Source organism: Pseudomonas sp. TH32 (assembly GCF_016650855.1).
In the GTDB taxonomy this organism is placed as follows: domain Bacteria; phylum Pseudomonadota; class Gammaproteobacteria; order Pseudomonadales; family Pseudomonadaceae; genus Aquipseudomonas.
Window position 1 is genome coordinate 228,095 of sequence record NZ_JAEKFA010000001.1, and the last position, 57,671, is coordinate 285,765.

Sequence of the window (57,671 nt, forward strand, 5' to 3'; positions counted from 1 at the left end):
CCGCCAGTCACGAAAATAGAGAAACCTTCGGAAATACCATTGGCACGTTCCGGAAAAAGGGTTAAGGTGGCGCCACTGTGCTGCTTGTGTCACTGAGAATCTCTACACGATATGTTGAATTTCGATCCAACCATCTCCAAGAATTTTTCCTGCTCTTTGCACTCAGTCTCGGCCAGGGCTTTTCCTGAGTCGCAGTTAACTTTGTCCAAGGAGATACACCATGTCTAATCGCCAAACTGGTACCGTTAAGTGGTTCAACGATGAAAAAGGCTTCGGCTTCATCACTCCACAATCCGGTGACGACCTGTTCGTTCACTTCAAAGCTATCCAATCCGACGGCTTCAAAAGCCTGAAAGAAGGCCAACAGGTTTCTTTCATCGCTACCCGCGGTCAGAAAGGCATGCAAGCTGAAGAAGTTCAAGTTATCTAACTTGTACTGATTTAGTCGAAAAGCCCCGCCCTCAAAAGCGGGGCTTTTTTGTGCCTGCTCGTTTCCACGCACCGCATGGGAATGATCGCTACGCACAAAAAAATGTGGGAGCGGGCTTGCTCGCGAATGCGCCGGATCAGTCAGTACATCTGTCGACTGACACTGCGCATTCGCGAGCAAGCCCGCTCCCACATTCCGTCTTGCGTCGTTTACTGGAACAACGACTCACTCGACAGGCCATTCTTCTCCAGGATCTCGCGCAAGCGCTTGAGGCCCTCTACCTGGATCTGCCGCACCCGCTCGCGGGTCAGGCCAATCTCCAGGCCAACATCTTCAAGGGTGCTGCTTTCGTGGCCGCGCAGCCCGAAGCGGCGAATCACCACCTCACGCTGTTTGTCCGTCAGCTCCGAAAGCCACTGGTCGATGCTTTGCGACAGATCGTCGTCCTGCAGCAACTCACAAGGGTCCGTAGGACGATCATCGGTCAGGGTGTCCAGCAGGGTTTTATCCGAATCCGGACCCAGCGAGACATCGACTGAAGACACCCGCTCATTGAGACCGAGCATACGCTTGACCTCTCCCACCGGTTTTTCCAGCAGGTTGGCGATTTCTTCAGGCGAGGGTTCATGATCGAGTTTTTGTGTCAGCTCACGCGCCGCCCGCAGGTAGACGTTGAGCTCCTTGACCACATGGATCGGCAGCCGGATCGTTCGGGTCTGATTCATGATCGCCCGTTCGATGGTTTGACGAATCCACCAGGTGGCATAGGTTGAAAAGCGGAAACCCCGCTCAGGATCGAACTTCTCCACCGCCCGGATCAGGCCGAGATTGCCTTCCTCGATCAAGTCCAACAGGGACAGCCCACGATTGACGTAGCGTCGGGCGATTTTCACCACCAGCCGCAGGTTGCTTTCAATCATGCGCTTGCGCCCAGCCGGATCGCCCTTTTGCGACAAGCGCGCAAAATGGACTTCTTCTTCGGGGGTGAGCAGAGGGGAAAAGCCGATTTCATTGAGGTACAGCTGGGTCGCATCGAGCGCCCGTGTGTAATCAATGTATTTGTGTTGCTTTAACGCGGAGGAGTTTTTGGACTTGGTGCGAACTGAAGGTACAGCAGGTCCCTCATTCGACATCGATTCCGTATCGATGACAGTCTCCATAAGGAGAACCTCATCGTCGATGTCAAACTCCGGCGCTTCTTTACTGAGAGCCATTGTTATAGTCCTTTGGTGAGTTCGACCTCAAGCTCAAGCGACGCCTTTATCCTTGGCAACGCTGGAGCCTGTTCCTTCTACGTGAGGGAACAGGCTGGCAACACATCAACGACGGGGTAGGAATTGCAGCGGATCAACAGGCTTCCCTTGGCGGCGAATCTCAAAGTGCAGTTTCACCCGGTCTGTACCAGTTGACCCCATTTCGGCAATTGTCTGTCCGACTTTGACCTGCTGCCCCTCCCGAACCAACAGCCTGCGGTTATGACCGTAGGCACTGACGTAGGTATCGCTGTGTTTGATGATGACCAGCTCGCCGTAGCCCCGTAAACCACTCCCGGCGTACACCACTGTCCCATCAGACGCAGCTAAAACAGGCTGTCCCAAATCTCCGGCGATATCAATGCCTTTATTCAAACTACCGTTTGAAGAGAATTTTCCAATAAGGATGCCGTTTGAAGGCCATCCCCAACCGGTCGGTGCCGGCCCCGCAGGCGGCAGTGGCGCAGGTGCCGGTTTGCTCGCAACGCCAGGCGCAGCGGTGCCTGCAGGCCGGGTGATGATCGTCGTCTTGCTCGAAGAAGACGGCGACGAAGCCGTATTTGTGACCACGGCGGTCGGTGCTGAACCGGTTCGCCCGTCGAAACGGATGGTCTGGCCCGGATGTATCGTATACGGCACAGGAATATTGTTACGAGCTGCGAGCGCCTTGTAATCCCACCCATAACGGAAGGCAATCGAGAACATCGTATCGCCCTTGCGTACGACGTATTGCCCGGTGGTCACGGTAGGTTTTTGCGGTGCCGCATTATTGCGGTCGACCACTCGGGCACCACCGGATGGCGTGCTTGAGCAAGCCGCCAGCAAGGAACTCAAGACAAGGCCAATCACCAGTCGCTGAAAGCTTGTTTGACTCATACGCTGTGCAATGACCGTGAGACTCACCCGCCGCTCCCTTTGTGGTGGCTGACTATGAACGCCTGTATCAGGCTTGAAATATGACGCAAGTATAACTGGCCGTTGGGTTTTTACTGGAAACACGATTCTAAAGAAATTTTCATCGTGTTTAATTGCAACGGCTAATCAGGTTGACTCTATAGACCCCGCTGTAAGACACATACCCGGCAATAGAATTCAGTACGCAGGAATAATTGATCAGGCCAGCGGACCGTTAAGCAGCGGGACGAAGCGCACGGCACCGAGCACGTGCCGGGAAAAGCCTTCTTCCTCGCGAATGATCAACATTAATTGTTGCACTTCGCCGGAGCCCACCGGGATCACCAGGCGCCCGCCGGGGGCCAGTTGATCGAGCAAGGCCTGGGGCACGTCGGTCGCCACGGCGGTGACGATGATGCCGTTATACGGCGCCAGTGCCGGCCAGCCTTCCCAGCCATCGCCCCAGCGGAACACCACGTTGCGCAGGTTCAACTCCACCAGGCGTTCCTTGGCCCGGTCCTGCAGCACCTTGATGCGTTCGACGGAAAACACCCGCTCCACCAGTTGCGACAACACAGCCGTCTGGTAGCCGGAGCCGGTGCCGATTTCCAGCACCTTGTCCAGCGGGCCCGCCGCCAGCAGCAACTCACTCATCCGCGCCACCATATAAGGCTGGGAGATGGTCTGGTTGTGGCCGATCGGCAGCGCCGTGTCTTCATAGGCGCGGTGAGCCAGGGCTTCATCGACAAACAGATGCCGCGGGGTACGCCGGATGACTTCCAGCACCTGGGCGTTGGACAGCCCCTCTTCGTAGAGGCGCTGGATCAAACGCTCACGGGTGCGCTGGGAAGTCATCCCGATGCCCCGGCGCAGCAGGTCGTCTTGTTCACGAGCCATCAGCGCAGCCCCTCCAGCCAGCCATCGAGGTTACTGAAGGCATCACTGAAGGTGCGATCGAGTTGCAACGGGGTAATCGAGACATAACCTTGCATCACCGCATGAAAGTCCGTGCCCTCGCCACCGTCCTCGGCATCGCCGGCGGCGGCGATCCAATAACCTTCCTTGCCACGCGGGTCGACCACCTTCATCGGCGCTGCCGCGCGGGAGCGGTGGCCCAGGCGAGTCAGCTGGATGCCGCGAATGTGGTCGAGGGGCAGATTGGGGATATTGACGTTGAGCACCGTACGCGGCGGCAACACCAGGGAGTCATGGGCTTCCACCAGCTTGCGGGCGAAATACGCCGCGGTCGCCAGGTTGTCCAATTGACGGGAGGCAAACGAAAAGGCGAACGAGGTCCGCCCAAGGAAGCGCCCTTCAAGGGCAGCTGCCACGGTGCCGGAATACAGCACGTCATCCCCCAGGTTGGCCCCCAGGTTGATCCCGGAAACCACCAGGTCCGGTTCGCGGTCCAGCAGGCTGTTGATTGCCAGGTGCACGCAATCCGTCGGCGTGCCGTTCACGCTGATAAAGCCGTTGGGCAACGTCTGTACGTGCAAAGGACGGTCGAGCGTCAGCGAGCTGCTGGCGCCGCTTTTGTCCTGGTCCGGGGCAACCACCACGCACTCGGCGTAATCCGCCAGCGCAGCATGAAGCGCGGCAAGGCCGGGTGCGGTGACCCCGTCGTCGTTAGATATCAGAATACGCATGGGCTGTCCGTCTGCCCCACCGGCACCAGATCTACAAGCTCGCGCACCAATACAGTAGCGAAGCATCCAGCCGGCAGGACGAATTCCAATTGCAGAATGTCAGACTCGGGATAATGCCACGTCAACCCGCCAATGGGCAGTCGAAGAATGCGACGTTCCTGGGTCATGCCGGCATTCACCAGCCAATCCCGCAGGTCGGCTTCACCATCGGCGATCGCCTGCTCCAACGCAAAGGTTGCCCCCGACGCCGGCGAATCCCCTTCACCCCATTGGGGGCCGGTGGGATGCAGGTCGAGAATGGCCAGGCGCGGGTCGCTGCATTCCGCCTCCCCGCCGGGAAAAAGCTGCGGCTGTCGGTAAACGCCAGCAAGTCGCCAACCTGGGCGCGCTGCCAGGAACCGTCGGCCACCCGGGCCGCCAACACTTTGTTGAATAGAAAGCTGCGCGCCGTCGAGAGCAGGCGCGAACGCACATTGCGCTGCTCCGGCAAGGCCTTGCGCGCGGCCCAGTCGCGGGCATCAACGACGTTGCCGCCGTTATGACCGAAACGCTGGGCGCCGAAATAGTTGGGGATGCCTTGCCTGGCGATCAGTTGCAGGCGTGCGTCGATGGCCGCGGCATCGCCGGCAAACTGGGTCAGGCGCAAGGTGAAGCCGTTGGCCGAATGGGCACCGCGCTGCAGCTTGCGCTTGTGGCGGCCGGTCTTGAGGATCTTCAGGGTCTCGTTTTCCGCCCCGCTCAGGTCCGGATCCGCCTTGCCCGGCAACTGCACGCTGAACCACTGGCGGGTCAGCGCCTGGCGATCCTTCAGCCCGGCGTAGCTGACGGTGCGCAATGGCACGCCCGCCGCCTTGGCAATCCGCCGCGCCGCTTCCTCGGTATTCAGGCCGCGCTTTTCCACCCACAACCACAGGTGTTCACCTTCGCCGCTCAGCGGGATGTCCAGCACTTCATCCACCTGGAAGTCTTCGGCGGTGGCCTTCAGAACAGCGCTGCCCAAGGCCTCGCCATAGGCCCGCGGGCCCAGCAGTTGCAGATCATTCATGCGCGCAGCAACAAGGCAACGGAGTGCACGGCAATGCCCTCTTCGCGACCGGTAAACCCGAGCTTTTCGGTGGTGGTGGCTTTTACGTTCACTTGATCCAACTCAACTTGGAGATCCGCGGCAATCAGCGCGCGCATCGATTCGATATGCGGGGCCATTTTCGGCGCCTGGGCAACGATGGTGTTGTCGACGTTGCCGACTTTCCAGCCCTTGGCGTGGATCAAACCGACCACATGACGCAGCAGCACGCGGCTGTCCGCGCCCTTGAACGTCGGGTCGGTGTCCGGAAAATGCTTGCCGATGTCGCCCAACGCAGCCGCGCCGAGCAAGGCATCGCTCAAGGCATGCAGCACCACGTCGCCGTCGGAATGAGCCAGCAACCCATGGTGGTGTGCGATCCGCACGCCGCCCAGGGTGATGAAATCGCCTTCGGCGAAACGGTGCACATCATAGCCGTGGCCAATACGCATAAAAAAACGCCCCGATTTAATTCAGGGCGTGATTCTACCTACTTTTGCTTCACATTAACCGAGCAAAGCGCGTGCGTGATGGCGTAAATGGTCTTCGATAAAGCTGGCGATAAAGAAGTAGCTGTGGTCATAACCCGGTTGCAGGCGCAACTCCAGCGGATGGTTGGCCGCCTTGGCCGCTTGCTGCAAGGCTTGCGGCTTGAGCTGCACGGCGAGGAAATCGTCGCGATCGCCCTGGTCCACCAGCAGTGGCAGCTTTTCCGAGGCCTCGCTGATCAACACGCAGGCATCCCATTCACGCCACTTCGAGCGCTCTTCGCCGAGGTAGCGAGAGAAAGCCTTCTGGCCCCACGGGCAATCCATCGGGTTGTTGATCGGCGAGAACGCCGACACCGACTGATAACGCCCCGGGTTGCGCAAGGCACATACCAGCGCGCCGTGACCGCCCATGGAGTGGCCGCTGATCCCGCGTTTGGCCGAGGCCGGGAAATGCGCCTCGACCAAAGCCGGCAATTCCTGCACCACGTAGTCATGCATCCGATAGTGCTGGACCCAGGGTTCCTGGGTGGCGTTCAGGTAGAAGCCGGCGCCGAGGCCAAAGTCCCACGCGTTGTCCGGGTCACCCGGCACACCAGGCCCGCGCGGGCTGGTGTCCGGCGCCACGATGATCAACCCCAGTTCGGCCGCCATGCGCTGGGCGCCGGCCTTCTGCATGAAGTTCTCATCGGTGCAGGTCAGCCCCGACAGCCAGTACAGCACCGGCAGTTTTCCGCCCTGCTCCGCTTGCGGCGGCAGGTACACGGCGAAGGTCATGTCGCAACCGAGCACATCGGAATGATGCTTGTAGCGTTTATGCCAGCCGCCGAAGCTTTTCTGGCATGACAGGTTTTCCAGACTCATGGCCGACCTCAGAAGTGAATGACGGTACGAATGCTCTTGCCTTCATGCATCAGGTCAAACGCCTTGTTGATATCTTCCAGGCCCATGGTGTGGGTGATGAAGGTATCCAGCGGGATTTCGCCTGTCTGGGCCATTTCCACGTAGCTTGGCAGTTCGCTGCGGCCGCGCACGCCACCAAACGCCGAACCGCGCCAGACACGACCGGTCACCAACTGAAACGGACGGGTGGCGATTTCCTGGCCGGCACCGGCCACGCCGATGATCACCGACTCGCCCCAACCCTTGTGGCAGCACTCCAGGGCCGCACGCATCAGCTGGACGTTGCCGATGCACTCGAAGGAAAAGTCCACGCCGCCGTCGGTCAGGTCGACGATCACGTCCTGGATCGGGCGATCGTAGTCTTTCGGGTTGATGCAGTCGGTAGCGCCCAATTGCTTGGCGATTTCAAACTTGGCCGGGTTGATGTCGATGGCAATGATGCGGCCGGCCTTGGCTTTTACCGCGCCGATCACCGCCGACAGGCCGATGCCGCCCAGGCCGAAGATGGCCACGGTGTCGCCCGGCTTGACCTTGGCGGTGTTGATCACCGCACCAATGCCGGTGGTGACGCCGCAACCCAGCAGGCAGACTTTTTCCAGGGGTGCTTCTTTGGGAATCTTGGCCACGGAGATTTCCGGCAGCACGGTGTATTCGGAGAAAGTCGAGGTGCCCATGTAGTGGAAAATCGGCTGGCCCTTGTAGGAAAAGCGCGAAGTGCCGTCTGGCATCAGGCCTTTGCCCTGGGTGGCGCGAATGGCCTGGCAGAGGTTGGTCTTGCCCGACAGGCAGAATTTGCACTTGCCGCATTCCGGGGTGTACAGCGGGATCACGTGGTCGCCCACCGCCACCGAGGTCACGCCTTCGCCGATAGCTTCCACCACCGCACCGCCTTCGTGGCCGAGGATCGACGGGAAGATGCCTTCCGGGTCTGCGCCCGACAGGGTGTAGGCGTCGGTATGGCACACACCGGAGGCCACCACCCGCAGCAGCACTTCGCCAGCCTTGGGCATGGCGACATCCACTTCAACGATCTCAAGGGGCTTCTTGGCTTCGAAGGCTACGGCCGCGCGGGACTTGATCATCCGGTTTCTCCATGGGATTAAAAACGTAAGACCGGCAGTGTAAAACATGACTGATTGATTAATAATCCAGGCGAAAGCAAAACATTATTGCTGTACAGGGATAATCACCATGCTGGAAAACCGCTGGGAAGGCATCGACGAATTTGTCGCCGTGGCTGAATGCTGCCAGTTCACGGCGGCGGCGGAGCGGCTCGGGGTCTCGTCCTCGCATATCAGCCGTCAGGTGGCGCGGCTGGAAGAGCGCCTGCAAACGCGGTTGCTGTACCGCAGCACCCGGCGGGTGACACTGACGGAGGCCGGCCAGACCTTTTTGCAACACTGCCAGCGCCTGCAGGATGGGCGCGAAGAGGCGCTGCGCGCGGTGGGCGACCTGGCCAGCGAGCCCAAGGGCATGCTGCGCATGACCTGCGCGGTGGCGTATGGCGAACGGTTTATCGTGCCGCTGGTGACCCGCTTCATGGGGTTGTATCCGCAGTTGCGGGTGGACGTGGAACTGAGTAACCGCCAGTTGGATCTGGTGCATGAGGGCCTGGACCTGGCCATTCGCCTGGGGCGCCTTTCCGACTCTCGCATGGTCGCCAGTCGCCTGGCGCCACGGCGCATGTACCTGTGTGCATCGCCTTCCTACCTTGAACGGTATGGCCGCCCACACAGCTTGTCGGAATTGAGCCGGCACAACTGCCTGATCGGCAGTTCCGATATCTGGCAACTGGAGCAGGACGGGCGGGAATTTTCCCAACGCGTACAGGGCAATTGGCGCTGCAACAGTGGGCAGGCCGTGCTGGACGCCGCACTCCAGGGCGTCGGGCTGTGTCAGTTGCCCGACTACTACGTGCTGGAACATCTCAAAAGTGGTGCCCTGGTGTCATTGCTTGAGGCTCAGCAGCCGCCGAATACTGCGGTTTGGGCGCTCTACCCGCAACAACGCCACCTCTCGCCAAAGGTACGCAAGCTGGTGGACTTCCTCAAAGAGGGGCTGGCCCAGAATGCGGTCTACACCGCCATATAAATAACGCCTGGCCATCCCTCGCTTGCCTGCAAATACACGCAATTTCCATTGCGTGAAGGCAAGCAGATGACCACCCACACCCCACAGATCCATCGCACCAATCACTTTATCCGCAAGGTCCTGGCCGATTTCCCGGTGCCCGGCGAGATCGCTGCCCGGTTGATTCGCGAGCACGCCCAACCGTTCTGCAACGAAGAACTGGACCCTGACACCACGCTGCTGACCACCCTCGAATACAACACCGACAACCCCGACGCGCCCTTCACCGGCGCCATCGTCCAGTCGATGACCTTGACCGAAGCGATGATCGCCAACGCCCCCGAGGCGCCCGGCGGCCTGGTCAACATCACGGGCTTCTCCATGACCGCGCCGTATTTCACCATCGTCCCCGAGTTGCCGCGCCTGATGGATAACCGCATCCCGGCAATGTTCAACGAAGAGTTCATCGCGGCCGGCTGGATTCCCCCACGGCGCTATGAAGCGATTTACCTGCGCAGCGATCCACAGGCGTACGGGCCAAGCACCCAATTGAACATCTCGCCGCAAACCTTTCGCAGCGCCGTGCGATCAAGCAATTTCGAACAGGTTTACAACGAGGCCATCACGGCGTTCTGGGACAAGCACCAGGAGAACTACAAAACCCTGATGCGCATGGCCTTCATCGAAGGCTATTTGAATCAATTCGAAGAATTCACCCTGACCGATGAAGAGCGCCAGCTGGCGGCGCGGGCAGCGGGCGTCGGCATCAACAAGGACTTCAGCAACTTGTCCCTGGAAGACCTGCAGGCGCCCTACGTCCTGGATAAAAATCTTTCTCTGCGTTTGCTGCGCATCCACAACAGCGAAGCCACCGACATTCTCACCATCACAGACAACCAGAGCCAGATCACCCTGCTCTACATTCCGGGCAACTCGTCACCCTTCCACGGGTTTATCAACCCGACCTCCATGCGCGCGTGGCTGGTGGACATGGCCAAGACGGCCACTCAACGCAAAGCCCTGACCAACCATTTCGAACCCGAAACGGTCGACTCCGGCTTGATCTACAGCGGGGTCGAGGAAGCCCTGGTGGGAATGTCGGCGTTTCCCGGCCCGGCCCCGAAATCCGGCCTGTTCAACAGCCTGCTGCCAAACGCCTATTGGGACCCGGAGCAATACCTCAACAACGCCATGTACCCGGCGCTGAGCGGCAATCCTTTCGACTATATAACCCGACAGGTGAAAGCACGTATCAGCAGGCTGATGGCGAGCACCATCGTTTCGCCGCTCGATACCCACAAGACAGATACCCTCGACACCCTGGAAAAAGGCTGCCTGCTGGCGATCCCCCTGGCCCTTGCCATGAGGTCGGCCCTGCTTGCGGAGTTTTGCTTCCTGACCCAAGGCCTCACCGAGATGGCGATGGGTACCGACGACGTACTCAGAGGCAAACCCAAGGGCACGGAACGGATTATCTTCGGCGCCCTGAATGCTATGCCCGTGGCGATCCATGGCCTCGGCAGCCAGGCCGCCGTCACCCTCAACGGCTTGCGCAGCCAATTGGGCAAGGCGGTCCGGCAGGCGAGCGGCAACATCAAGGTCAGCATCGTTTCCAGCCGTTCGACGTCTGTCCAAGACCAAGGCCGAATACTGAGTACACGGCCCCGCCCCGCCGGTTTGCAAACCGTGAAGTTACTTGGCGAATCGTTTATTACGTACATGACCCCCGACGAGAGCGGTTTTTTCGAACTGTTCGTGAATGATCCGGCAACCCCCTTGAAAATCTACGCCACCGGGCTCTACGCCATACAAAGCCCCGATCTGAAATGGCGGATAGCGGGGCTGAACGGGGCGGCGCCTTTCGCAACGGCTGGCAGCGCATATACCGCTTTTTTGGAGGCCCGGCCCATTCAAGTTTATTCAATGCCTATGAAATGCCGACTCCGCTGCGCGAAACCCTCTCGGGAATGATGAGCGACCACAGTTCGTTTTCCGAAGACTTCGAGCCCCTTGGAAGCCGGCAGCAATCGCTCAGGGACACCCGAAATCTGTTCTTTGAAAAAAGAAACAAATTGGCCGCTGACTCGACGACCTTTTTTAACCACCGCACCTTTCACCACGTACAACCGGTGCTACCAACCTTCAGCCTCGACGAATCCCAAACCGGCATCATCCACAAACTTTTCAGCGCCAGCGACGGACTGGTGCTGGGCGAAAGCCACGAGGCGCTGTCGAGCAAGGCTTTTCTGATGGACAACATGCAGGCGCTGGCGCGAGAAGGGGTGAAGCGGATCTATCTTGAGCACCTGTTGACCGATGTTCATACCCCGCTGATCAAGCTGTTCTACCGCTCCAGGACAGCAAGCATGTCCGATGAATTGAGAAGTTACTTGAGAGGTATCTACCCACCCCGGAGCGATAGCCACTACTCGTTTCAGAATGTCCTGATCAAAGCCCGGGAGGCCGGGATCAAGATCCAGCCCATCGACTGCACCGCCAGCTACATGATCAGGGACATGGCGGACGTCAACGGCACCCTTCGCCAACGCATGATGAATTTCTACGCGACCGAGGTGATTCAGTGGGTCCAGACCACCAAGAGCCATCCCGGGAAATGGGTCGCGCTGGTCGGTGACAGCCACACCAACACTTACCGGGGCATCCCCGGCCTGGCCGAGCTGACGGGCAGTATCAGCCTGCGGATAGAGGACGCACGCGTCGGGCAGCGACTGGGGATCGAAGCAGATCCTGGACGAACCTCCAGCATGGGAATAGGCAAGGGAGATGCGACGGTCAAGGCCGACTTTGTATTACGGGTTGATACCGCTTCATTGCAAAAAACGGCACCGGTGCTTCCCGGCCCATCCCACAGCCTGGCCGCCAAATCGCCGCAGACACAACTGAACAAACCCGGCCAGTTCCTGCTATCGGCGGCCACGCCCACCACCACGGCGCAGATTCTCTACCGGTCACGGCGAGGCAATGTCCAAACCATTGAGGTCAATCAAACCGGCGCACTGTTTTCCATCACCGCACCGGGTTGGTCAATCGACCAGAAACCCTTCAACAGCCTGCAGGCCTTGGTGGATGCGCTGAAAACCAGGCCCGGCGTTGAGCAGGTGCCCGACTGAATCAAACGGACTGGCTGGCCCGACGCTGGCGCAGCCATTCGAGGTCTTCCGGGCGGGTGACCTTGATATTGTCGGAACGGCCTTCGATCAGGCGCGGTGCGTGCCCGGCCCATTCCATGGCGGAGGCTTCGTCGGTGATGACCACGTCCGAGACCAGGCTGTCGGCGAGGGCCCGATGCAGCGCGCCCAGGCGAAACATCTGCGGCGTGTAGGCTTGCCAGATCTCGCTGCGGTCAACGGTTTCCAGTACCCGGCCATGCTTGTCGGCGCGCTTGAGGGTATCTCGCGCCGGCACCGCCAGCAGCCCGCCGACGGCATCGTTGGCCAGCTCAAAGAGCAGTTTGTCGAGATCGTCGCGGTTGAGGTTGGGCCGGGCCGCATCGTGCACCAGCACCCAGTCATCATCGCCGGCGCCCTGGCCATGCAAGTACAGCAAGGCGTTAAGCACTGAACCCGAGCGCTCTTCGCCGCCGTCCACACGCACGATGCGCGGGTCGGTGGCGCAGGCCAGGGTTGGCCAGTAAGGGTCATCAACAGCGACGCTGACCACCAGCCCCTTGAGGTCCGGGTGGTCGAGGAAACAGCCAAGGCTGTGTTCGAGAATAGTGCGCCCGCCCAACTGCAGGTACTGCTTGGGACGGTCCGCGGCCATACGGGCACCTACGCCCGCGGCAGGAATCACGGCCCAGAAGGCCGGTGACGAGCTGCTCATTGGGCCAACTGGTAGAGGGTTTCGCCCTCCTTGACCATGCCCAACTCATGACGAGCCCGTTCTTCAACGGTCTCCATGCCTTTTTTCAATTCAAGCACTTCGGCATCGAGCACGCGATTGCGCTCCAGCAGCACCTCGTTTTCGGCGTGCTGTGCAGCAATTTGCTGGGTCAGTTCGGTGACCTGCGCCAAGCTGCCATTCCCCACCCAAAGGCGGTACTGCAGGCCAGCCAGCAGCAAGAGCAAGACGAGGAACAACCAATTGGGACTGCGCATCGAATATCGGGTATCCAGTGAAAAAAGACAGCCATGCAAAACTTTTGATGCAACTGATAGCACGAAGCCTGGAAAAACCAGGCTTGTGCTTGTTAGTCATGAGATTAGCGTCGAAATTCACGCTGTCGTGATTTTTCCGACGTAATCCGCTGACCTTTTACCATTTAACAATCAGCCGCGAAACTCGCTGCGACCGTTGTATTTGGCTTTGCCGCCCAGTTGCTCTTCGATACGCAGCAATTGGTTGTACTTGGAAACGCGATCGGAACGGCACAGGGAACCGGTCTTGATCTGCCCGGCCGAAGTGCCCACGGCCAGGTCGGCAATGGTCGAATCTTCGGTTTCGCCGGAGCGGTGGGAGATCACGGCGGTGTAGCCCGCAGCCTTGGCCATCTGGATGGCTTCCAGGGTTTCGGTCAGGGTGCCGATCTGGTTGAACTTGATCAGGATCGAGTTGGCGATCTTTTTGTCGATGCCTTCTTTCAGGATCTTGGTGTTGGTGACGAACAGGTCGTCGCCCACCAGTTGGATTTTCTCGCCGATTTTATCGGTGAGGACTTTCCAGCCGGCCCAGTCGGACTCGTCCAGGCCGTCTTCGATCGAGATGATCGGGTAGCGCTCGGTCAGCCCCTTGAGGTAGTCGGCAAAACCTTCGGAGGTGAACACGTGGCCTTCACCGGACAGGTTGTACTTGCCGTCTTCGTAGAATTCGCTGGCCGCGCAGTCCAGGGCCAGGGTCACGTCGGTGCCCAGCTTGTAGCCAGCGTTGGCCACGGCTTCGGAGATCACTTTCAGTGCATCTTCGTTGGACGCCAGGTTCGGCGCGAAGCCCCCTTCGTCACCCACTGCAGTGCTCAGGCCACGGGCCTTCAGCACAGCCTTGAGGTGGTGGAAAATCTCGGTGCCCATGCGCAGGCCTTCGGAGAAGGTCTTGGCGCCAACCGGCTGCACCATGAATTCCTGGATGTCGACGTTGTTATCAGCGTGCTCGCCACCGTTGATGATGTTCATCATCGGCACCGGCATCGAGTAGACACCCGGGGTGCCATTCAGGTTGGCGATGTGGGCGTACAGCGGCAGGTCCTGGTCCTGTGCAGCGGCCTTGGCAGCCGCCAGGGACACGGCGAGGATGGCGTTGGCGCCCAGGCTGCCTTTGTTTTCGGTACCGTCGAGCTTGATCATCGCGTGATCGAGGGCTTTCTGGTCAAGCGGGTCCTTGCCCAGCAGCAGGTCACGGATCGGGCCATTGATGTTGGCGACCGCCTTGAGTACACCCTTGCCCAGGTAACGGCTCTTGTCGCCATCACGCAGTTCCAGCGCTTCGCGGGAACCTGTGGAAGCACCGGACGGCGCGCAGGCGCTGCCGATGATGCCGTTATCGAGAAGCACGTCGGCTTCGACGGTAGGGTTGCCACGGGAGTCGAGAACTTCACGACCTTTGATGTCGACGATTTTTGCCATTGTTGTAAACACTCCAAAGTTGACGAAAACGACGCAGCTGAAGGAAATCTTTTGACCGACCGCAAGGGTGGAACAACGGGCAGGCTTGCAGGCGACAAGGCTCAGGCCCGCGGGCCTGAGCGTAAAGCGAGGGAAAGTCTACCGGAGAAATGGCGCTTACGCGGTCTCTACCGTCGGAAAACTCTTGACCAGGTCGTCCAACTGCTTCAACTGGGCCAGGAAGGGCTCCAGCTTGTCCAGGCGCAGGGCGCATGGGCCGTCGCACTTGGCGTTGTCCGGGTCCGGGTGGGCTTCCAGGAACAAACCTGCCAGGGACTGGCTGATGCCGGCCTTGGCCAGGTCCAGTACCTGGGCACGTCGCCCGCCAGCGGAATCGGCGCGACCACCGGGCATTTGCAGCGCGTGGGTCACGTCGAAGAACACCGGGTATTCGAACTGTTTCATGATGCCGAAACCGAGCATATCCACCACGAGGTTGTTGTAGCCGAAGCTCGAACCCCGCTCGCAGAGGATCAACTGGTCGTTACCCGCTTCCACGCACTTGTTCAGGATGTGTTTCATTTCCTGGGGGGCGAGGAACTGGGCTTTCTTGATATTGATCACAGCGCCGGTCTTGGCCATGGCGACCACGAGGTCGGTCTGGCGCGACAGGAAGGCCGGCAACTGGATGATGTCGCACACCTCGGCGACCACGGCAGCCTGTTCCGGCTCGTGGACGTCGGTGATGATCGGCACGCCGAAGGCTTGCTTGATGTCCTGGAAGATCCGCATGCCTTCTTCAAGGCCCGGGCCGCGGTAGGAGGTCACGGACGAACGGTTGGCCTTGTCGAAACTGGCCTTGAACACGTAAGGGATACCGAGTTTCTCGGTCACCTTCACGTACTCTTCACAGACCTGCATCGCCATGTCGCGGCTTTCCAGCACGTTCATGCCGCCGAACAGCACCATGGGCTTGTCGTTGGCAATCTCGATGTCGCCTACGCGAATGATCTTCTGGGCCATCAGGTTTACGCCTTCTTCTGATGTTGCGTCAGTGCTGCTTTAACGAAGCCGCTGAACAACGGGTGACCGTCGCGCGGGGTCGAGGTGAACTCCGGGTGGAACTGGCACGCCACGAACCATGGATGATCCGGTGCTTCAACCACTTCAACCAGCGCGCCATCACCGGAACGACCGGAGATTTTCAGGCCGGCTTCCATGATTTTCGGCAGCAGGTTGTTGTTCACTTCATAACGGTGACGGTGACGCTCGACGATCACGTCCTTGCCGTAGCAATCGTGAACCAGGGAACCCGGCTCCAGCAGGCAATCCTGCGCGCCGAGGCGCATGGTGCCGCCCAGGTCGGAGGCTTCGGTACGGGTTTCGACCGCGCCGGTGGCATCTTCCCACTCGGTGATCAGGCCCACGACCGGGTGACCGCTAGTGCGATCGAACTCGGTGGAGTTGGCGTCTTTCCAGCCCATCACGTTACGGGCGAACTCGATGACCGCCACTTGCATGCCCAGGCAGATACCCAGGTACGGCACCTTGTTCTCACGAGCGTACTGGACGGCAGTGATCTTGCCTTCCACGCCACGCAAGCCGAAGCCGCCCGGAACCAGGATGGCGTCAACGCCTTCCAGCAGCGCAGTGCCCTGGTTCTCGATGTCTTCGGAGTCGATGTAGCGCAGGTTGACCTTGGTACGGTTGCTGATGCCCGCGTGGCTCATCGCTTCGATCAGCGACTTGTAGGCGTCCAGCAGCTCCATGTACTTGCCGACCATGGCGATGGTGACTTCATGCTCAGGGTTGAGCTTGGCGTCGACCACGGCTTCCCACTCGGACAGATCGGCACCGCCACACTGCAGGCCGAAGCGCTCGACGACAAAATCATCCAGGCCCTGGGAATGCAGGATGCCCGGGATCTTGTAGATGGTGTCGGCGTCTTCCAGAGCGATGACCGCACGTTCTTCAACGTTGGTGAACTGGGCGATCTTGCGACGCGACGCGATGTCGATCGCGTGGTCGGAGCGGCATACCAGCACGTCCGGCTGCAGGCCGATGGAACGCAGTTCCTTGACCGAGTGCTGGGTAGGCTTGGTTTTGGTTTCGCCGGCGGTAGCGATGTACGGCACCAGTGTCAGGTGCATCAGCATCGCGCGCTTGGCGCCGACTTCGAAACGCAACTGGCGGATGGCTTCAAGGAACGGCTGGGACTCGATGTCACCCACGGTGCCACCGATCTCGACCATCGCCACGTCGGCATCGCCTGCACCCTTGATGATGCGGCGCTTGATTTCGTCGGTGATGTGCGGGATCACCTGGATGGTTGCACCCAGGTAGTCACCACGGCGCTCCTTGCGCAGCACGTGCTCGTAGACACGGCCGGTGGTGAAGTTGTTGTTCTGGGTCATGGTCGTGCGGATGAACCGCTCGTAGTGGCCCAGGTCCAGGTCGGTCTCGGCGCCGTCGTGGGTGACGAACACTTCACCGTGCTGGAACGGGCTCATGGTGCCCGGGTCAACGTTGATGTACGGGTCCAGCTTGAGCATGGTGACTTTAAGTCCCCGCGCCTCCAGGATGGCCGCCAATGAAGCGGAGGCAATGCCTTTCCCCAATGAAGAAACAACACCGCCCGTGACGAATATGTAGCGCGTCATGAAAAACCCTAGAAGTCTGCGTTAAAGCGGTCCGAGCCGCCGGGGAAAGCGAAGGAAGGCCGAAGCCCCCGATCACCTGCATTAATCACAGTGCACCTTTCAAAAAAACCGCCGCGTTGTGACAGACCAGCAATGAAACACCGGTACGTTGATCGCTACACATTTTTTGGAATCGCCCAGCAAAGACTGCTTGGTAATCGGCAACTGCTGCGATTCAGGCGAATCCACAGAAGTTGTATCAAGAAGGGAGCGTAGTCTACCGGAAAGGCTCTATCAGCTCAAACCTTGATCGCAGGTTGGTGGCATCCAATGTAATTGCCAACCGGCATGGCCACCTGCCACAAGCCCCGGCAGGTTGGCCACGGCCAGCAATTGTTGGCCCTGATACAGCAGCGGCAATCTGCCACGGATGAAGCCTGGCACTGCACTTTCGTTAAGCAACCGCTTCAGGTCGCGCCGGCCCCGGCCTGGCAATTCCATGATTTCGCCGCCCTGGCGATATCGGATGCTCAAAGGGCCTTCAGGTGCGTTGCCACTGAAATGCAGTTGGCCGTTACCGGGTAACTGTAGTGGGTTTTGCGGGTGTGACCAGCTCACCGGCGCATCCAAAAATTCCGGCCAACTGGCCGGTAACCACCAGATGCGCCCGCCGCCGCGATGCAATTGGCCGTCGGCCAGGCGCCACAGAGGCTGTGCGTCTTCCTTGGCATCGCGCAAGGCCTGCCAGCCGGCCCAGTGCTCGCTGTCGGGCAAGCGTGTCAGCGGTGTCAGCCAGTGCATGAGTGCGTTGCGCTGGCGGGCCTCGGAGAGCGCGGCGAGTGGCTCAAGGGCCAGCGACGGCAACGCCAGCCAGGGAAATACCGAGGGTTGGCTGGCGGCCAGCAGGTCCATTTGCGCCAGTTCGTCGAGCAGACCCTGGGCTTCGCTCAAGTGTTCGGCGCTGCGGGCCATGGTGCTGACGGCCTGAGGCCAGCGTTCAGTCAGCCGCGGAAAAACATGATGGCGCAGGTAATTGCGCGAGAAACGCGGATCGGCGTTGGACGGGTCTTCGATCCAGGTCAAGCCTTGCTCACGGGCGTAGGCTTCCAGAACGGCGCGGGACACCTCCAGCAGCGGCCGCGCCAGGTAGCCATCCCCCAACGGGCGCTGCGCAGGCATTGCTGCCAGCCCACGCACCCCGGCCCCACGCAACAAGCGGAACAACAAGGTTTCGGCCTGATCGTCGCGGTGCTGGCCGGTGATCAGCAACTCCCCTGCCCCGGTGACCTCGGCAAACGCCTGATACCGCGCGTCACGGGCGGCGCGCTCCAGGCTTGCGCCAGGTTGCACGTGCACACGGATCACTTGCAGGGGCACGCCCAGGGCGTCACACACGGCCTGGCAATGAGCCGGCCACGCGTCAGCCGCCGCTTGCAGCCCATGATGCACATGGAGCGCACTGAGTGGCGGGAGTGGGTCAGTTTTGGCCAGACTGGCCAGAAGGTGCAGCAGGACGGTGGAGTCGAGACCGCCGGAGAAAGCGATATGCCAGGCCGGGGCGTTGCGCCAGGGTGCGAGGGCTTGCAGGAGCTTGGCGGTCAAGGTGGGCTTCATGGCAAAGGACGCCGTCAATCTGGAATGCGATAACCCAGCATACACAAAGCAAATGTGGGAGCGGGCTTGTGCAGGAGCCGGGCTTGCCCGCGATGCAGACAACTCGGTTTATCTATTGCACCGAGTTGATGCTATCGCAGGCAAGCCAGCTCCCACACAAGCCCGCTCCCACATTTAGTAAGGCGTCAGCTTAGAGGCCGTAGCTCATCAGTCGCTCGTAACGGCGGGCCAGCAGCGCCTCGTTGTCGAACTTCTTGAGCATCGACAGTTGCGAGCTGAGTTCGGCACGAATGGTCGCTGCAGCGGCAGCCGGGTCACGGTGGGCGCCGCCCAATGGTTCGGCGATCACTTTATCCACGATGCCCAGGCCTTTCAGGCGATCAGCGGTGATGCCCATGGCTTCGGCAGCGTCCGGCGCTTTCTCGGCGGTTTTCCACAGGATCGAAGCGCAACCTTCCGGCGAGATCACCGCGTAGGTCGAATATTGGAGCATGTTCAGTTGGTCGCAGACGCCAATGGCCAATGCACCGCCGGAACCGCCTTCGCCGATCACCGTCGCGATGATTGGCGTCTTCAGGCGGGCCATCACCCGCAGGTTCCAGGCAATCGCTTCGCTCTGGTTGCGCTCTTCAGCGTCGATACCCGGATAGGCGCCCGGGGTGTCGATGAAGGTCAGGATCGGCATCTTGAAGCGCTCGGCCATTTCCATCAGGCGGCAGGCCTTGCGATAGCCTTCGGGGCGCGGCATGCCGAAGTTGCGGCGAACCTTCTCGCGCACTTCACGGCCTTTCTGGTGACCGATCACCATGACAGGCTGGTCGTCCAGGCGGGCGATACCGCCCACGATGGCCGCGTCGTCGGAGAAATGACGGTCGCCGTGCAGCTCGTCGAACTCGGTGAAGATGTGCTCGATGTAGTCCAGGGTGTACGGACGGCGCGGGTGGCGGGCCAGGCGCGCGATCTGCCAGCTGGTCAGCTTGCCGAAGATGTCTTCGGTGAGCGTGCTGCTCTTGTCTTGCAGGCGAGCGATTTCATCGCCGATATTCAGCGAATTGTCATTGCCGACCAGGCGCAGCTCTTCGATCTTGGCTTGCAGGTCAGCGATCGGCTGTTCGAAATCAAGAAAATTCGGGTTCATAAGCGTCCGTCTTGGGTCGACGGCCAGGGAGTGCCTGGCCAGCCGGTTGTCTATTCGCGCCCTACCTTAAGGGAGAGGCGCGGTTAGGTCGAGATTAAATGTTCGGTCGAGATCAGGCGTTGTTTGTACGGCCTGACCGTCAACGGTATTGGAGGAAGACGTTGTCACGCCCGAACTGGTCACGCAATGCTTGAATCAAGCCATCGCCCGGGTCGATTCTCCAGGTCTCGCCGAACTGCAGCATGGCCTTGGCATCATTGCCGGTGTACTCCATGGTCACCGGGCACGCGCCACGATGACGCTTGAGCAAGTCACCCAACCAGCGTAGCTGATCGCCTTTGAGCGCATCAGTGCGCACTTTCAGGCGCAGGCTTTCGGCCAGATTGGTGCGGGCATCTTCCATGCTCATCACGCGCTTGATCCGCAGGCGCAGGCCGCCGGAGAAGTCGTCGTTGCTGACTTCCCCTTCCACCACCACCATCGCGTCCGTCTGCAGCAGCGATTGGGCGGAGTGGAACGCATCGGCAAACAGCGACGCTTCGATCCGGCCCGAGCGGTCGTCGAGGGTGATGAAACCCATCTTGTCGCCCTTTTTGTTTTTCATCACCCGCAGGGCGATGATCATGCCCGCGACGGTCTGGGTATCCCGCGCCGGCTTCAGGTCGATGATGCGCTGACGGGCGAAGCGACGGATTTCGCCTTCGTACTCGTCAATCGGGTGACCGGTGAGGTACAGGCCCAAGGTGTCTTTCTCGCCCTTGAGGCGTTCCTTCAGGGTCAGGTCCTTGGCCTTGCGGTGGTTGGCGTAGACGTCAGCGTCTGCTTCGACGAACAGCCCGCCAAACAGGTCGGCGTGGCCACTGTCGTGGGTGCGGGCGGTCTGCTCGGCGGCCTTGATCGCTTCTTCCATGGCCGTCAGCAGCACCGCACGGTTGCGGTCAATGTTGGCCTGGTAAGCCTTCGGCTCATCATGGAAGTGCGGGCCCAGGCGATCCAGGGCGCCGCTGCGGATCAAGCCATCAAGGGTCCGTTTGTTGATGCGTTTGAGGTCGACACGGGCGCAGAAATCGAACAGGTCCTTGAACGGCCCGTCCTGACGCGCTTCGGTAATCGCCTCCACCGGGCCTTCGCCCACGCCCTTGATCGCGCCAAGACCATAGATGATGCGGCCTTCGTCGTTCACCGTGAACTTGAACTCGGAAGTGTTCACGTCCGGCGCGTCGAGGCGCAGCTTCATGGTGCGCACTTCCTCGATCAAGGTCACGACCTTGTCGGTGTTGTGCATATCCGCAGACAGTACCGCCGCCATGAACGGCGCCGGGTAGTGAGCCTTCAGCCACGCGGTCTGGTACGACACCAGGCCATAGGCGGCGGAGTGGGATTTGTTGAAGCCGTAACCGGCGAATTTCTCTACCAGGTCGAAGATGTTACCGGCCAGGTCAGCGTCGATGTTATTGGTGGCGCAACCTTCAATGAAACCGCCGCGCTGCTTGGCCATTTCCTCGGGTTTTTTCTTACCCATGGCCCGACGCAGCATGTCCGCGCCACCGAGGGTGTAACCGGCCATGACCTGGGCAATCTGCATCACCTGTTCTTGATACAGGATGATGCCGTAGGTCGGTGCCAGTACTGGCTTGAGGCCTTCGTACTGGTAATCGGAGTGCGGGTAAGCCAGTTCGGCACGCCCGTGCTTACGGTTGATGAAGTCATCCACCATGCCCGATTGCAGCGGGCCCGGACGGAACAGGGCCACCAGTGCAATCAAGTCTTCCAGGCAGTCGGGCTTGAGCTTTTTGATCAGCTCTTTCATGCCGCGGGATTCAAGCTGGAAGACGGCCGTGGTTTCGGCTTTTTGCAGCAGGCTGTAGGTCGGTTTGTCGTCCAGCGGGATAAACGCGATATCCAGCGGCGGCTCGTTGACCTTGGCGCGGTCGCGGTTGATGGTCTTCAGCGCCCAGTCGATGATCGTCAGGGTACGCAGGCCAAGGAAGTCGAACTTCACCAGGCCGGCCGCCTCCACGTCATCCTTGTCGAACTGGGTTACCAGGCCGTCGCCTTCTTCGTCGCAATAGATCGGCGAAAAATCCGTCAGCTTGGTGGGCGCGATAACCACACCACCGGCGTGTTTACCGACGTTACGCACCACGCCTTCGAGTTTGCGCGCCATGTCCCAGATTTCGGCCGCTTCTTCATCGACCTTGATGAAGTCCCGCAGGATTTCTTCCTGCTCGTAGGCTTTTTCCAGGGTCATGCCGACTTCGAACGGGATCATCTTCGACAGGCGGTCAGCCAGGCCGTAGGACTTGCCCTGCACCCGGGCCACGTCGCGGATTACCGCCTTGGCCGCCATCGAACCGAAAGTGATGATCTGGCTTACGGCGTTGCGGCCGTACTTCTCGGCCACGTATTCGATTACCCGGTCGCGACCATCCATGCAGAAGTCGACGTCGAAGTCGGGCATCGATACCCGTTCCGGGTTAAGGAACCGTTCGAAGAGCAGGTCATATTCCAGCGGGTCGAGGTCGGTGATCTTCTGCACATAGGCCACCAGCGACCCGGCACCCGATCCACGGCCTGGGCCCACCGGCACGCCGTTGCTTTTGGCCCACTGGATAAAGTCCATAACGATCAGGAAGTAACCGGGGAACCCCATCTGGATGATGATATCCAGCTCGAAATTCAGCCGGTCGACGTAGACCTGGCGCTTGGCTTCGTAATCTTCGGTGGTGTCCTTGGGCAACAGGACGCTCAGGCGCTCCTCCAGGCCGTCGAACGAGACCTTGCGGAAATACTCGTCGATGGTCATGCCATCGGGAATCGGGAAGTTGGGCAGGAAGTGCTTGCCCAGCTTCACTTCAATATTGCAGCGCTTGGCGATTTCAACGGAGTTTTCCAGGGCCTCGGGCAGGTCGCTGAACAACTCGGCCATTTCATCGGCGCTTTTGAGGTACTGCTCTTCGCTGTAGTTTTTCGAGCGGCGCGGATCATCCAGCGCCCGGCCTTCGCCAATGCAGACGCGGGTTTCGTGGGCCTCGAAGTCTTCCTTCCTGATAAAGCGCACATCGTTGGTCGCTACCAGCGGCGCGCCCAGCTTTTCAGCCAGGGCCACGGCGGCGTGCAACTGCTCTTCATCATTGGGGCGGTTGGTGCGCTGGATTTCCAGGTAGAACCGGTTGGGGAACACGTCCATCCATTCACGGGCGAGCACTTCCGCCTCGTGGGGGTTGCCGCCCAACAGCGCGATGCCGATTTCACCCTCTTTGGCCGCCGAGAGCATGATCAGCCCTTCGCTGGCCTCGGCCACCCACTCGCGCTCGATGATGATCGAGCCGTTGCGCTGGCCATCGATAAAGCCACGGGAAATCAGTTCGGTGAGGTTGCGATAACCGACGCCGTTCATCGCCAACAGGCTGATGCGGCTCAATGGGTTATCCGGGTCCTTGTTCGACAGCCACAGGTCGGCGCCGCAGATCGGCTTGATGCCGGCGCCCATGGCGGCCTTGTAGAACTTGACCAGGGAGCACATGTTGTTCTGGTCGGTCACCGCCACGGCAGGCATGTTCATGCCCACCAGGGTTTTGACCAGCGGTTTGATCCGTACCAGGCCGTCGACCAGGGAGTATTCAGTGTGCAGGCGCAGGTGAACGAATGAAGCCGGCATAGTGATCCTGTACAAAACGTGAAAACAACAAGGCCCGGAAATCCGGCATTTAAAGCTACTGCGCTTTAAAGGCCGGATTGTACCGGGCCTTGGCAAAAACATCAGCCTTGCCGCTAAACCTCGATCAGGCTTTCCCGAGCCTCGTAAGCCTGGCGAACCGGGGCGAACGAGCGGCGGTGGATTGGGGTTGGCCCCAGGCGCACCAAAGCTTCCAGATGAACGGGCGTAGGGTAGCCTTTGTGCCCACCGATGCCGTAGCCAGGGTAGATCAATTCAAAAGCCGCCATTTCTCGGTCACGGCTGACCTTGGCCAGGATCGACGCAGCGGCAATGGCCGGCACCTTGCTGTCGCCCTTTACCACTGCTTCAGCAGGCATCGTCAGCTTGGGGCAGCGGTTGCCGTCGATCATCGCCATTTTTGGGGTGATGTGCAGGCCTTCAATGGCACGCTGCATGGCCAGCATGGTGGCGTGCAGGATGTTCAGTTTGTCGATTTCCTCGACTTCGGCCCGGGCGATGTGCCAGCTCAGGGCCTTCTCACAGATCTCGTCAAAGAGTTTTTCGCGACGGGCTTCAGTGAGTTTCTTCGAATCGTTGAGGCCGAGGATCGGGCGGTTCGGGTCGAGGATTACGGCTGCGGTGACGACCGCGCCACACAGCGGGCCACGGCCCACTTCGTCGACGCCGGCCACCAGATCCAGGGCATCGGCCACCAGGCTGAAATCCAGACCCATTTGCGTCTTCATAGGGCTTCCTGTTTTTGGCCGATCAAGGTCAGCACAGCATCCGCTGCCTGATTCGACGCATCACGGCGCAAGGTGCGGTGAATCTCGTCAAACCCACGGGTCTGCTCTTCGCCACCGTCGATCAACGGGAAAAGAGTGCGTGCCAGGGCTTCAGGCGTCGCATCGTCCTGCAACAACTCGGGCACCAGCAGACGCTGGGCCAGCAAATTGGGCAGGGAGATGTAGGGACTTTTGACCATCCGCTTGAGAATCCAGTAGGTCAGCGGCGCCAGGCGATAGGCCACGACCATCGGGCGCTTGTAGAGCAAGGCCTCCAGGGTCGCGGTACCGGAAGCGATCAGCACCGCATCGCAGGCGGCCAGCGCCAGGTGCGAGCCGCCGTCGAGCAGGGTCAACGGCAAGTTGCGCCCTACCAGCAATTCTTCAATTTGCGCACGGCGCTGAGGGCTCGCGCACGGCAATACGAAGCGCACGCCCGGCTTCAGGGCTTGCAGGCGTTCGGCGGCATCAAAAAACAGCGCACCAAGACGCCCCACTTCACCGCCCCGACTGCCCGGCATCAAGGCCACCAACGGCCCCTCAGGCAAGCCCAGTTCGACACGAGCCGCCGCACGGTCGGCCTGGAGCGGAATGGTGTCGGCCAGGGTGTGGCCGACAAACCGCACCGGCACGCCCTTCTCTTCGTAGAACCGGGCCTCGAACGGCAGCAGGGTGAGCATCAGGTCGCAGCCTTCACGGATCTTCAGCACGCGCTTTTGCCGCCACGCCCACACGGAGGGGCTGACGTAATGCACGGTCTTGATCCCGGCCTGACGCAACTTGAGTTCGATATTGAGGGTGAAGTCCGGCGCGTCGATTCCGATGAAGACGTCGGGCTTTTCTTCGATCAGGGTCTGGATCAGCTTTTTGCGGCGGGCCAGCAGCTCGCGCAAACGGCCCAGCACTTCTACCAGCCCCATGACCGACAAGCGCTCCATGGGAAAGTAGGACGTCAAGCCTTCAGCCTGCATCAGCGGACCACCGACACCGATGAATTCAACCGCCGGATGCTGAGCCTTGAGGGCTCGCATCAGGCCTGCACCGAGAATATCGCCGGAAGCTTCTCCGGCCACCAACGCTATACGCAGCTTGGCCATGATCAGCGGGTGATGCCGCGAGTCGACGACTGGATCGAGTCACGGAATATCGCAACTTCCGGAAACAGTGCGGCTGGCTCCGTCAGTTCGGTCAAGGCCTGGTCAACCGTCAGCCCCTGGCGGTAAACCACTTTGTAGGCACGGCGCAGAGCGTGGATCGCGTCTTCGCTGAAACCCCGACGGCGCATGCCCTCGAAGTTCATGCTGCGTGCTTCGGCCGGGTTGCCGAATACCGTTACAAACGCCGGAACGTCCTTGCCGATCGCGGTGCCCATGCCGGAAAAGCTGTGGGCGCCGATATGGCAGTACTGATGGACCAGGGTGAAACCGGACAGGATCGCCCAATCGTCAACGTGCACGTGGCCGGCCAACGCGGTGTTGTTGACCAGGATGCAATGGTTGCCAATCACGCTGTCATGACCGATGTGCGCATAGGCCATCACCAGGTTGTGATCACCCAGGGTGGTCTCGGCGCGGTCCTGAACGGTACCGCGGTGAATGGTCACGCCTTCACGGATGATGTTGTGATCACCGATTACCAGGCGCGTTTCTTCACCCTTGTACTTCATGTCCGGGGTGTCTTCGCCTATCGATGAAAACTGATAGATGCGGTTGTGTTTGCCAATCCGCGTCGGGCCTTTGAGGATCACGTGCGGCCCGATGACTGTCCCCTCGCCGATTTCCACACCTGCGCCGACGATCGACCAGGGGCCGACCTCAACGTCGGCGGCCAGTACGGCCGTCGGATCGATGATTGCGCGAGGGTCAATCAAACTCATAGTTTGCGTTCCGCACAGATGATTTCAGCCGAGCACACCGGCTTGCCATCGACCGAAGCCTGGCATTCGAACTTCCAGATCTGGCGCTTGCAGCTGATGAACTTGGCTTCCAGGATCAACTGATCGCCCGGAGTGACCGGGTTGCGGAAGCGCAGTTTGTCGGAGCCCACGAAATAGTAGAGCGTGCCATCGGCAGGCTTCAGGTCGAGCATTTTGAAACCAAGGATACCGGCAGCCTGGGCCATCGCTTCAATGATCAACACGCCCGGCATGATCGGATGCGCAGGGAAGTGACCGTTGAAGAACGGTTCGTTGATGCTGACATTCTTGTAGGCACGAATGCGCTTTTCCTCAACATTGAGGTCCGTCACCCGGTCCACCAGCAGGAACGGGTAACGGTGAGGCAGGTATTCGCGAATCTCGTTGATGTCCATCATTTCGGGGGGAAGCCTGTAATAAAGATTGGGAGCGTGCGGACTAAGGCACGCCCCTCTAGCAAATCAAGGAGGCAGTCTAGCGGCTGTGCACACTTGATATGGAAATGGTATCAGCCATCTGATGAAGCATTACCGCCAGGGGTCACGTCCCCAACACGCTTTTCCAGATGTTTCAGGCGCCGAGCGATATCGTCGAGCTGCCTCAGACGCGCCGCGCTCTTGCGCCATTCGGCCGCAGGCTGCATGGCCGTACCGGATGAATAGGACCCAGGTTCGGTAATCGAATGGGTCACCATGGTCATGCCGGTAATGAATACGTTGTCGCACACTTCGATATGGCCCACCAGGCCAACACCGCCGGCGAGCATGCAATGCTTGCCAATCTTGGTGCTGCCGGAAATCCCCACGCATGCGGCCATGGCGGTGTGATCGCCAATCTGCACGTTGTGGGCGATCTGAATCTGGTTATCCAGTTTTACGCCGTTACCAATGACGGTATCGGCCAGGGCACCGCGGTCAACAGCCGTATTGACGCCAATTTCAACGTCGTCGCCGATCAACACGCCGCCCACCTGGGCAATCTTGTGCCACACGCCTTTCGAGTTGGCGAAGCCGAAGCCCTCGCCACCGATCACGGCGCCCGACTGAATCACGACACGTTCGCCAATACGCACATCGTGGTACAGGGTCACGCGCGGAGCCAGCCAACCACCGGCACCCACCTCACTGCGGGCACCGATAAAGCACTGCGCGCCGATCGTCACGCCCGCGCCGATGCGTGCGCCACTTTCGATCACCACAAAAGCACCGATGCTCGCGGCAGGGTCGACCTGCGCGTCATCGGCGATCACCGCAGTCGGATGGATACCGGCAGCAGCCTTGGGTTTTGGATCGAACAGGTGCGACGCCCTGGCGTATGCCAGGTACGGGTCGGCAACAACCAGCGCATCCCCGGTAAACCCTTCGGCATCAGCGGCCTTCAGCAACACAGCTGCGGCGCGGCTGTCGCCCAGGTATTTACGGTATTGGGGGTTTGCCAGGAAGCTCAACTGAGCTGGGCCAGCCTCCTGCAAGGTGGCTAGCCCAGTAATTTCCTTCTCCGGGGAGCCACGTAAGGTGGCCCCCAGGAACTCGGCCAATTGGCCGAGCTTGATAGTCGCAGTCATGGCTTACTTCAGCTGATTCATGCGCTCGATCACCTGACGGGTGATGTCGTACTGAGGTTTAACGTCGATGACGGCGCCGCGTTCGAACACCAGGTCAAAGGCACCTTTCTTGATGACTTCTTCCACGGCGCTGTCGAGTTTCGGCTTGAGCTGCTTGAGCATTTCACGGTCAGCAACAGCCTTGGCTTCGTTCAGCTCCTTGGACTGGAACTGGTAGTCACGGGCCTTTTGCTTGAATTCAAGCTCCAGACGCTCGCGCTCGCCTTGCTGCATCTTGTCGCCACCGGCTACCAGACGGTCCTGGATACCTTTGGCGCTGCTTTCCAGAGTCTTGAGCTTGGTCAGTTGAGGACCGAACTTCTTCTCTGCATCCACGGCATATTTCTTGGCCGCATCGGATTCCAGCAGGGCCATCTGATAGTTCAGAACAGCAATCTTCATTTCGGCAAAGGCCGGGGTCGCTACCAGGACAGTCGCCAGGAGAACCAATTGAGTCAACTTACGCACGATGTACTCCTACAGAATCCGTTGTCGTTATCTTGGGTCAGACGCTTAGAACGTCTGGCCGAGGGAGAATTGGAAAATCTGGGTTTCAGCGTTATCCGGTTTCTTGATCGGCATGGCCAGAGCAAAGCTCAACGGGCCCAGCGCCGTCACCCAGGTCACACCCACACCGACAGAGCTTGCCAGGTTGCTCAGACTTACGTCGTTGCACTGCGTGTTGGACTTCGAGCCATTGGGGTTGGTGACCTGTTCGCACTTGGAGTCGAACACGTTACCCACATCCCAGAAGACCGAAGTACGCAGGGAACGCTGATCTTTCACGAATGGCAGCGGGAACAGGATCTCCGCACCACCCTGGATCAGAACGTTACCACCGAATGGCAGCGGGTCGTTGTCCGAGTCAGCCACGGTACCTTGGTTACCGGTCACGCCCACGCCACGGCTTGGGGTACCACGAGGACCCAGGGTGCTGTCCTTGAAGCCACGTACCGAGTTGAAACCACCAGCATAGTAGTTCTCATAGAACGGCAAGCCGCTGGTCGAACCATAACCATCGCCGTAACCCAGTTCGGTGTGCAGGCGCATGGTGTAGTTTTCGCTCAATGGCTGGAACAACTGGCCACGGTAGTCGAGCTTGAAGAACGACAGGTCGCTGCCCGGCGTGGTTGCTTCCAGAGTCAGGCTCTGGGAATGGCCACGGGTTGCCAGTACACCTTTGTTCAGGGTCGATTCCGACCAACCGGCCGAAGCCTTGAAGTTCAGGAACTGGTCACCTTCTTTACGCACGAAGTTGAAGATCTCATCCACGGTGTACACACCGGTCTTGATCTTGTCTTGTTGCGCGGTCAGGCCGAAGGTCAGACGCGAGGTCTCACTGATCGGGTAACCGATGTTGGCGCCAACACCCAGGCTGTCGATTGCATAGCTTGCAACGTCGACGTCGAGGTCTTTGTAGTCGGTTGTGCGGTAGAAGGCGTTGTAGCCCAGGCTCACACCGTCAGCAGTCCAGTAGGGGTCGACATAACCGAAGTTATAGCGGCTCTGGTATTCGCTTCGGGTCAGGCCGATGGAAACCTTGTTACCGGTACCGAGGAAGTTGTTCTGGGTGATCGAACCACCGAGGATCAGACCGGCACTCTGGGCGAAACCGACACTGGCGGTAATCGAACCGGAAGCCTGCTCTTCTACGGCGTAGTTCACGTCAACCTGGTCATCCACACCCGGTACAGCCGGGGTTTCGACGTTGACTTCCTTGAAGAAGCCCAGACGCTCAAGGCGAACCTTGGACTGGTCGATCAGGTAAGTCGACGCCCAGCCACCTTCCATCTGACGCATTTCACGGCGCAGCACTTCGTCAGCAGACTTGGTGTTGCCACGGAAGTTGATGCGGTTCACGTAGGCACGCTTGCCCGGATCGACGACGAAGGTGATGTCAACGGTGTGGTCTTCATCGTGCGGGGTCGGTACGCCGTTGACGTTGGCGAAGGTATAGCCTTCGTTACCCAGGCGACGGGTGATCAGCTCGGACGTGGTGGTCATCAGCTTGCGCGAGAACACCTGGTCTTTCTGCACCAGCAACAGGGACTTGACCTGGTCTTCAGGCACTTTCAAGTCACCGCTGAGCTTGACGTCACGAACCTTGTACTTCTCGCCTTCGTTGACGTTGACAGTGATATAGACGTGCTTCTTGTCCGGGGTGATGGACACCTGGGTCGAAGCGATATCCATGTTGATATAGCCACGGTCCAGGTAGTAGGAACGCAGACGCTCCAGGTCACCGGACAGTTTTTCGCGGGCGTACTTGTCATCGTTCTTGAAGAACGACAGCCAGTTGGTGGTCTTGAGTTCGAACAGGTCGATCAGGTCGTCATCAGCGAACTTGGTGTTACCCACCACGTTGATGTGCTGGATGGCCGCCACGGTACCTTCATTGATATTGACCTTCAGGCCAACGCGGTTACGCGGCTGCGGGACCACTTCAGTCTCGACGGTGGCCGAGTAACGACCCTGGGCAACGTACTGGCGTTGCAGCTCGTTACGCACGCCTTCAAGGGTGGCACGCTGGAAGATCTCGCCTTCGGCAAGGCCGGATTGCTTGAGACCTTTCATCAAGTCTTCAGTAGAGATCGCCTTGTTGCCTTCGATCTCGATACTGGCGACAGAAGGCCGCTCGACGACAGTGATGACGAGGACGTTGCCTTCACGACCCAGTTGGATATCTTGAAAGAACCCGGTTTTGAACAGCGCACGAGTGGATTCCACCAGGCGACGGTCATCAGCCTGTTCCCCGACGTTCAACGGCAAGGCACCAAAGACGCTACCCGCGGAAACCCGCTGGAGGCCGTTGACGCGAATATCGGAGATGGTGAAGGACTCGGCGTGAACTTCGGCGATCATCAATACGGTGAGAACCGCAGTTAGCAGCAGACGTTTCATGAAGTCCTTTCTTATTCCAACTGGCAATAAACAAACTGCCGCAAAATGCGGCAGATTCGCAATTCAGCGAAGCGTTACAGTCGTCCCAGATCGTTGACCAGGGCTAACAACATCACCCCGACCACCAAACTGATACCGATCTGTATCCCCCAACCCTGCACCCGATCCGACAAGGGGCGACCACGCGCCCACTCGACCAGATAAAACAACAGATGCCCCCCATCCAATACTGGAATGGGCAACAAATTCAGAACCCCAAGGCTAATACTCAGATAAGCCAGGAAATTCAGGAAATCTACAACGCCCGACTGGGCAGAAGCGCCCGCCACTTTAGCAATGGTTATCGGTCCACTCAAGTTTTTTACCGAGAGCTCGCCGAACAACATTTTCTTGAGGGAATCGAGGGTCAGCACACTCATGGTCCAGGTGCGTCTCGCACCCTCGCCAATTGCCGCCACCGGTCCGAAACTGACCTCTCGCACCATCGAAGGTGGCCACTCGACACCTTTGACCCCTGCGCCCAGGTAACCCCCGGCCGCCTTGGCTTCCCCGCGAACGGCCAGGGTTACGGGGACGTCGATTTGAGCACCATCGCGCTCGACTTTCAGCACAATTTTGGTATCAGGGCGTACACGCACCAGATCGACCACTTGCTGCCAGTCGTTCAGTGCCTGGCCATCAAGCGCCAGCAGGCGGTCACCGGTTTTCAGACCTGCGGCCTGGGCCGGCCCCTTCGGATCCAGCTCTGCCAGTACCGGCGGCAAGGCCGGGCGCCATGGACGAATGCCCAGGGATTTGATCGGATCAGGCTCATCAGAGCCCTTCAGCCAGTGGTCCAGGGTCAGCTCGCGCGGCGTTTCAGCGGTGGAGTCCTGCTCACGCACCACCAGTTTCACGATGCCGCTTTCACCCAGACGACGCACCAACTGCAAATTGACCGCGCCCCACCCCGTGGTTGGCTCGCCATCAACTGCAACAATTTCCTGCCCGGCGGTCAGGCCAGCCTTGGCCGCCATGCTGTCCGGCTCGACGGCACCAATGACCGGACGCACCTGCTGGCTGCCCAGCATGGCCAGGACCCAGAAGAACACCATGGCCAACAGAAAGTTGGCGATCGGACCCGCTGCGACGATGGCAATGCGCTGACGGACGGTCTTGCGATTAAAGGATTGATCCAACTGATCAGCCGGCACTTCGCCTTCGCGCTCATCGAGCATCTTGACGTAGCCACCCAACGGAATGGCCGCGATCACAAACTCGGTGCCGCGACGGTCGTGCCAGCGCAGCAAGGGCATTCCGAAGCCTACGGAAAAGCGCAGTACCTTGACGCCGCAACGACGCGCGACCCAGAAATGGCCGAACTCGTGGAAGGTAACCAGCACACCCAGAGCAACCAGGGTGCCGACAATCATGTAGAGCGCACTCATCTAATTTCTCCGCATCTCAATCCAGTCCCTGAAGGCTAAAACACGCCCAAAGGCTAACGCGTATTGCGGTTCAACCATTGCCCGGTCAAGGCCCGGGCCTTTGCATCCGCCTCGAACACCGCGCCCAGATCATTCACGGCAACCACAGGTTCAAGGTTCAAAACGTCTTCGATGATACTCGCGATCTGCGGAAAACGGATGCGCCGTTCAAGAAACGCCGCCACCGCCACTTCGTTCGCCGCATTCAGCATCGCCGGCGCGCTGTTACCCGCCTCTGCCGCCTGCCGCGCCAGGCGCAGGCAAGGAAACCGCTGCTCGTCGGGGGCTTCGAAATCCAGACGGGCGATGGCAAACAGATCCAGCGGCGCCACACCCGAGTCAATTCGCTCCGGCCAGGCCAGGGCATTGGCGATCGGCGTGCGCATGTCCGGGTTACCCAACTGGGCCAACACCGAGCCATCCACGTAATCCACCAGGGAATGAATCACACTTTGCGGGTGGATCACCACCTCGACCTGATCCGGCCGGGCATCGAACAGCCAGCAGGCCTCGATCAATTCCAGGCCCTTGTTCATCATGCTCGCCGAGTCCACCGAGATCTTGCGACCCATGGACCAGTTCGGATGCGCACACGCCTGATCAGGGGAAACATGCTCCAGGTCGGCCAGCGGTGTCTGCCGGAACGGACCGCCAGAGGCTGTCAGCAGAATCCGACGCACCCCAACCTGGCTCAACCCACGCGCAAAATCACCGGGCATGCACTGGAAAATCGCATTGTGTTCGCTGTCCAGCGGCAACAGCACGGCGCCGCTCTTGCGCACCGCCTGCATAAAGAGCGCACCGGACATTACCAGGGCTTCTTTATTGGCCAGCAGAATCTTCTTGCCCGCATCAACGGCGGCCAGGGTCGGACGCAAGCCGGCAGCGCCGACAATTGCCGCGACTACGGTGTCGACATCAGGGTCAGCCGACACCTGGCACAACCCCTCCTCCCCCACCAGCACCCGGGTCGCCAGGCCCGCAGCGCGCAGGTCGTCCTGCAAGCCACGTGCTGCTGCCGCTTCGGGCACGACTGCGTATTGCGGAGCGTGGCGCACACACAATGCCAGCAGCTCGCTCAGGCGACTGAAACCGGTCAATGCGAATACTTGATAACGCTCGGGATGACGGCCAATGACATCGAGGGTGCTTAGCCCCACCGAGCCGGTAGCGCCCAGCACGGTGACCTGTTGCAGGCGGCTCACGAGGCAGCCATCCACAGCAGCACGGCAAAGATCGGGATCGCAGCCGTCAGGCTGTCGATACGGTCGAGCACGCCACCGTGACCCGGCAGCAGGTTACTGCTGTCCTTGATCCCGGCCTGACGCTTGAACATGCTTTCGGTCAGGTCACCGACCACCGAGATGAACACGACCACGGCCGCGCCCACCAGGGACAAGAGCACTTCCTTGACGGTCCAGCCACGCACCACGCCGACCACAACGGTAATCACCAGGGTCAATGCCAGGCCGCCATACACGCCCTCCCAGCTTTTGCCCGGGCTGACAGCCGGCGCCAACTTGCGCTTGCCGAAAGCACGGCCGGAGAAGTAGGCACCGATATCGGCCCCCCACACCAGCACCATCACCGCCATGATCAGCCAGTTACCCAACTGCATGTGCTTGATGTAGACCAGCCCTTGCCAGGCGGGCAGCAGAATCAAAAGGCCGATCACCAGCTTGCAGGCGACACTGGACCAGTGGCTGCTGGAGCCAGGAAAAGTCAGCACCAAATAGGTCGCCAACGCCCACCACAACACCGCCGCCCCCAGCACCCAGGGCGCTACGTCCGGCAGGATGTACATCAGGAACATCAACAGCGCCACAACTGCGGCGTACACCACACGCGGCAACTGCGCGGCGAAACCGGCCAGTCGCGCCCATTCCCAGGCACCCAGCGTCACGACCAGGCCGATGAACAGCGCGAAATTCGCCCCTTCAAGCAGGAAAAACCCGCACAGGGCAATGGGCAGCAGGATCAGCGCCGTGATGATTCGTTGTTTAAGCATTAAACCCGGGCTCCAGCTTCGATCTGCTCGCTCGTTTTACCGAAACGACGCTGACGGGAAGCGAAATCGGCCAGCGCGTTGCGCATGGCATCGTGTTTGAAGTCCGGCCAGAACAGGTCGGAGAAGTACAATTCGGTATAGGCCAACTGCCACAACAGGAAGTTGCTGATGCGGTGGTCGCCACCGGTACGAATGCACAGGTCGGGCAACGGCAGGTCGCCGGTCACCAGACAGGTTTGCAACAGCTCGGGCGTGATGTCTTCCGGACGCAAATGACCGGCCTGTACTTCCCGCGCCAGACGCTGCGCAGCCTGGGCGATATCCCACTGGCCACCGTAGTTGGCTGCAATCTGCAGCACAAAACGGTTGCTGCCGGCAGTGATCGCCTCGGCCTCACGCATCGCCGCCTGCAGCTCGGGATGGAACCGCGAGCGGTCACCAATGATGCGCAGGCTGATGTTGTTCTCGTTCAGGCGCTTGGCCTCACGACGCAGGGCCTTGAAGAACAGGTCCATCAAGGCACTGACTTCCTCGGCCGGGCGCTGCCAGTTTTCACTGGAGAACGCGAACAGGGTCAACACTTCGACCTTGGCCTCGGCACACACCTCGATCACGGCACGTACAGCATCGACACCCGCTTTATGCCCGGCAACACCCGGCATAAAGCGCTTCTTCGCCCAGCGATTATTCCCGTCCATGATGATCGCGACATGGCGCGGCACCACGGAGGGCACAGTCTGCTTGGTCTTTTCCATGAAGGCGTCCTGACCCTTTATACGGCCATCAGGTCCTTTTCTTTGTCTTCCGTGGCCTTGGTGATCTGGGCCTCGGCATCTTTGGTCAGCTTGTCGATATCGGCGACGGCACGACGCTCTTCGTCTTCACTGATTTCCTTGTCCTTGACCAGCTTCTTCAGGTCACCCAAGGCATCGCGACGAATGTTGCGCACGGCAACACGCGCATCTTCAGCTGCGCTGCGCGCCTGCTTGGTGAAGCCCTTACGGGTTTCTTCGGTCAGGGCAGGCATGGAGATCAGCAGCAGCTCGCCCAGGTTGGTCGGGTTGAGGTTCAAGCCGGCGCTCTGGATGGCCTTGTCGACGGCACCGAGCATGTTGCGCTCAAAGGCCACGACTTGCAGGGTACGGGAGTCTTTTACAGTGATGTTGGCCACTTGGGTGATGGAGGTATCAGCGCCGTAGTACGGCACCATCACGCTGCCCAGAATGCTCGGGTGAGCCTTGCCGGTACGAATCTGGCCAAATGCATGGTTCAGAGAGTCCAGGGATTTCTGCATGCGCTCTTGAGCGTCTTTTTTGATTTCGTTGATCATTGTTCGATTTCCTCGATCAGAGTCCCTTCCGCGCCGCCGTGTACGATGTTCAGCAGGGCGCCGGGCTTGTTCATGTTAAATACGCGCAGCGGCATCTTGTGGTCGCGGCACAAGCAAATAGCCGTCAGGTCCATCACGCCCAGCTTGCGATCCAGTACTTCATCATAAGTCAGATGATCGAACTTCTCGGCATGCGGGTCTTTGAATGGGTCTGCAGTGTAAACACCGTCAACCTTGGTGGCCTTCAGTACCACGTCCGCGTTGATCTCGATACCACGCAGGCACGCTGCCGAATCGGTGGTGAAGAACGGGTTGCCGGTACCGGCAGCAAAAATCACTACCTCTTTGGCATCCAGGTGACGCATGGCTTTGCGACGATCATAGTGATCCGTTACACCGACCATGGAAATAGCCGACATGACGATAGCGGTGATGTTGGCGCGTTCCAGGGCGTCACGCATCGCCAGGGCGTTCATCACAGTGGCCAGCATGCCCATGTGGTCGCCTGTCACCCGATCCATGCCGGCAGCGCTGAGTGCCGCACCACGGAACAGGTTGCCGCCGCCGATCACCAGACCGACCTGAACACCGATACCGACCAGTTGGCCGACTTCCAGCGCCATGCGGTCGAGTACTTTGGGATCGATCCCAAACTCTTCCGACCCCATCAGGGCCTCGCCGCTAAGCTTGAGTAGAATGCGTTTATAGCGAGCCTGATGACCACTGCCCTGCTGAGCCATTGCGAATCTCTCCTGCGGCGTATTTTTGAAAATTCTTGGCAAGCCGTTTACGGCCTGCGTTCACTCTAGCTTGACGCTGTCACAGCGCCATCGGAACACGGCTTTGTAAGCCAGTTCCAAAGGGAAACCAATAAAAATTGATCACCCCATTTGAAAAGAGGCTGCGCGCGTAAGCGGGCAGCCTCTTTTGGGCGACAGTTAAAAACCGTCTTACTTCTTGGTGGCAGCCAGCTGGGCAGCAACTTCTTCAGCGAAGTTGTCGACCGGCTTCTCGATGCCGTCGCCTACTTTGTAGTAGGTGAAGGAAACGATTTCAGCGCCAGCTTTCTTGGCCAGTTCGCCAACCTTGATTTCAGGGTTCTTGACGAACGCCTGCTCAACCAGGGAAGCCTCAGCCAGGAACTTGCTGATACGGCCTTTCACCATGTTTTCAACGATGTTTTCAGGCTTGCCTTTGATTTTTTCTTCGTTCAGCTGCAGGAACACGGCTTTCTCGCGTTCGATGGCTTCAGCAGAAACTTCCGATGGCAGCAGGAATTCAGGGTTGCTGGCCGCTACGTGCATAGCGATGTCTTTGGCCAGTTCAACGTTGCCGCCTTTCAGGGCAACCACAACACCGATCTTGTTGCCGTGCAGGTAAGCACCAACAACATCACCTTCAACGCGGGTCAGGCGACGAATGTTAACGTTCTCGCCTACTTTACCAACCAGAACCAGACGATCAGCTTCTTGAGCTTCGATCAGCGGAGCGGCGTCGGTCAGCTTGTCAGCGAATGCTTTTTCAACGCTGGCAGCGACGAAGTTCTTGAAGTCGTCTTGCAGGGCCAGGAAGTCGGTCTGCGAGTTAACTTCCAGGATAACGGCCGATTTGCCGTCTTCCTTGATTGCGATAGCGCCTTCAGCAGCGACGTTGCCTGCTTTCTTGGCGGCCTTGATGGCGCCCGAAGCACGCATGTCATCAATGGCTTTTTCGATGTCGCCGCCGGCCTTGGTCAAGGCCTTTTTGCAATCCATCATGCCTTCGCCGGTACGCTCACGCAGTTCTTTAACCAACGCTGCAGTAATCTCTGCCATTTTCAAAATCCTCTTGGATAGGTTTTCAACCATTCCACCCGATTGAACGGGCGATCAATTCTTCCCGAACCACCTTGTAGGCCGCTGCACGTTACAGATGTTGTAGCTGCGCTGCCGACAAATGGTTTTCGAGGTGGCAAAAAGGGGGCCAAGCCCCCTTTTTGCTTACTGAGTCAACGCCAAGGCGTCAGTTACTCAGCTGCTGCTACCGGAGCTTCTTCAACGAACTGCTCGGTGCCGCCAGCAACGTGGTTGCGGCCACGGATTACAGCGTCAGCCATCGAACCCATGTACAGCTGGATAGCGCGGATTGCGTCATCGTTGCCTGGGATGATGTAGTCAACGCCTTCCGGGCTGCTGTTGGTATCGACTACGCCGATAACCGGGATGCCCAGCTTGTTGGCTTCGGTGATCGCGATGCGCTCGTGATCAACGTCGATAACGAACAGTGCGTCAGGCAGACCGCCCATGTCCTTGATACCACCCAGGGAACGATCGAGCTTTTCCAGGTCGCGAGTGCGCATCAGCGCCTCTTTCTTGGTCAGCTTGGCGAAAGTACCGTCTTCGGCTTGCACTTCAAGGTCACGCAGACGCTTGATGGAAGCACGGATGGTTTTGAAGTTGGTCAGCATGCCGCCCAACCAGCGGTGATCGACGTACGGCGAACCGCAACGTGCTGCTTCTTCAGCAACGATCTTGCCAGCGGAACGCTTGGTGCCGACGAACAGAATCTTGTTTTTGCCCTGGGCCAGGCGCTCTACGAAAGTCAAAGCTTCGTTGAACATTGGCAGGGTTTTTTCAAGGTTGATGATGTGGATCTTGTTACGCGCGCCGAAAATGTATTTACCCATTTTCGGGTTCCAGTAACGGGTCTGGTGACCGAAGTGCACACCGGCCTTCAGCATATCGCGCATGTTGACTTGGGACATGATAGTTCCTTAATAAGTCGGGTTTGGCCTCCACGTATCCCAATGACCAACCAGCGGCATTCGCCTCCGGCACCCAGGTCATCGTGTCGACACGTGTGTGGATTTAAGCTTTGCGGGGTATCCCCGGAAAGCGGCGCATTTTATACCACAGAGCTTGCAAAAACGAAACCCGCAATCACATTTGCCGTCAGTCGCTTTTGCCTAAGCCTTTGAATAGAGCCAGAATGCCCCCATCCTTATAGACAGAAGCGATCGCCAGACGCTCATGGTTTCACCCCTGCGTCTGCTAGAATCGCGTTTTTTGGGCTTGTGCGAATTCTGCAACCTTTTGTCGCACACCCGTAAACCGTATTGATTTCAGCGCGTCGCGCTAGAGAGAGCCTGTATGACCGTAACCCTCAAAACCGCCGAAGACATCGCTGGCATGCGCGTCGCCGGCAAACTGGCTGCCGACGTGCTGGAAATGATTGCCGAACACGTCAAGCCCGGCGTCACCACCGAAGCGCTGGACCGCATCTGCCACGACTATATTGTCGACGTGCAAAAGGCCATCCCTGCGCCGCTGAACTACAAGGGCTTCCCCAAGTCGATCTGCACCTCGATCAACCACGTGGTGTGCCACGGGATACCCGGCGACAAGCCGCTGAAAGACGGCGACACCCTGAACATCGACGTCACCGTGATCAAGGACGGCTACCACGGCGACACCAGCCGCATGTTCCACGTCGGCACTGTACCGGTATGGGCCGAGCGCCTGTCGCAAGTGACCCAGGAATGCATGTACAAGGCCATCGAAATCGTCAAACCCGGCTGCCGCCTGGGCGACATCGGTGAAATCATCCAGAAGCACGCCGAAAAGAACGGCTTCTCGGTGGTCCGTGAGTTCTGCGGCCACGGCATCGGCAAGGTGTTCCACGAAGAGCCACAAATCCTGCACTACGGCCGCGCCGGCACCGGCATGGAGCTCAAGGCAGGCATGACCTTCACCATCGAGCCGATGATCAACCAGGGCAAGGCCGACACCAAGGTGCTGGGCGACGGCTGGACCGCCATCACCAAGGACCGCAAGCTCTCGGCACAGTGGGAACACACCCTGCTGGTGACCGATACCGGCTACGAGATCTTCACCCTGCGCGCCGATGACACGATTCCTCGCGTTTCGGCGTAATGTTTGCACCGGTTTTCTGATTGCGACGCTGTGACCCATAGATAGAAAGGAAAACCGATCGATGCCCCAGGTGGATCCCGAACTCTTTGACCGTGGCCAGTTCCAGGCGGAACTGGCGCTGAAGGCCAGCCCCATTGCCGCCTTCAAGAAGGCCATCCGTCAGGCCCGCGAAGTGCTCGACGCGCGCTTTCGTACCGGCCGGGACATTCGCCGGCTGATCGAGGACCGCGCCTGGTTCGTCGACAATATCCTGCAAAAGGCCTGGGAACAGTTCAGCTGGAGTGAAGACGCCGATATCGCCCTGGTGGCGGTCGGCGGCTACGGCCGTGGCGAACTGCACCCCTACTCCGACATCGACCTGCTGATTTTGCTCGACAGCGCCGACCACGAGATCTTTCGCGATTCCATCGAGCGTTTTCTGACGTTGCTGTGGGACATCGGCCTGGAAGTCGGCCAAAGCGTGCGCTCGGTGGACGAATGCGCCCAGGAAGCCCGCGCCGATCTGACGGTGATCACCAACCTGATGGAAAGCCGCACCATCGCCGGCCCCGAGCGCCTGCGCCAGCGCATGCTGGAGGTCACCAGTACCGCGCACATGTGGCCGAGCAAGGATTTCTTCCTGGCCAAGCGCGCCGAGCAGAAAGCCCGGCACCACAAGTACAACGACACCGAATACAACCTGGAACCCAACGTCAAAGGCTCCCCGGGCGGGCTGCGGGATATCCAGACAATTCTGTGGGTTGCCCGTCGCCAATACGGCACCCTGAACCTGCGAGCCCTGGCCGGGGAAGGCTTTCTGGTGGAGAGCGAAAACGCCCTGCTGGCCTCCTCCCAGGAATTCCTGTGGAAAGTGCGCTACGCGTTGCACATGCTGGCCGGGCGCTCCGAAGACCGCCTGCTGTTCGATCACCAGCGCTCCATCGCCACCTTGCTGGGGTTTGAAGGCGAGGATGCGAAGACCAGCATCGAAAGCTTCATGCAGCAGTACTACCGCGTGGTGATGAGCATTGCCCAGCTCAGCGACCTGATCATCCAGCACTTCGAAGAAGTGATCCTGGCCCCGGAAGACGAAGCGCCACCGCAGCCGATCAACTCACGCTTCCAGCTGCACGATGGCTACATCGAGGCACGCAACGACAACGTGTTCAAGCGCACGCCGTTCGCCATGCTGGAGATCTTCGTGCTGATGGCCCAGCAGCCGGAAATCAAGGGCGTGCGCGCCGACACCATTCGCTTGCTGCGGGAAAACCGTCACCTGATCGACGACGATTTCCGCCACGACATTCGCAACACCAGCCTGTTTATCGAGCTGTTCAAGTGCAAGATCGGCATCCACCGCAACCTGCGGCGCATGAACCGTTACGGGATTCTGGGGCGTTACCTGCCGGAGTTCGGCTTTATCGTCGGGCAGATGCAGCACGACCTGTTCCACATCTATACGGTGGACGCCCACACCCTGAACCTGATCAAACACCTGCGTAAGTTGCAGTACACCCAGGTGTCAGAGAAATTCCCGCTGGCCAGTAAGCTCATGGCGCGCCTGCCCAAGCCCGAACTGATTTACCTGGCCGGCCTGTACCACGACATCGGCAAGGGCCGGCACGGCGATCACTCGGAAATTGGTGCGGTAGACGCCGAGGCGTTCTGCCAGCGCCACCAACTGCCGCTGTGGGACAGCCGCCTGATCGTGTGGCTGGTGCAAAACCACCTGGTGATGTCCACCACCGCACAGCGCAAGGACTTGTCCGACCCGCAGGTGATCCACGATTTCGCACAGATCGTCGGCGACGAAACCCGTCTCGACTATCTCTACGTCCTCACCGTGTCCGACATCAACGCCACCAACCCGACGCTGTGGAACTCCTGGCGTGCCAGCCTGTTGCGCCAGCTCTACACCGAGACCAAGCGCGCGCTGCGTCGCGGCCTGGAGAACCCGGTGGACCGAGAGGAGCAGATCCGTCGTACCCAGAGCGCAGCCCTGGATATCCTGGTGCGCGGCGGCAACGACCCGGATGACGTCGAGCAACTCTGGTCGCAACTGGGGGACGACTACTTCCTGCGCCACACCGCCGGCGACGTGGCCTGGCACAGCGACGCGATCCTGCAGCAGCCCACCGATGGCGGGCCACTGGTGCTGATCAAGGAAACCACCCAGCGCGAGTTCGAGGGCGGCACGCAGATTTTCATCTACGCGCCGGACCAGCACGACTTCTTCGCCGTGACTGTGGCCGCGATGGACCAGCTCAACCTGAACATTCACGACGCGCGGGTGATCACCTCCAGCAGCCAGTTCACCCTCGACACCTACATCGTGCTCGACACTGAAGGCGAGTCGATCGGTGACAACCCGGAGCGGGTGAAAAAGATCCGCAAGGGCCTCACCGACGCCCTGCGCAATCCCGACGACTACCCGACCATTATCCAGCGCCGGGTACCGCGCCAGCTCAAGCACTTTGCGTTTGCCCCCGAGGTGACCATCCACAACGACGCCCAGCGCCCGGTGACCGTGCTGGAACTCAGCGCGCCGGACCGCCCGGGCCTGTTGGCGCGGATCGGCACGATCTTCCTGGAGTTCGACCTGTCGTTGCAGAACGCCAAGATTGCGACCTTGGGCGAACGGGTGGAAGACGTGTTCTTTATTACCGATGCCGACAACCAGCCGCTCTCCGACCCTGAACTGTGCCGACGTTTGCAGGAAGCCATCGTCCAGCAGTTGAGCGTCAACCAGGAGACGGGCGTCGAGATGTCACGGTTGAGCATCTGACCGACCGCCCACTTTCAGCTTCCAATGAATTGAACGAGATCCACCGATGAACAATGCCCTGAACCAGCTGCAGCCCTACCCGTTCGAGAAACTGCGCGTCCTGCTGGGCAGCGTCACGCCGAACCCGGACAAACGCCCGATCGCCCTGTCCATCGGCGAGCCGAAGCACAAATCCCCGCAGTTCGTTGCCGATGCGCTGGCCAACAACCTGGACCAGATGGCGGTGTACCCGACTACCCTGGGCATCCCCGCTCTGCGTGAGGCGATTGGTGCCTGGTGCGAACGCCGTTTCAGCGTGCCCAAGGGCTGGCTCGACCCGGCGCGCAACATCCTGCCGGTGAACGGCACCCGTGAAGCGCTGTTCGCCTTCACCCAGACCGTGGTCAACCGTGGCGATGACGCGCTGGTGGTCAGCCCGAACCCGTTCTACCAGATCTACGAGGGCGCGGCCTTCCTCGCCGGGGCCAAGCCGCACTACCTGCCGTGCCTGGATGAAAACGGCTTCAACCCGGATTTCGACGCGGTGTCGCCAGACATCTGGAAACGCTGCCAGATCCTGTTCCTGTGCTCCCCCGGCAACCCGACCGGCGCACTGATCCCCGTCGACACCTTGAAAAAGCTGATCGCCCTGGCCGACGAATACGACTTCGTGATCGCCGCCGACGAGTGCTACAGCGAACTGTACTTCGACGAACAAACCCCGCCGCCGGGCCTGCTCAGCGCCTGCGTGGAACTGGGTCGCCAGGACTTCAAGCGCTGCGTGGTGTTCCACAGCCTGTCCAAGCGCTCCAACCTGCCGGGCCTGCGTTCGGGTTTTGTGGCCGGTGACGCCGAGATCCTCAAGGGCTTCCTGCTGTACCGCACCTACCATGGCTGCGCGATGCCGGTGCAAACCCAGCTGGCAAGCATTGCGGCCTGGCAGGACGAAGCCCACGTGCAGGCCAACCGTGACCTGTACCGCGAGAAATTCGATGCCGTGCTGGCCATTCTCAAGCCCGTGCTGGATGTGCAAGCGCCGGACGGTGGCTTCTACCTGTGGCCGAACGTGAATGGTGGCGATGCCGCTTTCTGCCGCGACTTGTTCGTGGAAGAACACGTGACCGTGGTGCCGGGCTCGTACCTGTCACGGGAAGTCGATGGCGTCAATCCGGGCGCCGGGCGTGTGCGCCTGGCGCTGGTTGCACCGCTGGCTGAGTGCGTGGAAGCAGCCGAGCGGATTCGCGATTTCGTCACTCGCAATCAATAATTGCTCTAAATAGGTGGCGAGGGAGCTTGCTCCCGCTCGGCTGCGCAGCAGTCGTAAACCGGCTGATGCGGTTTTCCTGGATGAATGGAGTCGCCAGCGTTGGGGCGACTTCGTCACCCAGCGGGAGCAAGCTCCCTCGCCACAAATAAGCACCGCGGTGTCATTTGACGTGACCCAGATTCGCCTCGCTCATGTCCAGGTCTGCCAATACCTCCCGCAGTACGTCATCACCAATCTGGTGCTGACGACTCAAGCTATACAGTTCCAGGCGCTGCGCCCGCAGGGCCTTGAGCCGTAACTTGCGCTCCAGTTGATCCATCTGAAACGCCAATGCCTGGGCTTCCGCAGAGTCGTTGAACACTTCCAGCTGATGACGATACTCCGACATCAACCGCGCCTTGAGCTCAGTGGCCAACGCCGCTTGAGCGGCATCCTGGGGTGCCGCTTCCGCAGCTTCTTCGGCCTCCAGGGCATGAATTGCCGCCTCAGCGGTTTTCTTCCAGGCGTCACGCACCTCGCTGCGGCGCTTGTCGTCCGGACTCTTTTCAATGCCCCGCAGCAGCAACGGCAAGGCGATACAGGCGGCGACCAGCGACAGCAGGATCACGCCGGCGGCGATGAAGATCAGCAGGTCACGCTGAGGAAAATCCTGGCCCGGCGCCAACAGCAACGGCACCGACATCACACCCGCCAACGTCACCGCACCTCGCACGCCACCCACGGTCAACAGCCAGCAGGAACGGGCCGTCGGTACCAGCGTAAGTTCACTTTTCCCACGCAGGCGCCGGAGCAATCCCGACAGGCGCCAGATGCTTTGCACCCAGATAAACCGCAACACCACCAGCACCAGGAAAATCGCGATCACGTCCAGGCAGCGGTACAGCAACATCGGCCACAGCGTCGGTTCGTGGCTGACCACGGCCTTGATGATGTCCGGCAGTTGCAGGCCCAGCAGCAGGAAGATCAACCCGTTAAACGCAAATTCCAGCAGCGACCACACACTGCGATTGAGCAGCCGGGTGCTGGTCTGGCGCGGCAGCAGGTCGAGCCAGCTTTGCATCATGCCCGCAGCCACCGCCGACAAGATGCCCGATGCGCCAAGGCGTTCCGCCAGCACGTAGGCGGCAAACGGCAGCAGCAACATGAACACCACGTGCGTCGCCGGGTCGTCCCAGCCCCGGGCGATCATCCAGGACCGGAGGCGGCCCACCAGCCAGCTCAAGGCCACACCAATGGCCAGGCCACCGACGGCGACGAGCACAAAGGTCAGGCTGGCATCAGCCAGGGAAAACACCCCGGTCAGCGCCGCCGCCAGGGCGAATTTGAACGTCACCAGGCCCGATGCGTCATTCATCAACGCCTCGCCCTGAAGCATGTGCATCAACGGCGTGGGCAAGCGGTTCTGGGATATGGCTGACACCGCCACGGCATCTGTCGGCGACAAGACGGCGGCCAGGGCAAAGGCCACCGGCAACGGAATACTCGGCAACAGCCAATGAATGAAGTAGCCGGCGCCCACCACCGTAAACAGCACCAACCCCACCGCCAGCGTCAGGATCGGCCCGCGCAGGCGCCACAGTTCACGCTTGGGCATGCGCCAGCCATCGGAGAACAGCAGGGGCGGCAGGAACAGGAAAAGAAACAACTCAGGGTCGAGCGCCACATGCAGCCCCAGGGTCGGCCAGGCCAACAAGGCCCCGGCGGCGATTTGCACCAGGGGTAACGGCAGTGGGATAACACGCCCGACCAGACGCGAAACGCTGACCAGCATCAGCAGGATAAGTACGGTGTAAGCGGTTTGCATAACGCGGGATTCCCAGACAATCAACTTGCAACAACACACATCAGGCAACAACTCGCCGTTGAAGTGCCATATTAGCCGCCTATGCTGCGCGATGGCCTTTGCACAAAAGTCGCACGCAGCAACACGCAGTTGTGACGAGCGGCGCCGAAAGCCGCTGGCCATGGCATAATCCGTGGCCTTTCATCTCCGTCAGCCCAAAGGGGGGCAATTCCTTGACCGCTTCAAGCAAAACGTTGCACCTTTTCGGCATCAAAGCCTGCGACACCATGAAAAAGGCGCGCACCTGGCTCGATGAACACGCTGTCAGCTATGAGTTTCATGACTACAAGACGGCCGGTATCGACCGCGAACACTTGACCCAATGGTGCAACGAGCACGGTTGGCAGGTGGTTTTGAACCGTGCGGGCACCACCTTTCGCAAACTCGAAGACGAACGCAAAGCCGATCTCGACCAAGCGAAAGCCATTGAATTGATGCTCGCGCAACCCTCGATGATCAAGCGCCCCGTGCTTGATCTCGGTGACAAAACCCTGATTGGCTTCAAGCCAGATAGTTATTCGGCGGCCCTCAAGTAGGCCAGCCCACTCCATTTTTGTAGAGGTAACAGCATGTCCAATTCCCTGTTCAGCCTGGGCTTCGGCGTAGGCACTCAGAACCGCCAAGGTGCTTGGCTGGAAGTGTTTTACGCACAACCGCTGCTCAACCCTTCCGCTGAAATCATCGCGGCCATCGCACCGATCCTCGGTTACACCGAAGGCAACCAGGCCATTACGTTCACCGTCACCCAGGCCCTGCAGCTGGCTGACGCGCTCAAAGGTGTTGACGCCGCCCAAGCCGCCCTGTTGAGCCGCCTGGCTGAAAGCCACACCCCGCTGGTCGCCACGCTGCTGGCCGAAGACGCCGCGCTGACCTCCACCCCTGAGGCGTACCTCAAGCTGCACCTGCTGTCCCATCGCCTGGTCAAACCGCACGGCCTGAGCCTGGCCGGTGTGTTCCCGCAGCTGCCGAACGTGGCCTGGACCAGCCAGGGCGCGATCGACATCGCCGAACTGGCCGAGCGCCAACTGGAAGCCCGCCTGCGTGGCGAGTTGCTGGAAGTGTTCTCGGTGGACAAGTTCCCGAAAATGACCGACTACGTAGTGCCAAGTGGCGTGCGTATCGCTGATGCCGCACGTATCCGCCTGGGCGCCTACGTGGGCGAAGGCACCACCGTGATGCACGAAGGTTTCGTCAACTTCAACGCCGGTACCGAAGGCCCGGGCATGATCGAAGGCCGCGTGTCGGCTGGCGTGTTCGTCGGCAAGGGTTCGGACCTGGGCGGCGGTTGCTCCACCATGGGCACCCTGTCGGGTGGCGGCAACATCGTGATCAAGGTCGGCGAAGGCTGCCTGATCGGCGCCAACGCCGGTATCGGCATCCCGCTGGGCGACCGCAACACCGTTGAGTCGGGCCTGTACGTGACTGCCGGCACCAAGGTGGCGCTGCTGGACGAGGCCAACCAACTGGTCAAAGTGGTCAAGGCCCGTGAGCTGGCCGGCCAACCGGACCTGCTGTTCCGCCGCAACTCCGAGACCGGTGCCGTGGAATGCAAAACCCACAAATCGGCCATCGAACTGAACGCAGCGCTGCACGCTCACAACTAAGCAGCGACTCGATGCCACTGACGGCCCGCTCCTTACGGGGGCGGGTCGTTTATACGAGCCTTGATCACCATGCTTGTGCCCTCTCCCTGGCGCGCCGATTTTCCGGCCATCGCCACCCTGCAACGGCAAGACCAGACCTATCTGGACAACGCCGCCACCACGCAAAAACCTCAAGCCCTGCTGGACGCGATCAGCCATTACTACGCCAATGGCGCAGCCAATGTGCACCGTGCCCAGCATTTGCCGGGCGCCCACGCGACCCAGGCCTTCGAGGACAGCCGCAACAAGGTGGCACAGTGGCTGAATGTCGGCGGCGACGGGCAAATCATCTTCACCCATGGCGCGACTTCGGCGCTGAACCTCCTGGCCTATGGCCTTGAGCACTTATTCAACCCGGGCGACGAGCTTGTTATCAGCGCCCTGGAGCACCACGCCAACCTGTTGCCGTGGCAGCAACTGGCCAAGCGTCGCGGGCTGGAACTGGTGGTTTTGCCACTTAACGATGACGGCTTGATCGACCTGCAAGCTGCCGCCGAATTGATCGGCCCGCGTACCCGGCTGCTGGCGGTGAGCCAACTGTCCAACGTGCTCGGCGCCTGGCAGCCGTTGCCGCAGTTGTTGGCGGTGGCCAAGGCCCACGGCGCACTGACGGTGGTGGATGGCGCCCAGGGCATCGTCCACGGTCGCCATGACCTGCAGGCACTGGGCTGCGACTTCTACGTGTTTTCCAGCCATAAACTCTACGGGCCGGATGGCGTTGGCGTGCTGTATGGCCGCACTGAGGCCCTGCATCACCTGCGCCACTGGCAGTTTGGTGGCGAGATGGTGCAACTGGCTGACTATCAAAGCGCCAGCTTCCGCCCCGCCCCCCTTGGCTTCGAAGCCGGGACTCCGCCAATCGCTAGCGTGATCGGCCTGGGTGCGACCCTGGATTACCTGAGTTCCCTGGATCAACACGCGGTGACGGCCCACGAAGCCGCTTTGCACGACTACCTGTTGCGTGGCTTGCAAGCACGCAAGGGCATACGGCTGCTGGGTTTGCCACAGGTGGCCCTGGCCAGCTTTGTGGTGGACGGCGTGCACAACGCCGACCTCGCCCACTTGCTGACCGAACAGGGCATCGCCGTACGCGCCGGCCATCATTGCGCGATGCCGCTGCTCAAGCAGATGGGGCTCTCCGGGGCGATTCGGGTGTCGCTGGCGCTGTATAACGACTCCGATGACCTGGAGCGTTTTTTTGAAGCGCTGGATCAGGCCCTGGATATGCTGCGATGAGCTTGCCGGCGGAGGCCGTTGTGGCGCTGCAGGCGTTTCAGGTGGTCGGGAGTTGGGAGCAACGCGCCCGCCTGCTCATGCAATGGGGCGAGCGTCTTCCCGCGTTGCCGGATGAAGACAAGGTCGACGCCAACCTGGTGCAGGGCTGTGAAAGCCTGGTGTGGCTGGTGGGGCGCTTGCAGGATGGCCAGTGGCAGTTTGCCGCCAGCAGCGATGCGCGGCTGATACGCGGGCTGGTGGCACTGTTGCTGGCGCGGGTTAACGGCTTGTCGGCCGCCGAACTGCACGCCGTCGACTTGCCCGACTGGTTTGACCAACTGGGCTTGTCGCGGCAATTATCACCGTCGCGCAGCAATGGGTTGAATGCGGTGCTTCAGCGCATGCGGGCGTTGAGCCTTACACAACACTAAATGTGGGAGCGGGCTTGCTCGCGAAAGCGGAGTGTCAGTCACCGGAAATGTCGACTGATACACCGCATTCGCGAGCAAGCCCGCTCCCACATTTTGATCTTCGCTCGGCGCGCAGAGTTATGTGGCCTTCACTCGATCCGAAGGCCGGCGCACGCCGGCCACGATCTTGTCCACCGCCTTGGTCGCCGCCACCATGCCGAAGGTCGCGGTGACCATCATCACCGCGCCAAACCCGCCGGCGCAGTCCAGCTTCACGCCATCCCCGACAAAACTCTTCTGCAAACAGATGCTGCCGTCCGGCTTCGGATACCGCAGCTGTTCGGTGGAGAATACGCAGGGCACGCTGTAGTGGCGGGTCACGGTGCGGGAGAAGCCGTAGTCGCGGCGCAGGGTGGAGCGCACTTTCGACGCCAGCGGGTCATTGAACGTACGGTTCAAGTCACACACCTGAATCAACGTCGGGTCGATCTGCCCGCCCGCACCGCCGGTGGTGATGATCTGGATCTTGCGCCGCTTGCACCAGGCAATCAGCGCCGCCTTGGCGTTCACGCTGTCGATGCAGTCGATCACGCAATCGATGTTCGGCGTGATGTACTCGGCCATGGTCTCGCGGGTGACGAAATCCGCCACCGCATGCACGGTGCAGTCGGGGTTGATGCCCTTCAGGCGCTCGGCCATGACCTCGACCTTGGGCTTGCCCACGGTGCTGTCCAGTGCGTGCAACTGGCGGTTGCTGTTGCTGACGCAAACGTCGTCCAGGTCAAACAGCGAAATCTCGCCCACGCCGCAGCGGGCGATGGCTTCCGCCGCCCACGAGCCCACGCCGCCCACGCCGACGATGGCCACATGGGCCGCCTTCAGGCGCTCCAGGCCTTCAATGCCATACAAGCGGGCGACGCCGGCAAACCGTGGATCTTCTGTACTCATGACCATTACCCCAAAAACCGGCGCGCATTATAGGGCGTTGCCGCGACAAGTTCGACGCATCCAGCTACAAGTAAAGAACTTAGGTCAACTTTCGCTGCCCAATGTCCGGTTTTTCTCGGCTTGCTGTACGGTCAGTGAAAGGCCGGTGTAGGATGCGCGCCGTTCGGCGCAGGCCGACACCTCTTTTCGTTCCACACCTTTTGGAACCCGAAATAGCCATGTCATCGCGTAAATTTGGACTCAACCTGGTGGTGGTGCTGGCAATTGCCGCGCTGTTCACCGGCTTCTGGGCGCTGATCAACCGCCCGGTCACTGCCCCTAACTGGCCTGAACAGATCTCCGGTTTTTCCTACTCGCCGTTCCAACAAGGCCAGTTCCCGCAGAAAGACCAGTATCCGACTGACGATCAAATGCGTCAGGACCTTGCGATCATGAGCAAGCTGACGGACAACATCCGCACCTACTCGGTCGACGGCACCCTGGGGGATATCCCCAAGCTGGCGGAAGAGTTCGGCCTGCGGGTGACCCTGGGGATCTGGATCAGCCCGGACCTGGAGCGCAACGAGCGCGAGATCCAGCGTGCCATCGAAATCGCCAACAGCTCCCGCAGCGTCGTGCGGGTAGTGGTGGGTAACGAAGCGCTGTTTCGTGAGGAAATCACCCCGGAAGCCCTGATCGTGCTGCTGGACCGGGTGCGCGCGGCCGTGAAAGTGCCGGTGACGACTTCGGAGCAATGGCACATCTGGGAAAAGAACCCGCAACTGGCCAAGCACGTCGACCTGATCGCCGCGCACATCCTGCCGTTCTGGGAATTTATTCCGATGGACAAGGCCGGCCAGTACGTACTCGACCGCGCCCGGGACCTGAAGAAACTGTTCCCGAAAAAGCCGCTGCTGCTGTCGGAGGTTGGCTGGCCGAGTAACGGTCGCATGCGCGGTGGCAATGAAACGTCCCCGGCCGACCAGGCGATTTACCTGCGCACACTGGTGAACAAGCTCAATCGCCAGGGCTACAACTACTTCGTGATCGAGGCCTTCGATCAGCCGTGGAAGGTCAGCGATGAAGGCTCGGCCGGCGCCTACTGGGGCGTGTTCAACGCCGCACGCCAGCAGAAATTCAACTTTGAAGGGCCGGTGGTGGCGATTCCGCAATGGCGGGTGCTGGCCATCGGTTCGGTGGTGCTGGCACTGCTGTCCCTGACCTTGCTGATGATCGACGGCTCGGCCCTGCGCCAGCGTGGCCGGACCTTCCTGACCTTCATCGCATTCCTGTGCGGTTCGGTGCTGGTGTGGATTGGTTACGACTACAGCCAGCAATACAGCACCTGGTTCAGCGTGACGGTCGGCATTTTGCTGGCCCTAGGCGCCCTGGGCGTGTTTATCGTGTTGCTGACCGAGGCCCACGAACTGGCGGAAGCGGTCTGGACCCACAAACGCCGGCGTGAATTCCTGCCGGTTGAAGGGGATTCGGACTACCGCCCGAAAGTCTCGATCCATGTGCCGTGCTACAACGAGCCGCCGGAGATGGTCAAACAGACCCTCGACGCCTTGGCGGCCCTCGACTATCCGGACTACGAAGTCCTGATCATCGACAACAACACCAAGGACCCGGCCGTGTGGGAGCCCGTGCGCGACTACTGCGAAACCCTGGGCCCGCGCTTCAAGTTCTTCCACGTCTCGCCCCTGGCCGGTTTCAAGGGCGGCGCGCTGAACTACCTGATCCCGCATACCGCCAAGGATGCCGAAGTCATCGCCGTGATCGACTCCGATTACTGCGTATCGCCGAACTGGCTCAAGCACATGGTGCCGCACTTCGCCGACCCGAAAATTGCGGTGGTGCAGTCGCCACAGGATTATCGCGACCAGAACGAAAGCACCTTCAAGAAGCTCTGCTACGCGGAATACAAAGGCTTCTTCCATATCGGCATGGTCACCCGCAACGACCGTGACGCGATCATCCAGCACGGCACCATGACCATGACCCGTCGCTCGGTCCTGGAAGAACTGGGCTGGGCCGACTGGTGCATCTGCGAAGACGCCGAACTGGGCCTGCGGGTCTTCGAAAAAGGCCTGTCGGCGGCGTACTACCACGACAGCTACGGCAAGGGCCTGATGCCCGATACCTTTATCGACTTCAAGAAACAGCGTTTCCGCTGGGCCTATGGGGCGATTCAGATCATCAAGCGTCACACCGCAAGCCTGTTGCGCGGCAAGGACACCGAGCTGACCCGTGGCCAGCGCTACCACTTCCTCGCGGGCTGGTTGCCGTGGGTGGCCGACGGCATGAACATCTTCTTCACCGTGGGCGCCCTGTTGTGGTCCGCGGCGATGATTATCGTGCCGACGCGGGTTGACCCGCCGCTGCTGATTTTCGCGATCCCGCCCCTGGCGTTGTTCGTGTTCAAGGTGGGCAAGATCATCTTCCTCTACCGTCGTGCGGTGGGTGTGAACCTGAAAGATGCGTTCTGCGCGGCGCTGGCCGGGTTGGCGTTGTCCCATACCATCGCCAAGGCGGTGCTGTACGGCTTCTTCACCACCAGCATTCCGTTCTTTCGTACACCGAAGAACGCTGATAACCACGGCTTCTGGGTCGCGATTTCCGAAGCCCGGGAAGAGATGTTCATCATGCTGCTGCTGTGGGGCGCCGCACTGGGGATTTACCTGGTGCAGGGCCTGCCGAGCAATGACATGCGCTTCTGGGTGGTGATGTTGCTGGTGCAGTCGCTGCCGTATGTGGCGGCGCTGATCATGGCGTTCCTGTCGTCGCTGCCGAAACCGGCGCCGGCGCAAGAGCCCGTAACCGCAGCTTAAAATCCTGCGCAATGCACTAAACGGCGGCCTCTGGCCGCCGTTTTGCTATAAGATAACGGCCATTTTGCGCGCCCTGCACTGGAGTTTTTACATGACGGCCCACGCCGACCTTTCGCCGACCCTCCAACTCGCTATCGACCTGATCCGTCGCCCGTCGGTGACGCCGATCGACGCCGATTGCCAGAAGCTGATGATGCAGCGCCTGGGCGACGCCGGTTTTGCGCTTGAGCCGATGCGCATCGAGGATGTGGATAACTTCTGGGCCACCCACGGTAAACACGAAGGCCCGGTCTTGTGCTTCGCCGGCCACACCGACGTGGTACCGACCGGCCCGGTCAAGGCCTGGCAGAACGACCCGTTCGACGCGTTGATCGACGAAAACGGCATGCTCTGCGGCCGTGGCGCAGCAGACATGAAAGGCAGTCTGGCGGCGATGCTGGTGGCGGCAGAGCGCTTCGTCACCGACTACCCGGACCACAAGGGTTCAGTGGCTTTCCTGATCACCAGCGATGAAGAAGGCCCGGCGCACCACGGCACCAAGGCTGTGATCGAACGCCTGGCGGCCCGTAAAGAGCGCCTGGACTGGTGCATCGTCGGCGAACCGTCGAGCACCACCCTGGTGGGCGATGTGGTCAAGAATGGCCGTCGCGGCTCCCTCGGCGCCACCCTGACCGTGCGCGGCGTGCAAGGCCACGTGGCCTACCCGCACCTGGCAAAGAACCCGATCCACCTGGCCGCACCGGCCCTGGCCGAACTGGCCGCCGAGCACTGGGACGATGGCAACACCTTCTTCCCGCCCACCAGCTTCCAGATCTCCAACCTCAACTCCGGCACCGGCGCCACCAACGTGATTCCGGGTGACCTGACGGCGGTGTTCAACTTCCGCTTTTCCACCGAGTCCACCGTCGAAGGCCTGCAACAGCGGATTGCGGCGATTCTCGACAAGCATGGCCTGGACTGGCATGTGGAGTGGGCGCTGTCGGGCCTGCCGTTCCTCACCGAACCGGGCGCGTTGCTGGATGCCGTTTCCGCCAGCATCAAGGCTGTCACCGGCCGCGAGACCAAGGCATCCACCAGCGGCGGCACCTCCGACGGGCGCTTCATTGCCACCCTCGGCACTCAGGTTGTGGAGCTGGGCCCAGTCAACGCGACGATCCATCAGGTCAACGAGCGCATCCTCGCCAGCGACCTCGATGTGTTGACCGAAATCTACTACCAGACCCTGATCAAGTTGCTCGCCTGATGCTTGCTTGCCCCATTTGCAGTGCACCGCTCCACGACGTGGACAACGGCGTGGCCTGCCCGGTCGGGCATCGTTTCGACCGCGCGCGCCAGGGTTACCTGAACCTGTTGCCGGTGCAGCACAAGAACAGCCGCGACCCGGGCGACAACCTGGCGATGGTTGAAGCGCGCCGCGACTTCCTCAACGCCGGGCATTACGCCCCGGTGGCCAGGCGCCTGGCCGAACTGGCCGCTGAGCGCAAACCCCAGCGCTGGCTGGACATCGGTTGTGGCGAGGGTTACTACACCGCGCAAATCGCCGATACCCTGCTGCGCGCCGATGGCTATGCGCTGGATATTTCCAAGGAAGCGGTCAAGCGCGCCTGCAAGCGCAACCCCACCGTAACCTGGCTGATCGCCAGCATGGCCCGGGTGCCATTGGCCGATGCCAGCTGCCAGTTCCTCGCCAGCGTCTTCAGCCCACTGGACTGGCTGGAGGCCAAGCGCCTGCTCAGCCCGGGCGGCGGCTTGATGAAGGTTGGCCCCACCAGCGGCCACCTGATGGAACTGCGCGAGCGTTTGTACGACGAAGTGCGCGAGTACACCGACGACAAACACCTGGCACTGGTGCCGGACGGCATGAGCCTGCAACACAGCGAAACCCTGGAGTTCACGCTCAGCCTGGCCGACCCCAAGGATCGCGCCAACCTGCTGGCCATGACGCCTCACGGCTGGCGCGCCAGTGCCGAGCGCCGGGCCCAGGTGATCGAAGCCGCCGAACCGCTGCTGGTCACTGTGTCGATGCGCTACGACTATTTCGTGCTTCAATAACCCATTATTTTGTGGGCCTCTCGGGGCCTGCGCTGAATCCGCGAATGGATTTTCAAAATCCCGCAATGAGGAACATCCATGCGCCAACCTGATATCGAGATTTACCTCAAGGACGCCGACGTCGACCACAAGGCCATCGCCGCCTGGCTGGGCGCCGCCCTGGGCCCGTGCACCGACTGGGTCCAGCGCGGCCAGACCTACAAGTGCACCGCCGGCAGCGTGCCGGTCACCTGGTTGCCAAAAGCCGTAGGCAAATGGAACAGCCTGTACCTGGAAAGTGACCAGACTCCGTGGGAAGACGACATCGCCTGCGCCCGGGCGGCCTTTGCCGCTCTGAACGTCGAAGTGCGTTGCGCCCCGGGCAGCTGGGTTGAGGAAGAAGGTGAAGAAAGCGCGGATACCTGGATTCGTATCAGCGAAGACGGTGAAGAGCAGATCACCTGGAAAACGGCATAAAGCCAGGCTGACAAGGCCTCACTGTGCAAACCCAATCAAATGTGGGAGCTGGCTTGCCTGCGATGGGCCCACCTCGGTCATTCAGCCAAACCGCGGCGATGCTATCGCGGGCAAGCCCGGCTCCCACATTCGACCGGGTTCCCACATTTAAAGGTGTGTTGTGCCTGCCGGGTTACAGCCCAACCACATCCTCAGCCTGCAAGCCCTTCTCGCCTGTCACCACGGCGTATTCCACCTGCTGGCCTTCAGCCAATGAACGATGCCCTTCACCGCGAATGGCGCGGTAGTGCACAAACACGTCCTTGCCATCTTCCCGCTGGATAAAGCCGTAGCCCTTGGCGTCATTGAACCACTTCACATTGCCGGTTTCGCGCGTTGCCATCTGTTTTGCTCCCACATGCTTTTTATAAGTACGTTTATTGTTGAGTCGTCGCAGTTGAACTGCCGAGTATAAGACAGGCTCAAAAAGCTTCAACTCAAGATTACTTCGCCGCTTTTTTGCCGATTTTCGGTGAATACGGCACACTAGCGGCCCGAGCATCTGCTCGGTTTTTCCCACTCAAAGCAGAAGCCGTATGACCCGCTCTCCGTTTCGCCGTCTGGTATTTGGCACCTTGCGCCGGCTGCTGTACCTCTGGGTTCGCTCAGAGACGATCAACCAGTCGTCCCTTACCCTGAACCTCGACCGCAGTCGTCCGGTGTTTTACGTCCTGCAATCCCCATCCCTCACCGAATTGGCAGTGGTTGATACCGAATGTACCAAGGCCGGCCTGCCGCGCCCGGTGCTGCCAGTATCGGTTGGCCCGTTGATGGAGCCTGCGGCCTTCTTCTACCTGACGCCCGACCCAGACTGGCTCGGCCGCCAGGACAAGCGTGGCGCACCGCCCACCCTGACCCGCCTGGTGGACGTACTCACCGAACACGCCGAAGAGAATGCACAGATCATTCCAGTCAGCGTGTTCTGGGGCCAGTCGCCCGACAGCGAATCCAGCCCGTGGAAACTGTTGTTCGCCGACAGCTGGGCCGTGACCGGCCGCCTGCGCCGGCTGCTGAGCATCCTGATCCTGGGCCGCAAGACCCGGGTGCAATTCTCCGCGCCCATCAACCTGCGTGAATTGATCGAGCACAATAAAGGCCACGAACGCACCGTGCGCATGGCCCAACGTATCCTGCGGGTGCACTTTCGCAACCTGAAAACCGCAGTGATCGGCCCCGACCTGTCCCACCGGCGCAACCTGGTGAAAGGCCTGGTCAACATGCCGCTGGTGCGCCAGGCGATTCTCGATGAGGCCGAACGCGAGAAAATCTCTCCGGAAAAAGCCAAGGCCCAGGCCCTGCGCTACGGCAACGAGATCGCCTCGGACTACACCTACACCGCCATCCGCTTCCTGGAAGTGGTGCTGAGCTGGTTCTGGAACAAGATTTACGACGGCATCAAGGTCAACAACATCGAAGGTGTGCAAAAGGTCGCCCAGGGTTACGAAGTGATCTATGTGCCGTGCCATCGCAGCCACATCGACTACCTGCTGCTGTCCTACCTGCTGTTCAAGAACGGCCTGACCCCGCCGCACATCGCCGCCGGGATCAACCTGAACATGCCGGTGATCGGCAGCCTGCTGCGCCGTGGCGGGGCGTTTTTCATGCGCCGCACCTTCAAGGGCAACCCGCTGTACACCTCGGTGTTCAACGAATACCTGCACACCCTGTTCACCAAGGGTTTCCCGGTGGAGTACTTCGTCGAAGGCGGACGTTCACGCACCGGGCGCATGCTGCAACCGAAGACCGGGATGCTGGCGATTACCCTGCGCAGCTTTCTGCGCTCCTCGCGCATGCCCATCGTGTTTGTGCCGGTGTATATCGGCTACGAACGCGTGCTGGAAGGCCGCACTTACCTCGGCGAACTGCGCGGCGCGAGCAAGAAGAAAGAGTCGATTTTCGATATTTTCAAAGTGGTCGGCGCCCTCAAGCAGCGCTTTGGCCAGGTGGCCGTGAACTTCGGCGAACCGATCAAGCTGGCTGAATTCCTCGACAGCGAGCAGCCGGACTGGCGCTCCCAGGAACTGGGCCCGAACTACAAACCGGCCTGGCTCAACGAAACCACCAACCGCCTCGGCGAGCGCGTGGCGCAACACCTGAACGAAGCCGCAGCGATCAACCCGGTGAACCTGGTGGCCCTGGCACTGCTGTCCACCACGCGCCTGGCTTTGGACGAGCAAGCGATGGCACGCCAGCTTGATCTGTACCTGGCCTTGCTGCGCAAGGTGCCCTACTCGCCCCACACCACCCTGCCCGAAGGTGACGGCCTGGCGCTGATCAAGCACGTCAAGGACATGGACCTGCTGTCGGAACAGAGTGACGCGCTGGGCAAAATCCTTTATCTGGACGAGCAGAACGCCGTCCTGATGACCTACTACCGCAACAACGTGCTGCACATCTTCGCCCTGCCGGCGCTGCTGGCGAGTTTCTTCCAGAGCAGCTCGCGGATGAGCCGCGAACAGATCCTGCGCTACACCCGCGCGCTCTACCCGTACCTGCAATCGGAGCTGTTTATCCGCTGGCCCCTGGACGAGCTGGACGTGGTGGTCGACCAGTGGCTGGAAGCCTTCGTCGAACAAGGCCTGCTGCGTTTTGAAAACGAGGTGTACCTGCGCCCGGCCCCGAGTTCACGGCACTTTGTGCTGTTGACGCTGCTGTCCAAGAGCATCGCCCAGACCCTGCAACGCTTCTACATGGCGATCTCGCTGCTGCTCAACAGCGGCCAGAACAGCATCAGCGCCGAAGAACTGGAAGACCTGTGCACCGTCATGGCCCAGCGCCTGTCGATCCTGCACGGCCTGAATGCGCCGGAGTTCTTCGACAAGAGCCTTTTCCGACATTTTATCCAGACCCTGCTGGAGCAAGATGTGCTGCGCCGCGACGAGGCCGGCAAGCTGAGCTATCACCCCCTGCTGGGTGAGTTGGCCGAAGGCGCGGCCAAGCGCGTGTTGCCGGCGGAGATTCGCCTGTCG

49 protein-coding genes and 1 pseudogene (1 of these 50 cut by a window edge) are annotated in these 57,671 nt (G+C 60.3%); 16 read left to right on the forward strand and 34 right to left on the reverse strand.

The window, feature by feature from the left end; all coding sequences use genetic code 11:
* The first annotated feature begins 220 nt into the window (after nucleotides 1-220).
* The gene (locus tag JFV30_RS01080; protein WP_002554837.1) at nucleotides 221-430 is read left to right on the forward strand and encodes a cold-shock protein; all 210 of its coding nucleotides are present in this window, start codon (nucleotides 221-223) and stop codon (nucleotides 428-430) included.
* Between the two features lie 209 nt (nucleotides 431-639).
* Here JFV30_RS01080 and rpoS read toward each other — a convergent pair whose 3' ends face one another.
* The 8 genes and pseudogenes from rpoS to JFV30_RS01120 form a co-directional block, all read right to left on the reverse strand.
* Entirely contained in the window at nucleotides 640-1,644 is a 1,005-nt protein-coding gene (rpoS, locus tag JFV30_RS01085; RefSeq protein ID WP_010176734.1) for an RNA polymerase sigma factor RpoS, read from the reverse strand.
* A 105-nt stretch (nucleotides 1,645-1,749) separates the two neighbouring features.
* Nucleotides 1,750-2,586, reverse strand: coding sequence for a peptidoglycan DD-metalloendopeptidase family protein (locus JFV30_RS01090; RefSeq protein WP_201121566.1), 837 nt, complete (start codon nucleotides 2,584-2,586; stop codon nucleotides 1,750-1,752).
* A gap of 210 nt (nucleotides 2,587-2,796) precedes the next feature.
* The gene (locus JFV30_RS01095; protein WP_010176736.1) at nucleotides 2,797-3,432 is read right to left on the reverse strand and encodes a protein-L-isoaspartate(D-aspartate) O-methyltransferase; all 636 of its coding nucleotides are present in this window, start codon (nucleotides 3,430-3,432) and stop codon (nucleotides 2,797-2,799) included.
* Nucleotides 3,433-3,473: 41 nt separating this feature from the next.
* Entirely contained in the window at nucleotides 3,474-4,223 is a 750-nt protein-coding gene (surE, locus tag JFV30_RS01100; protein WP_201121567.1) for a 5'/3'-nucleotidase SurE, read from the reverse strand.
* Nucleotides 4,211-5,268 (reverse strand): annotated as a pseudogene (gene truD / locus JFV30_RS01105) (tRNA pseudouridine(13) synthase TruD). Before truD ends, surE begins: the two are co-directional and overlap by 13 nt.
* Complete coding sequence (gene ispF / locus JFV30_RS01110; protein WP_010176739.1) at nucleotides 5,265-5,738, reverse strand: 2-C-methyl-D-erythritol 2,4-cyclodiphosphate synthase; 474 nt, start codon at nucleotides 5,736-5,738, stop codon at nucleotides 5,265-5,267. Before ispF ends, truD begins: the two are co-directional and overlap by 4 nt.
* A 54-nt stretch (nucleotides 5,739-5,792) precedes the next feature.
* Nucleotides 5,793-6,638: an S-formylglutathione hydrolase gene (gene fghA / locus JFV30_RS01115; protein ID WP_201121568.1), complete on the reverse strand. Its 846-nt coding sequence runs from the start codon at nucleotides 6,636-6,638 to the stop codon at nucleotides 5,793-5,795.
* A gap of 8 nt (nucleotides 6,639-6,646) precedes the next feature.
* On the reverse strand, nucleotides 6,647-7,759 hold the full coding sequence (locus JFV30_RS01120) for an S-(hydroxymethyl)glutathione dehydrogenase/class III alcohol dehydrogenase (protein ID WP_010176741.1): 1,113 nt from the start codon (nucleotides 7,757-7,759) through the stop codon (nucleotides 6,647-6,649).
* Nucleotides 7,760-7,868: 109 nt separating this feature from the next.
* Between JFV30_RS01120 and JFV30_RS01125 the strand changes: the two genes are divergently transcribed.
* The 3 genes from JFV30_RS01125 to JFV30_RS32960 all read left to right on the forward strand — a co-directional run bounded on the left by JFV30_RS01125 (nucleotide 7,869) and on the right by JFV30_RS32960 (nucleotide 11,878).
* Nucleotides 7,869-8,768, forward strand: a complete 900-nt coding sequence (locus tag JFV30_RS01125; RefSeq protein ID WP_201121569.1) for a LysR substrate-binding domain-containing protein — start codon at nucleotides 7,869-7,871, stop codon at nucleotides 8,766-8,768.
* Between the two features lie 66 nt (nucleotides 8,769-8,834).
* Nucleotides 8,835-10,718 (forward strand): dermonecrotic toxin domain-containing protein, encoded by a 1,884-nt coding sequence (locus tag JFV30_RS32955; protein WP_242487003.1) that lies wholly within the window; start codon nucleotides 8,835-8,837, stop codon nucleotides 10,716-10,718.
* Nucleotides 10,682-11,878, forward strand: a complete 1,197-nt coding sequence (locus JFV30_RS32960; protein ID WP_242487004.1) for a membrane-targeted effector domain-containing toxin — start codon at nucleotides 10,682-10,684, stop codon at nucleotides 11,876-11,878. The genes JFV30_RS32955 and JFV30_RS32960 overlap by 37 nt, the downstream gene beginning before the upstream one ends.
* Nucleotide 11,879: 1 nt before the next feature.
* Here the strand turns inward: JFV30_RS32960 and ispD are convergent, their stop codons facing one another.
* From ispD to rpsB, 23 genes are all read right to left on the reverse strand, one after another.
* Nucleotides 11,880-12,590, reverse strand: coding sequence for a 2-C-methyl-D-erythritol 4-phosphate cytidylyltransferase (gene ispD, locus JFV30_RS01135; protein WP_169387230.1), 711 nt, complete (start codon nucleotides 12,588-12,590; stop codon nucleotides 11,880-11,882).
* Nucleotides 12,587-12,865 carry a cell division protein FtsB gene (ftsB, locus tag JFV30_RS01140; RefSeq protein ID WP_003219292.1) on the reverse strand — a complete coding sequence of 93 codons (279 nt, stop codon included), beginning with the start codon at nucleotides 12,863-12,865 and terminating at the stop codon, nucleotides 12,587-12,589. Before ftsB ends, ispD begins: the two co-directional genes overlap by 4 nt.
* 171 nt (nucleotides 12,866-13,036) lie before the next feature.
* Nucleotides 13,037-14,326, reverse strand: coding sequence for a phosphopyruvate hydratase (gene eno, locus JFV30_RS01145; protein ID WP_003219294.1), 1,290 nt, complete (start codon nucleotides 14,324-14,326; stop codon nucleotides 13,037-13,039).
* 156 nt (nucleotides 14,327-14,482) lie between these two features.
* Nucleotides 14,483-15,328, reverse strand: coding sequence for a 3-deoxy-8-phosphooctulonate synthase (gene kdsA, locus JFV30_RS01150; protein WP_003219295.1), 846 nt, complete (start codon nucleotides 15,326-15,328; stop codon nucleotides 14,483-14,485).
* A gap of 5 nt (nucleotides 15,329-15,333) precedes the next feature.
* The gene (locus JFV30_RS01155) at nucleotides 15,334-16,965 is read right to left on the reverse strand and encodes a CTP synthase (RefSeq protein ID WP_003219298.1); all 1,632 of its coding nucleotides are present in this window, start codon (nucleotides 16,963-16,965) and stop codon (nucleotides 15,334-15,336) included.
* 273 nt (nucleotides 16,966-17,238) lie between these two features.
* Nucleotides 17,239-18,558, reverse strand: coding sequence for a tRNA lysidine(34) synthetase TilS (tilS, locus tag JFV30_RS01160; RefSeq protein ID WP_201121570.1), 1,320 nt, complete (start codon nucleotides 18,556-18,558; stop codon nucleotides 17,239-17,241).
* Between the two features lie 190 nt (nucleotides 18,559-18,748).
* Nucleotides 18,749-19,696 carry an acetyl-CoA carboxylase carboxyltransferase subunit alpha gene (locus JFV30_RS01165; RefSeq protein WP_201121571.1) on the reverse strand — a complete coding sequence of 316 codons (948 nt, stop codon included), beginning with the start codon at nucleotides 19,694-19,696 and terminating at the stop codon, nucleotides 18,749-18,751.
* A gap of 139 nt (nucleotides 19,697-19,835) precedes the next feature.
* A complete protein-coding gene (dnaE, locus tag JFV30_RS01170; RefSeq protein ID WP_201121572.1) occupies nucleotides 19,836-23,357 on the reverse strand; it encodes a DNA polymerase III subunit alpha in 3,522 nt (1,173 codons plus the stop codon).
* Nucleotides 23,358-23,470: 113 nt separating this feature from the next.
* Complete coding sequence (rnhB, locus tag JFV30_RS01175) at nucleotides 23,471-24,103, reverse strand: ribonuclease HII (RefSeq protein ID WP_201121573.1); 633 nt, start codon at nucleotides 24,101-24,103, stop codon at nucleotides 23,471-23,473.
* Entirely contained in the window at nucleotides 24,100-25,239 is a 1,140-nt protein-coding gene (gene lpxB, locus JFV30_RS01180) for a lipid-A-disaccharide synthase (protein ID WP_201121574.1), read from the reverse strand. The genes rnhB and lpxB overlap by 4 nt, the downstream gene beginning before the upstream one ends.
* A gap of 2 nt (nucleotides 25,240-25,241) precedes the next feature.
* The gene (gene lpxA, locus JFV30_RS01185) at nucleotides 25,242-26,018 is read right to left on the reverse strand and encodes an acyl-ACP--UDP-N-acetylglucosamine O-acyltransferase (RefSeq protein WP_088423007.1); all 777 of its coding nucleotides are present in this window, start codon (nucleotides 26,016-26,018) and stop codon (nucleotides 25,242-25,244) included.
* Nucleotides 26,015-26,455: a 3-hydroxyacyl-ACP dehydratase FabZ gene (gene fabZ, locus JFV30_RS01190; protein ID WP_003219309.1), complete on the reverse strand. Its 441-nt coding sequence runs from the start codon at nucleotides 26,453-26,455 to the stop codon at nucleotides 26,015-26,017. Before fabZ ends, lpxA begins: the two co-directional genes overlap by 4 nt.
* Before the next feature lie 110 nt (nucleotides 26,456-26,565).
* Nucleotides 26,566-27,621, reverse strand: coding sequence for a UDP-3-O-(3-hydroxymyristoyl)glucosamine N-acyltransferase (gene lpxD / locus JFV30_RS01195; RefSeq protein WP_010176751.1), 1,056 nt, complete (start codon nucleotides 27,619-27,621; stop codon nucleotides 26,566-26,568).
* 3 nt (nucleotides 27,622-27,624) lie between these two features.
* A complete protein-coding gene (locus tag JFV30_RS01200; RefSeq protein WP_003219314.1) occupies nucleotides 27,625-28,128 on the reverse strand; it encodes an OmpH family outer membrane protein in 504 nt (167 codons plus the stop codon).
* Between the two features lie 45 nt (nucleotides 28,129-28,173).
* Nucleotides 28,174-30,561 carry an outer membrane protein assembly factor BamA gene (gene bamA, locus JFV30_RS01205; RefSeq protein WP_010176752.1) on the reverse strand — a complete coding sequence of 796 codons (2,388 nt, stop codon included), beginning with the start codon at nucleotides 30,559-30,561 and terminating at the stop codon, nucleotides 28,174-28,176.
* A gap of 74 nt (nucleotides 30,562-30,635) precedes the next feature.
* Complete coding sequence (gene rseP, locus JFV30_RS01210) at nucleotides 30,636-31,988, reverse strand: sigma E protease regulator RseP (RefSeq protein WP_201121575.1); 1,353 nt, start codon at nucleotides 31,986-31,988, stop codon at nucleotides 30,636-30,638.
* 53 nt (nucleotides 31,989-32,041) lie between these two features.
* Nucleotides 32,042-33,232 carry a 1-deoxy-D-xylulose-5-phosphate reductoisomerase gene (gene ispC / locus JFV30_RS01215; protein WP_010176754.1) on the reverse strand — a complete coding sequence of 397 codons (1,191 nt, stop codon included), beginning with the start codon at nucleotides 33,230-33,232 and terminating at the stop codon, nucleotides 32,042-32,044.
* The gene (locus JFV30_RS01220; protein ID WP_201121576.1) at nucleotides 33,229-34,035 is read right to left on the reverse strand and encodes a phosphatidate cytidylyltransferase; all 807 of its coding nucleotides are present in this window, start codon (nucleotides 34,033-34,035) and stop codon (nucleotides 33,229-33,231) included. Before JFV30_RS01220 ends, ispC begins: the two co-directional genes overlap by 4 nt.
* Nucleotides 34,035-34,790: a polyprenyl diphosphate synthase gene (uppS, locus tag JFV30_RS01225; RefSeq protein WP_003219323.1), complete on the reverse strand. Its 756-nt coding sequence runs from the start codon at nucleotides 34,788-34,790 to the stop codon at nucleotides 34,035-34,037. The genes JFV30_RS01220 and uppS overlap by 1 nt, the downstream gene beginning before the upstream one ends.
* Before the next feature lie 17 nt (nucleotides 34,791-34,807).
* On the reverse strand, nucleotides 34,808-35,365 hold the full coding sequence (gene frr, locus JFV30_RS01230) for a ribosome recycling factor (RefSeq protein ID WP_010176756.1): 558 nt from the start codon (nucleotides 35,363-35,365) through the stop codon (nucleotides 34,808-34,810).
* The gene (pyrH, locus tag JFV30_RS01235; protein WP_003219327.1) at nucleotides 35,362-36,105 is read right to left on the reverse strand and encodes a UMP kinase; all 744 of its coding nucleotides are present in this window, start codon (nucleotides 36,103-36,105) and stop codon (nucleotides 35,362-35,364) included. The genes frr and pyrH overlap by 4 nt, the downstream gene beginning before the upstream one ends.
* Nucleotides 36,106-36,315: 210 nt before the next feature.
* On the reverse strand, nucleotides 36,316-37,179 hold the full coding sequence (gene tsf / locus JFV30_RS01240) for a translation elongation factor Ts (protein WP_008432237.1): 864 nt from the start codon (nucleotides 37,177-37,179) through the stop codon (nucleotides 36,316-36,318).
* A 191-nt stretch (nucleotides 37,180-37,370) separates the two neighbouring features.
* Nucleotides 37,371-38,108, reverse strand: coding sequence for a 30S ribosomal protein S2 (gene rpsB / locus JFV30_RS01245; protein WP_003219330.1), 738 nt, complete (start codon nucleotides 38,106-38,108; stop codon nucleotides 37,371-37,373).
* Between the two features lie 385 nt (nucleotides 38,109-38,493).
* Between rpsB and map the strand changes: the two genes are divergently transcribed.
* The 3 genes from map to dapC all read left to right on the forward strand — a co-directional run bounded on the left by map (nucleotide 38,494) and on the right by dapC (nucleotide 43,286).
* Nucleotides 38,494-39,276, forward strand: a complete 783-nt coding sequence (map, locus tag JFV30_RS01250; RefSeq protein ID WP_003219332.1) for a type I methionyl aminopeptidase — start codon at nucleotides 38,494-38,496, stop codon at nucleotides 39,274-39,276.
* A 61-nt stretch (nucleotides 39,277-39,337) separates the two neighbouring features.
* Entirely contained in the window at nucleotides 39,338-42,040 is a 2,703-nt protein-coding gene (locus tag JFV30_RS01255) for a [protein-PII] uridylyltransferase (protein ID WP_201121577.1), read from the forward strand.
* Between the two features lie 46 nt (nucleotides 42,041-42,086).
* Complete coding sequence (gene dapC / locus JFV30_RS01260) at nucleotides 42,087-43,286, forward strand: succinyldiaminopimelate transaminase (protein ID WP_201121578.1); 1,200 nt, start codon at nucleotides 42,087-42,089, stop codon at nucleotides 43,284-43,286.
* 160 nt (nucleotides 43,287-43,446) lie between these two features.
* Here the strand turns inward: dapC and JFV30_RS01265 are convergent, their stop codons facing one another.
* On the reverse strand, nucleotides 43,447-45,090 hold the full coding sequence (locus JFV30_RS01265) for a Na+/H+ antiporter (protein WP_201121579.1): 1,644 nt from the start codon (nucleotides 45,088-45,090) through the stop codon (nucleotides 43,447-43,449).
* Between the two features lie 212 nt (nucleotides 45,091-45,302).
* Between JFV30_RS01265 and JFV30_RS01270 the strand changes: the two genes are divergently transcribed.
* From JFV30_RS01270 to JFV30_RS01285, 4 genes are all read left to right on the forward strand, one after another.
* On the forward strand, nucleotides 45,303-45,665 hold the full coding sequence (locus JFV30_RS01270) for an ArsC family reductase (protein WP_010176762.1): 363 nt from the start codon (nucleotides 45,303-45,305) through the stop codon (nucleotides 45,663-45,665).
* Between the two features lie 33 nt (nucleotides 45,666-45,698).
* Nucleotides 45,699-46,733 carry a 2,3,4,5-tetrahydropyridine-2,6-dicarboxylate N-succinyltransferase gene (dapD, locus tag JFV30_RS01275; protein ID WP_010176763.1) on the forward strand — a complete coding sequence of 345 codons (1,035 nt, stop codon included), beginning with the start codon at nucleotides 45,699-45,701 and terminating at the stop codon, nucleotides 46,731-46,733.
* A 69-nt stretch (nucleotides 46,734-46,802) separates the two neighbouring features.
* Nucleotides 46,803-48,008 carry an aminotransferase class V-fold PLP-dependent enzyme gene (locus JFV30_RS01280; protein ID WP_201121580.1) on the forward strand — a complete coding sequence of 402 codons (1,206 nt, stop codon included), beginning with the start codon at nucleotides 46,803-46,805 and terminating at the stop codon, nucleotides 48,006-48,008.
* Nucleotides 48,005-48,418, forward strand: a complete 414-nt coding sequence (locus tag JFV30_RS01285) for a SufE family protein (RefSeq protein ID WP_201121581.1) — start codon at nucleotides 48,005-48,007, stop codon at nucleotides 48,416-48,418. Before JFV30_RS01280 ends, JFV30_RS01285 begins: the two co-directional genes overlap by 4 nt.
* Before the next feature lie 117 nt (nucleotides 48,419-48,535).
* Here JFV30_RS01285 and tcdA read toward each other — a convergent pair whose 3' ends face one another.
* Nucleotides 48,536-49,345 carry a tRNA cyclic N6-threonylcarbamoyladenosine(37) synthase TcdA gene (tcdA, locus tag JFV30_RS01290; RefSeq protein ID WP_169387220.1) on the reverse strand — a complete coding sequence of 270 codons (810 nt, stop codon included), beginning with the start codon at nucleotides 49,343-49,345 and terminating at the stop codon, nucleotides 48,536-48,538.
* A gap of 218 nt (nucleotides 49,346-49,563) precedes the next feature.
* Between tcdA and JFV30_RS01295 the strand changes: the two genes are divergently transcribed.
* The 4 genes from JFV30_RS01295 (at nucleotide 49,564) to JFV30_RS01310 (ending at nucleotide 54,663) form a co-directional block, all read left to right on the forward strand.
* On the forward strand, nucleotides 49,564-52,155 hold the full coding sequence (locus JFV30_RS01295) for a glycosyltransferase (RefSeq protein WP_201121582.1): 2,592 nt from the start codon (nucleotides 49,564-49,566) through the stop codon (nucleotides 52,153-52,155).
* A gap of 91 nt (nucleotides 52,156-52,246) precedes the next feature.
* A complete protein-coding gene (gene dapE, locus JFV30_RS01300; RefSeq protein ID WP_201121583.1) occupies nucleotides 52,247-53,398 on the forward strand; it encodes a succinyl-diaminopimelate desuccinylase in 1,152 nt (383 codons plus the stop codon).
* Entirely contained in the window at nucleotides 53,398-54,207 is an 810-nt protein-coding gene (locus tag JFV30_RS01305; RefSeq protein WP_010176769.1) for a putative RNA methyltransferase, read from the forward strand. Before dapE ends, JFV30_RS01305 begins: the two co-directional genes overlap by 1 nt.
* Before the next feature lie 78 nt (nucleotides 54,208-54,285).
* Entirely contained in the window at nucleotides 54,286-54,663 is a 378-nt protein-coding gene (locus JFV30_RS01310) for a hypothetical protein (protein ID WP_010176770.1), read from the forward strand.
* Nucleotides 54,664-54,835: 172 nt separating this feature from the next.
* On the opposite strand, the gene JFV30_RS01315 is transcribed toward JFV30_RS01310, so the two are convergent.
* Complete coding sequence (locus JFV30_RS01315; protein ID WP_003219353.1) at nucleotides 54,836-55,045, reverse strand: cold-shock protein; 210 nt, start codon at nucleotides 55,043-55,045, stop codon at nucleotides 54,836-54,838.
* Between the two features lie 193 nt (nucleotides 55,046-55,238).
* On the opposite strand from JFV30_RS01315, the gene plsB reads away from it, so the two are divergent.
* Nucleotides 55,239-57,671: the 5' portion of a glycerol-3-phosphate 1-O-acyltransferase PlsB gene (gene plsB, locus JFV30_RS01320; RefSeq protein WP_201121584.1), read on the forward strand. Its footprint extends 72 nt past the window's final position; 2,433 of the gene's 2,505 nt are visible here — the first part of the coding sequence; the start codon lies at nucleotides 55,239-55,241; the stop codon falls past the right edge of the window.

Excerpts from the sequence above, each read along its gene's own strand:
- JFV30_RS32955 (WP_242487003.1), top strand. The coding sequence starts at position 8,835 with ATGACCACCCACACCCCACAGATCCATCGCACCAATCACTTTATCCGC.
- dapD (WP_010176763.1), top strand. The coding sequence starts at position 45,699 with ATGTCCAATTCCCTGTTCAGCCTGGGCTTCGGCGTAGGCACTCAGAAC.
- JFV30_RS01255 (WP_201121577.1), top strand. The coding sequence starts at position 39,338 with ATGCCCCAGGTGGATCCCGAACTCTTTGACCGTGGCCAGTTCCAGGCG.
- JFV30_RS01305 (WP_010176769.1), top strand. The coding sequence starts at position 53,398 with ATGCTTGCTTGCCCCATTTGCAGTGCACCGCTCCACGACGTGGACAAC.
- pyrH (WP_003219327.1), bottom strand. The coding sequence starts at position 36,105 with ATGGCTCAGCAGGGCAGTGGTCATCAGGCTCGCTATAAACGCATTCTA.
- surE (WP_201121567.1), bottom strand. The coding sequence starts at position 4,223 with ATGCGTATTCTGATATCTAACGACGACGGGGTCACCGCACCCGGCCTT.
- map (WP_003219332.1), top strand. The coding sequence starts at position 38,494 with ATGACCGTAACCCTCAAAACCGCCGAAGACATCGCTGGCATGCGCGTC.
- JFV30_RS01280 (WP_201121580.1), top strand. The coding sequence starts at position 46,803 with ATGCTTGTGCCCTCTCCCTGGCGCGCCGATTTTCCGGCCATCGCCACC.
- eno (WP_003219294.1), bottom strand. The coding sequence starts at position 14,326 with ATGGCAAAAATCGTCGACATCAAAGGTCGTGAAGTTCTCGACTCCCGT.
- JFV30_RS01310 (WP_010176770.1), top strand. The coding sequence starts at position 54,286 with ATGCGCCAACCTGATATCGAGATTTACCTCAAGGACGCCGACGTCGAC.
- fabZ (WP_003219309.1), bottom strand. The coding sequence starts at position 26,455 with ATGATGGACATCAACGAGATTCGCGAATACCTGCCTCACCGTTACCCG.
- JFV30_RS01125 (WP_201121569.1), top strand. The coding sequence starts at position 7,869 with ATGCTGGAAAACCGCTGGGAAGGCATCGACGAATTTGTCGCCGTGGCT.
- lpxB (WP_201121574.1), bottom strand. The coding sequence starts at position 25,239 with ATGGCCAAGCTGCGTATAGCGTTGGTGGCCGGAGAAGCTTCCGGCGAT.
- JFV30_RS01315 (WP_003219353.1), bottom strand. The coding sequence starts at position 55,045 with ATGGCAACGCGCGAAACCGGCAATGTGAAGTGGTTCAATGACGCCAAG.
- lpxA (WP_088423007.1), bottom strand. The coding sequence starts at position 26,018 with ATGAGTTTGATTGACCCTCGCGCAATCATCGATCCGACGGCCGTACTG.
- rpoS (WP_010176734.1), bottom strand. The coding sequence starts at position 1,644 with ATGGCTCTCAGTAAAGAAGCGCCGGAGTTTGACATCGACGATGAGGTT.
- rnhB (WP_201121573.1), bottom strand. The coding sequence starts at position 24,103 with ATGAAGACGCAAATGGGTCTGGATTTCAGCCTGGTGGCCGATGCCCTG.
- JFV30_RS32960 (WP_242487004.1), top strand. The coding sequence starts at position 10,682 with ATGCCGACTCCGCTGCGCGAAACCCTCTCGGGAATGATGAGCGACCAC.
- kdsA (WP_003219295.1), bottom strand. The coding sequence starts at position 15,328 with ATGGCCCAGAAGATCATTCGCGTAGGCGACATCGAGATTGCCAACGAC.
- lpxD (WP_010176751.1), bottom strand. The coding sequence starts at position 27,621 with ATGACTGCGACTATCAAGCTCGGCCAATTGGCCGAGTTCCTGGGGGCC.
- JFV30_RS01080 (WP_002554837.1), top strand. The coding sequence starts at position 221 with ATGTCTAATCGCCAAACTGGTACCGTTAAGTGGTTCAACGATGAAAAA.
- tilS (WP_201121570.1), bottom strand. The coding sequence starts at position 18,558 with ATGAAGCCCACCTTGACCGCCAAGCTCCTGCAAGCCCTCGCACCCTGG.
- JFV30_RS01120 (WP_010176741.1), bottom strand. The coding sequence starts at position 7,759 with ATGATCAAGTCCCGCGCGGCCGTAGCCTTCGAAGCCAAGAAGCCCCTT.
- dnaE (WP_201121572.1), bottom strand. The coding sequence starts at position 23,357 with ATGCCGGCTTCATTCGTTCACCTGCGCCTGCACACTGAATACTCCCTG.
- tsf (WP_008432237.1), bottom strand. The coding sequence starts at position 37,179 with ATGGCAGAGATTACTGCAGCGTTGGTTAAAGAACTGCGTGAGCGTACC.
- uppS (WP_003219323.1), bottom strand. The coding sequence starts at position 34,790 with ATGGAAAAGACCAAGCAGACTGTGCCCTCCGTGGTGCCGCGCCATGTC.
- ispD (WP_169387230.1), bottom strand. The coding sequence starts at position 12,590 with ATGAGCAGCTCGTCACCGGCCTTCTGGGCCGTGATTCCTGCCGCGGGC.
- frr (WP_010176756.1), bottom strand. The coding sequence starts at position 35,365 with ATGATCAACGAAATCAAAAAAGACGCTCAAGAGCGCATGCAGAAATCC.
- JFV30_RS01265 (WP_201121579.1), bottom strand. The coding sequence starts at position 45,090 with ATGCAAACCGCTTACACCGTACTTATCCTGCTGATGCTGGTCAGCGTT.
- JFV30_RS01095 (WP_010176736.1), bottom strand. The coding sequence starts at position 3,432 with ATGACTTCCCAGCGCACCCGTGAGCGTTTGATCCAGCGCCTCTACGAA.
- tcdA (WP_169387220.1), bottom strand. The coding sequence starts at position 49,345 with ATGAGTACAGAAGATCCACGGTTTGCCGGCGTCGCCCGCTTGTATGGC.
- JFV30_RS01285 (WP_201121581.1), top strand. The coding sequence starts at position 48,005 with ATGAGCTTGCCGGCGGAGGCCGTTGTGGCGCTGCAGGCGTTTCAGGTG.
- JFV30_RS01165 (WP_201121571.1), bottom strand. The coding sequence starts at position 19,696 with ATGAACCCGAATTTTCTTGATTTCGAACAGCCGATCGCTGACCTGCAA.
- rpsB (WP_003219330.1), bottom strand. The coding sequence starts at position 38,108 with ATGTCCCAAGTCAACATGCGCGATATGCTGAAGGCCGGTGTGCACTTC.
- JFV30_RS01295 (WP_201121582.1), top strand. The coding sequence starts at position 49,564 with ATGTCATCGCGTAAATTTGGACTCAACCTGGTGGTGGTGCTGGCAATT.
- ftsB (WP_003219292.1), bottom strand. The coding sequence starts at position 12,865 with ATGCGCAGTCCCAATTGGTTGTTCCTCGTCTTGCTCTTGCTGCTGGCT.
- ispF (WP_010176739.1), bottom strand. The coding sequence starts at position 5,738 with ATGCGTATTGGCCACGGCTATGATGTGCACCGTTTCGCCGAAGGCGAT.
- JFV30_RS01220 (WP_201121576.1), bottom strand. The coding sequence starts at position 34,035 with ATGCTTAAACAACGAATCATCACGGCGCTGATCCTGCTGCCCATTGCC.
- dapE (WP_201121583.1), top strand. The coding sequence starts at position 52,247 with ATGACGGCCCACGCCGACCTTTCGCCGACCCTCCAACTCGCTATCGAC.
- dapC (WP_201121578.1), top strand. The coding sequence starts at position 42,087 with ATGAACAATGCCCTGAACCAGCTGCAGCCCTACCCGTTCGAGAAACTG.
- JFV30_RS01155 (WP_003219298.1), bottom strand. The coding sequence starts at position 16,965 with ATGACGCGCTACATATTCGTCACGGGCGGTGTTGTTTCTTCATTGGGG.
- bamA (WP_010176752.1), bottom strand. The coding sequence starts at position 30,561 with ATGAAACGTCTGCTGCTAACTGCGGTTCTCACCGTATTGATGATCGCC.
- fghA (WP_201121568.1), bottom strand. The coding sequence starts at position 6,638 with ATGAGTCTGGAAAACCTGTCATGCCAGAAAAGCTTCGGCGGCTGGCAT.
- rseP (WP_201121575.1), bottom strand. The coding sequence starts at position 31,988 with ATGAGTGCGCTCTACATGATTGTCGGCACCCTGGTTGCTCTGGGTGTG.